Below are 57671 nucleotides of genomic sequence, written 5' to 3'. Positions count from 1 at the left end.
CCTCGGCGAGTGCGGGGTCCGGGAAGAGGCCGATACGGTCGGCGAGTTCGTACGCCCGCGCCAGGTGCGGTAGGGAGCGGGCCGACTGCAGACCGCCGACCATGGTGAAGTGCGTCTGGTGCCCGGCCAGCCAGGCCAGCAGCACGACGCCGGTCTTGTAGTAGCGGGTCGGCGCCCCGAAGAGGTGCCGGGAGAGCTCCACCGTCGGGTCCAGCCGGCGCCGGAAGCCCGCCGCGTCACCGGTGTCCAGGGCGCTGACCGCGGCGGCGGCCAGCGGCGCCAGCGGGTCGAAGATGCCCAGCAGCGCGTGGCTGAAGCCCTGTTCGTCGCCTTCGATCAGCTCGGGGTAGTGGAAGTCGTCGCCGGTGTAGCAGCGCACCGCCTGCGGGAGCCTGCGGCGCAGGTCCACCTCGCGCCGGGCGTCGAGCAGCGAGATCTTGACGCCGTCGACCTTGTCCGGGTGGCTGGTGACGACCTCCAGGAAGGTGCCGGTGGCCGCGTCCAGGTCGTCGCTGCCCCAGTAGCCCGCCAGCGCCGGGTCGAACATCGGGCCGAGCCAGTGCAGAATCACCGGGTCCGCGGACTGCCGCAGCAGTTGCCCGTACACCTCCAGATAGTCCTCGGGGCCCTTGGCGATCGCCGCCAGGGCGCGGGACGCCATGAGGACGGCCTGGGCGCCGGACGCCTCGACCACCGCGAGCTGTTCCTCGTACGCGGCGGTGACCTCGGCGAGGGTGGCGGCGGGGCCGGTGAGCTGGTCGGTGCCGACGCCGCACGCGATCCGCCCCCCGACGGACCGCGCCTCGGCGGACGACCGGCGGATCAGCTCCGCGGCGCCCGCCCAGTCCAGGCCCATGCCGCGCTGGGCGGTGTCCATCGCCTCCGCCACACCCAGACCGTGGCCCCACAGATGGCGGCGGAAGGCCAGCGTGGCGTCCCAGTCGACGGCGGCGGGCTCGTCCGCCGCGGCGCGCAGCGGATCGGCCACCACATGGGCGGCGGAGAACACCACACGGCTGCGCAGCGGCAGATCCGTCACCAGGGTGATGGGTTCCGTGCGCGGCACATAGGTGCGCGTCCGGCCGGTGGCGTCGGGCAGCAGGATGCTCACAGCGACAGCTCCGGGACCTCGAACCGGCGGCCCTGCGCCGAGGAGCGCAGACCCAGTTCGGCGAGCTGCACCCCCCGCGCACCGGCCATCAGGTCCCAGCGCCACGGCTCGTCGAGCACCACATGGCGCAGGAACAGCTCCCACTGCACCTTGAAGCCGTTGTCGAAGTCGGCGTTGTCCGGCACCTGCTGCCACTGGTCGCGGAACGGCTCGGTCGCGGGCAGATCGGGGTTCCACACCGGCTTGGGAGTGGCGGAGCGGTGCTGGACGCGGCAGTCGCGCAGCCCGGCGACGGCGGACCCGTGGGTGCCGTCCACCTGGAACTCCACCAGTTCGTCGCGGTGGACCCGGACCGACCAGGAGGAGTTGATCTGCGCCACCACGCCGCCGTCCAGTTCGAAGATGCCGTACGCGGCGTCGTCGGCCGTCGCGTCGTACGGCTTGCCCTGCTCGTCCCAGCGCTGCGGCACATGGGTGGCGGTGAGCGCCTGCACGGTACGGACGCGGCCGAAGAGCTCGTGCAGGACGTACTCCCAGTGCGGGAACATGTCGACGACGATGCCGCCGCCGTCCTGGGCACGGTAGTTCCACGACGGGCGCTGGGCGCCCTGCCAGTCGCCCTCGAAGACCCAGTAGCCGAACTCGCCCCGCACGGACAGGATCCGGCCGAAGAACCCGCCGTCGATGAGCCGCTTGAGCTTGAGCAGGCCGGGGAGGAAGAGCTTGTCCTGCACCACGCCGTGCTTGACGCCCGCGGCGGAGGCCAGGCGGGCGAGTTCCAGGGCGCCGTCGAGCGAGCCGGCGGACGGCTTCTCGCAGTAGATGTGCTTGCCCGCGGCGATGGCGCGCTTGACCGACTCCTCGCGGGCGGACGTCACCTGGGCGTCGAAGTAGATCTCGACGGACGGGTCGGCGAGGACGGCGTCGAGGTCGGTGGACCAGTGGTCGAGGCCGTGCCGCTCGGCCATGGCCCGCAGCGCGTGCTCGCGCCGCCCCACCAGGACGGGCTCGGGCCACAGCGTGGTGCCGTCGCCGAGGTCCAGGCCGCCCTGCTCGCGCAGGCCGATGAGCGAGCGGACCAGGTGCTGCCGGTACCCCATGCGCCCGGTGACGCCGTTCATGGCGATCCGCACTGTCCTGCGTGTCACGTGGGTCCTCTTCTCTTCCGCTTCGGTCCGACGGCGATAGCAAGCGCTTTCTCTCACGACACGCTAGCGTGGGGCGGAGGGATGGAGCAAGAGCACCCAGGTGGCAGGGGAAAGCGCTTACCCCTGTCGATGGCAAGGTCCCGCGCTCCCCCTCGCCCGCACGGGATGAGAGCATGTGCCGCAGTCGAGCACGAATCGCACACTCCGGCGTCACCCGTACGCCGCACGCGCGTTTCGCACTCCCACCTGACGCAAGGAGACCGGACCGAGATGGCAGTGACTCTGGCCGACGTCGCGGCACGCGCCGGGGTGTCGTCGGCGACCGTCTCCCGTGTCCTCAACGGCAACTACCCGGTGGCCGGGAGTACCCGCGAGCGCGTGCAGCGGGCGGTGGCCGACCTGGACTACGTCGTCAACGGCCAGGCGCGGGCGCTCGCCGCCGCCACCTCGGACCTCGTCGGCGTCCTCGTCAACGACGTGGCCGACCCGTTCTTCGGCATCCTCGCGAGCGCCGTGCAGGCCGAGATCGCCGCCGGCGCCGGGGAGCCCGGCGGCGGAAAGCTCGCCGTGGTCTGCAACACCGGTGGATCGCCCGAAGCCGAACTGACCTATCTCACCCTGCTGGAACGCCAGCGCGCGGCCGGCGTGGTGCTCACCGGTGGCTCGGTGGAGAACACCGAGCACGCCGAGGCGGTCACCGCGCGGCTGTCCCGGCTCGCCGCGTCCGGCACCCGCATCGTGCTCTGCGGCCGCCCCCCGGTCGTGCTGTCGAGCGACGTACCCGCCCCGATGGCCGTGACCTTCGACAACATGGGCGGCGCGCGCAGGCTCACCGAGTACCTGCTGTCGCTGGGCCACCGGCGGATCGGCTACGTGGCGGGGCCCGTCGAACGCAGCACCACCCGGCACCGGATGGAGGGCCACCGCGCGGCGCTCGCCGCCGCCCGCGCCGCCACGGGCGGGTCGGGCGGCTCCGACGGCGGGGACGCGGAGGCGGAGCGGCTCACCGTGCACGCCAACTACGACCGCTCCTCCGGCTACGACGCCGCGCTGGAACTGCTGCGCAGGGAGCCGGACCTCACCGCCGTCGTCGCCGCGAACGACACGGTCGCGCTCGGCGTCTGCGCGGCGCTGCGCGAGCGAGGGCTGAGCATCCCCGGCGACGTGTCGGTGGCGGGGTTCGTCGATCTGCCGTTCAGCGTCGACGCGTCCCCGGCCCTGACCACCGTCCGCATCCCGCTGCAGGAGGCGGGCGCGCGGGCCGGACGGCTGGTGATGGGACGGCAGTCCCCACCGCCCGGCGGAGTGGCCACGGTCGGCACGGAACTCATGGTCCGCGGCTCCACAGCGCCGCCACGGCCGGGCGCCGTCTGAAGTTATCCACAGGCGAGAACAACCCCCTTCCGCCAGCCGTGCCGTCGGCCTACCTTTGACTCAGGCAAAGGAATGGGGGAGAGAGATCATGGCCGTCCGGGAGATCCGCGAGTTCAACCGCTTCTACACCAACCTCATCGGCGCGCTCGACTACAGCCGCCACCTGCACACCCCGTACACCCTGACCGAGGCGCGGGTGCTGTACGAGCTCGCGCACGCGCCGCAGGTCGACGCGGCGGACCTGCGCGCGGAGCTCTCCCTGGACGCCGGGCACCTCAGCCGGATGCTCGCCAAGTTCGAGGAACAGGGACTGGTGACCCGCGGCCCGTCCGCGCAGGACGCCAGGCGGCAGCGGATAGAGCTGACCGCGCGGGGCCGGGAGGCGGCGGATCTGCTGGAGGAGCGGGCGCAGGAGGCGGTCAGCTCGATGCTGGGCGAGGTGCCGACGCAGGACCGGCCGCGGCTGTCCGAGGCGATGCGGACCGTCCGGGAGATCCTGCGCGACGGCCACGGCGTGTATCCCGTCCCCACCCCCCGGGTGGTGCTGCGTGGCCCGCGCCCCGGCGACCTCGGCTGGACCATCGAGCGGAACGCGGCGGTGTACGCGGCCGAGTTCGGCTGGAACGAGGAGTACGAGACGCTGGTCGCCCAGATCGTCGCGGACTTCGCCGCCACCCGCGATCCGGAGCGCGAGGCCGTCTGGATCGCCGAGTTGGACGGTCAGCGGGCGGGCTGCGTCTTCTGTGTGCGCGACAAGGCGCCGGACACCGCCCGGCTGCGACTGCTGCTCGTCGATCCGGCCGCGCGGGGACACGGCATAGGCAGGCGGCTGGTCGACGAATGCATCGCGTTCGCTCGCTCGGCCGGCTACTCCGAACTCGTCCTGTGGACGAATGACATCCTGGCCGACGCCCGCGCGATCTATCAGCGCGCCGGATTCGAGCTCGTCGCCGAGCGGTCCCACCGCAGCTTCGGCCACGAACTGACCGGGCAGGACTGGCGTCTGAAGCTGTAGAGCCGGGCCGTGGCAGACGGCCGGAGCACATGGAGGGGGAAGCGCATGGCGCTCTCGATGGAGAAGGTGGAGCGGACCGCGCCCGGTCTGGTCAGCCTGTACAAGCAGGCCGCGGTGAGCCTGGACAAGCACCGGCTGTCGGGCGAGCGCGCCGCCGTCTACCTGGTGCTCGACCGGTCGGGCAGCATGCGGGAGTTCTACCGCGACGGGACCGTCCAGTACCTCGCCGAGCAGATCCTCGGCCTGGCCGCGCACTTCGACGACGACGGCACCGTCCCGGTCGTCTTCTTCTCCACCGAGGTCGACGGGGTGGCCGAGGTGTCGCTGAGCGACTACCAGGGTCGGATCAACAAGCTCAACGACGCCTACGGCCATATGGGCAGGACCAACTACGCGGCCGCCATGGAGGCGGTCATCGACCACTACCAGCAGTCGGGGGCGACCGCGCCCGCGTTCGTGGTCTTCCAGACCGACGGTGGGCCGAGTAACAAGGGTGCGGCGACGCAGGTGCTGTGCCGGGCCGCGCATCTGCCGCTGTTCTGGCAGTTCGTCGGGTTCGGCGACGATGACTTCCGCTTCCTGCGCCGACTGGATGAACTGCCCGTGCCCGCCAAACGGGTGGTGGACAACGCGGGGTTCTTCTCGGCGGGCAAGGATCCCCGGGCGATACCCGACGCCGAGCTGTACGACCGGCTCATGGCGGAGTTCCCCGAGTGGCTCGCGGCGGCCCGCGCTCAGGGCATCGTCCGCGGATGAGCGTGGTTGACCCCATGGGAAGCGGTGCCTAGTGTCCGGCGAATGAAACTCGCCTTCTCCACTCTCGGTGTCCCCGCACTGCCCATTGAGCAGGTGGTACGGCTCGCGTCCGACCACGGCTTCCACGGCGTCGAGCTTCGCGCCAGCCCGGAGGGACCCGTCCACACCGGCCTGCTGGCGGGGGAACGGGCGCGGATCGTCGAGCAGTTCGCGCAGGCGGAGGTCGGCGTGCTCACGGTCGCGGCCTACGCCAAGGTGGCGGCGCCGGGTGAGGACGGGCCGGTGCTGGACGAGATCGCCGCTGCCGTGACGCTGGCCTCCGATCTGGGAGCCCCGTATGTGCGGGTCTTCCCCGGCGGCGGCGGGATCGCGGTCGAGGAGGCGGACGCGCTCGCCACCCGGCGGCTCGCGGCGGCGGCGCCGGTCGCCGAGGACCACGGCGTGCGGGTGCTGCTGGAGACCCATGACTCGCATCGCGGCGGCGCCGATGTCGCCCGGGTGCTGGGCCGGGTCGGGCACCTCGGTGCCGGGGCGATCTGGGACGTGATGCACACCTGGCTGGCCGGGGAGCAGCCGTCCACGACCTACCCGGTCCTGGCGCCGTATCTCGGTTACGTCCAGGTGAAGGACATCGCCTCGGCCGAGGACACCGCGCCGCTGCCGCTGGGCAAGGGGGTGCTGCCGCTGGCGGAGACGGTGGAGGTACTCAGCCGCGGCGACTGGGACGGCTGGCTGTGCTGGGAGTACGAGAAGCGGTGGTATCCGGAGGCGCCGGAGCTCGCGGGGCTGCTGGGCCCGGCGCAGCAGCACCTGTCGCGGCTGCTGGCGGACTCCGCGTAGGACACGCCCAAGCGCTCAGGGGGCGCGAGGGCACGAGCGGGAGGAGGGAGGGAAGGATGCTGGATCTCGGGCGCCTGAGGGCGCTGCACGCGGTGCATGTGCACGGTTCGGTGGGGGCGGCGGCGACGGCTCTCGGGTACACCCCGTCGGCGGTGTCGCAGCAGATCTCCAAGCTGGAGCGGGAGACCAGGACGGTGCTGCTGGAGCGCTCGGGGCGCGGGGTGACGCTCACCGACGCGGCGGAACTGCTGGTGTCGACCGCGCGCGAGCTGATGGCGATCGTCGAGTCGGCCGAGGTGGCGCTGGAGGAGCAGCGGGGGAAGCCCTCGGGGCGCCTCACGCTCGCGGCGTTCCCGACTGCGGCGGCCGGGCTGCTGCCCTCGGTGCTGGCCGAACTGTCGGCCACCTACCCCTCGCTCGAACTGCGCCTCACCGAGGTGGACGCGCATCTGTCGGTGGATCTGGTGGCGCGCGGTGTGGTGGACCTGGCGGTCGCCCACGACTGGGACATCGCGCCGCTGCCCGCGCCGGAGGGGCTGGGGCGGGCGGTGATCGGCGAGGACCGCTGCGATGTGCTGGTACCCGCGGGGCACCGGCTGGCGGAGCGGGAGTCCCTGGTCCGGGCCGATGTGGCGCACGAGCGGTGGATCTGCCAGCCGGCCGGTTCCGTCTGCCATGAGTGGCTGGTGCGCACGCTCCGGGAGGCCGGGACGGAGCCTGACATGGCCTTCCAGGTGGGCGAGTACGGGACGCAGTTGGCGCTGGTGGAAGCCGGGCTGGGGATCGCCCTGGTGCCGCGGCTGGGGCGCGGCCCGGTGCCCGACCGGGTCACGGTGCTGCCGCTGGAGCCCGCGCCGGTGCGGCGGCTCTACGCGCTGTGGCGGGCGGGGGCGGCGCGGCGGCCGTCCATCACCGCGGCTGTCGACATGCTGAAGGCGCACTGGTCCATAGCGCGCTGACCGGGGCTCGTGACGGTGCCGGTCGGAGGGTCCGCGCTCGCTGCGAGCTCACCATCCCGCGCCGCACGGAACCGGTCAGCCGTCCCACCCGTCTCATCGCCATGCTGACGGTCACCTTGCGCAAGACGATGTCGGCGGCGCTGCTGACGGCGTCGCTGGCCACGCTCTCCGTTGCCTGCGGCGGGCACCACTCCGCCGCGGACGCGCCGAGCCCCGGCGGAGGGTCCAGCGCGCCCACCGCCACCACCACCGCTCCCCCGGCCACGCCCTCCACGTCCGGGCCCGGCTCGGCCCCGGCCTCGACCCCGCCGTCCGGGGCGCCGTCCGCCACGTCGGCGCCCGGCTCCCCCGGCGGCGGTTCGGACACCAGCCGCGTCGTGTACTTCTCGACGGCGCGGGTGACCGCGGGGTCACACCAGGTGCTGCACAGCAGGGCGGACGTGGACCGGTTCGCGCGGACGGTCGCGGTGAGCGCGCCGAAGGTGGCCGCGGGGATCGAGTCGGCGGGCGCGAAGGCGGACTTCACGCACCATGTGCTGGTCGGCTGGACCGCGAGCACCGGCTGCAGCATCGCCACCGCGGCGTCACTGCAGATCTCGGGGAACCGGCTGATGCTGAAGGTGGACCACCCGAAGCCGGCGCCGGAGTGCCTGACGGACAACCGGGTCGTGGCGGTGTTCGAGGTGCCCCGGGACCGGGTGCCGGCGCACCCGGCCTTCGGCTGAGCACCGCCCGGCGGCCTCGCCGGGCGCCCGCTCAGGCCACCGCCTGCACCTCGCCGGTGAACGTCTCCCACAGGTCGGCGTAGCGGCCGCCGCGGGCCAGCAGCGCCTGATGCGTACCGTCCTCGACGACACGGCCGTGGTCGAGGACCACGACGCGGTCGGCGCGCGCGGCGGTGCTCAGCCGGTGCGCCACGACGAGGGTGGTGCGGCGCACGGCGAGCCGGTCGGCGGCCTGGTTGACCAGGCCCTCGGTGGCCAGGTCGAGCGCGGCGGTGGCCTCGTCGAGGAGCAGGATGCCGGGGTCGACGAGTTCGGCGCGGGCCAGCGCGATCAACTGCCGCTGTCCCGCCGAGAGGTTGCGCCCGCGCTCGGCCACCGTGTGCAGGTAGCCGTCCTCGAGCGTGGCGATCATCTCGTGCGCGCCGACGGCCCGCGCCGCGGCCTCGACCTCGGCGTCGGTCGCGTCCATCCGCCCGTAGGCGATGGCGTCGCGGACCGTACCGGCGAAGAGGTACGGCTCCTGGGGGACGACGCCGAGCTGCCGGCGGTAGGCGGTCATGTCGAGTTCGCGGATGTCGGTGCCGTCCACGAGCACGGCGCCGCCGGTCGGGTCGTAGAAGCGCGCGACCATCTTGACGAGCGTGGACTTGCCCGCGCCCGTCTCGCCGACGAAGGCGACCGTCTGGCCCGCGGGGATGCGCAGGTTGACGCCGCTGAGCGCCTCGGCGCCCTCCGCGTCCGCGCCGCCGTACCGGAAGTGCAGGTCGCGGAAGGTGATCTCGCCGCGGATCCGTCCCGGGGCGTGCGGCAGCTCGGCGGCCGGGGTGGCGGTCGGCTCGCGCAGCAGTTCACGTATCCGGCCGAGGGAGACGGTGGCCTGCTGGTAGCCGTCGAAGACCTGCGAGAGCTGCTGCACGGGTGAGAAGAACAGGTCGATGTAGAGCAGATACGCCACCAGGGCGCCGGCGGTGAGCGTCCCGGCGCTGACCCGGTGCGCGCCGACGATCAGCACCAGCGCCGCGGCGACGCTGGACAGCAGCTGCACGAACGGGAAGTAGACCGATATCAGCCACTGGCCGCGTACCCGGGCGGTGCGGTAGTCGTCGCTGCGGCGGGCGAAGCGGTCCGCCCCGCGCGCCTCGCCACGGAACGCCTGGACGATCCGCAGTCCGGCCACGTGCTCCTGCAGGTCGGCGTTGATGACGGCGACGCGTTCACGGGCCAGTTCGTACGCCTTCACCGAGGTGCGGCGGAACGCCCAGGTGCCGACCACCAGCACCGGCAGGGTCGCGAAGACCAGCAGCGCGAGCTGGACGTCGATGGCGAGCAGCGCCACCAGGATGCCGAGGAAGGTGAGGACGCTGACCAGGGCGGTGACCAGTCCGGTCTGCAGGAACGTCGACAGGGCGTCCACGTCGGTGGTCATCCGGGTCATGATCCGGCCGGTCAGTTCGCGCTCGTAGTAGTCGAGTCCGAGGCGGTGCAGATGCGCGAAGATCTTCACGCGCATCGAGTACAGGACGCGCTCACCGGTACGGCCGGTGAGCCGGGTCGAGCCCCATTCCGCCGCCCATTGGGCGATCACCAGGGCGAAGCCGAGCAGCGAGGCCGCCCAGACGGCGCCCAGGGCCTCCTGGCGCACACCGGCGTCGATGCCGTGCCGGATCAGCACCGGCAGCAGCAGCCCGGCGACGGCGTCGGCGGCCACCAGCAGCAGGCTCAGCAGCAGCGGGGTGCGGAAGCCGCGCAGTATGCTCGCCAGGCCGAACTTCTGGTCGGCGGCGCGGGCCTGCTCCTCGTCCACCTCGGGGATGTCGAGCGCGGGCGGCAGCGCGGCCACCTTGGCGAGCAGATCGGGGGTGGCGGGCATTCCGGCCAGCGCGGCGGCCATGCTGCCGGGTCCGCCCACCGTGGCGCGGCCGGTGGCGGCGGCGCCACCGGAGGTGCCCTTGGGGTCGTCGTCGGCGGCGCGGCGGTCGGCGGGCCACAGTTCGGGGGTGACGGCGGCCGCGGACCGGTCGTCCGCGTCGCCCGGCACGGGGTCGGCGATCATGGTCACCACGGCGCCGTCCGTGCCGCCCTCGGCGCGCGCCGCCGCCGCTCCCGCCGGGTCGAGCACGACGACATCGGCGCCGAGCGCGTCCGGGTCGGTGAGCAGCGCCCGGAAGAGCGGGCTGCGCTCCTCCAGCTCCTCATGGGTGCCGACGGCGGCGAGCCGTCCGCCGTCCAGCACCGCGATCCGGTCGGCGAGCGCCAGCGTGGAGCGCCGGTGCGCGATCAGCAGCGTCGTACGGCCGCGCATGACCTCGCGCAGGGCGTCGAAGATCTCGGCCTCGACCCGGGCGTCGACCGCCGAGGTGGCGTCGTCGAGCAGCAGCAGCCGGGGGTCGGTGAGGATCGCGCGGGCCAGCGCCACGCGCTGCCGCTGGCCGCCGGACAGAGTGAGGCCCTGCTCGCCGACGACGGTGTCGTAGCCGTCGGGGAGCGCCGATATGAACTCGTGCGCCTGGGCGGCCCGGGTGGCCGCCAGGATCTCGTCCTCGGTGGCGTCGGGGTGGCCGTAGGCGATGTTGGCCCGCACGGTGTCGGAGAACAGGAAGCTGTCCTCGGGGACCATGCCGATGGTCGACCGCAGCGAGTCGAAGGTCAGCTCGCGCACGTCCACGCCGCCGATGCGCACCGCGCCACCGGTGACGTCGTACAGCCGCGGCAGCAGCAGGGAGACGGTGGACTTCCCGGAGCCCGAGGCGCCGACGACGGCGACGGTCTCGCCCGGCGCGACGCTCAGGTCGAAGCCGTCGAGCACCGGCCGGTCCTCGGTGTAGCCGAAGGTGACATCGTCGAACTCGACGGTGGCGGGGGCGCCCGCGGGGAGCGTCCCGCTGCCCTCCTCCAGGGTCGGGGCGGTGTCGATCAGCTCGAAGACGCGCTCCACACCGGCCCGCGCCTGCTGGCCGACCGTCAGCATCATGGTGAGCATCCGGACCGGGCCGGTGAGCTGCGCCAGATAGGTGGAGAAGGCGACGAAGGTGCCCAGGGTGATCTGGCCGCGGGTGGCCATCCAGCCGCCGAGCGCCAGCATCCCGATCTGGCCGAGGGAGGGCACGGCCTGGAGCGCGGGGCTGTAGCGGGCGGTGAGCCGGATGGTACGCAGCCGGCCGGCGAAGAGCCTGCGGCTGACGGACTCCAGCTTGCCCATCTCCTGCTGCTCCTGGCCGAAGCCCTTGACCACGCGGACACCGGTCACGGAGCCGTCCACGATCCCGGCGACGGCGGCGGCCTGCCCCTGCGCGTACCAGGTGGCGGGGAACAGCCGCTTGCGCGACCGGTCGGCGATGAACCACAGCGCGGGCGCCACCGCGAGCGCCACCAGGGTGAGCAGCGGGGAGAGGGTGAGCATCACCACGAGCGACAGCAGGAACAGCAGGACGTTGCCGATCATCATGGGCAGCATGAACAGCAGGCCCTGGATGAGCTGGAGGTCGCTGGTGGCGCGGCCGACCACCTGGCCGGTGCTCAGTTCGTCCTGACGGCGGCCGTCGAGCCGCATGATCGACCGGAACATCTCGTTGCGCAGGTCGTACTGCACGTCCAGGGCGAGCCGCCCGCCGTAGTAACGCCGCACATAGGTGAGGGCGTAGACCACGATCGCCGCCCCGACCAGGACCATCGCCCAGGGCGCCAGCGGCTTGTCGTGCTTGACGATCACATCGTCGATGATCAGCTTCGGCACCAGGGGCACGAGCGCGGTGACCGCCATCCCGGCGAGGGACGCGCCCATGGCGAGCAGCACATTGGTGCGGTAGCGCCAGCAGTACGCGACGAGCCGGCGCAGCCAGCCCTGTGCCGCCGTGCCCTCGGGGACGTCCGCCCCGCCCTGGGACGCGTCCTTTCCGCTCGTCACCGACCGTTTCGCCGCCTTCGCCGTCGCCACCCGTGTCCTCCCGCCGTACGCCACCTCTGGACTTCTACCCGAGGCGACAACGCACTGGCGTGCGCGTTTCATCCTCCCGCAACAAAACGGCGACCAAGGCCGCAGTGCAGTGCGACCTTGGTCGTAGTCCTCCGGTCCCCGCGGGACCCGCCGGGCGGGCGCGTCAGCGGGCCGCCGCGATCTGCCGGGCCATGATCGTGGTCAGCTCGTAGGTGGTGTGCGAGGCCGCCACCGAGGTGATCTCGGCGTGGTCGTAGGCCGGGGCGACCTCGACGACGTCGGCCGACACCAGGTGGCAGTCGGCCAGGCCGCGCAGGATCTCCAGCAGCTCACGGGAGGTGAGGCCGCCGGCCTCCGGGGTGCCGGTGCCGGGGGCGTGCGCCGGGTCGAGCACGTCGATGTCGATGGAGATGTACAGCGGCCGGCCGCCGATCCGCTCCCTGAGCTGCTGGGTGACCTCGTCGACGCCGCGGCGCATCACATCGGCCGAGGTGACGATCCCGAAGCCCATCTTGGCGTCGTCGTCGAGGTCCTTCTTGCCGTACAGCGGGCCGCGGGTGCCGACGTGCGAGAGCGCGGAGGTGTCGAGGATGCCCTCCTCGACCGCCCGGCGGAACGGCGTGCCGTGCGTGTACTCGGCGCCGAAGTAGGTGTCCCACGTGTCCAGGTGCGCGTCGAAGTGCAGCAGCGCCACCGGACCGTGCTTGCGGGCCATGGCGCGCAGCAGCGGCAGCGCGATGGTGTGGTCGCCGCCGAGCGTCATGAGCCGGGCGCCGGTGTCCAGCAGGTCGTCCGCGGCGGCCTGGATGGTCTCCACGGCCTCGTTGATGTCGAACGGGTTGGCGGCGATGTCACCGGCGTCCGCGACCTGGGCGAGCGCGAAGGGCGACGCGTCCTGCGCCGGGTTGTACGGGCGCAGCAGCCGGGACGCCTCCCGGATCGCGTTGCCGCCGAAGCGGGCGCCCGGCCGGTAGGAGACACCGGCGTCGAAGGGCACGCCGACCACGGCGACGTCGGCGGTGCCGACCTCGTCGAGCCGCGGCAGCCGGGCGAAGGTGGCCGGTCCCGCATAGCGCGGGATGCGCGACGAGTCGACGGGGCCGCGCGGCTCTGCGCTGCTCATGGTGGCTGCCTCTTTCCGTTCGCATGGGTGCGGCCGTGGGGTCGCAGGTGGCTCGGGGGCCGCCGGTGATCGGCCCGCGGCTCCGCGGCCGACCCTATGCGGCCGCCGGAAGCCACCGGAATGTACGTTTCCTCCAATCCGCGCCCCCGATTACGCCTCGGCGTCGATCCCCCGGACGTCGCACACCCGTCCGGCGGGACGGGACAATGTGCGCATGCCCATGGATCCCGCTCCCGCAGCTCCCAGCCGCCAGTCCCTCGCCGAGCATCTGATACGTACCCGGATCGCGGGCGATGTCGCCACCAGCCGCGAGAACAACCTCGACCACTTCCGCGCGCTCGCCGAGGGCAACCGCTACTACTGGTTCGGTCTGGAGCTGGGCGACCGGTGGACGGACCTCTCGGCCGTCCTGGAGCTGATGGCCGAGCGGTGCGGGGTCGTCGCCAGCCCCAAGCACCGGCACGGGCAGGACACCATCGACCCGGAGCTGACGATCGACGCCCTGGACCGGATGGCGGACGTGCTGCACAAGGCGGCGGAGAACGGTTCCCGGGTGCTGCTGGCCACCGGGCACCCGGCCGGGCTGTTCGCCGTCCACCACGCGCTGGCCGACGCGCTGCGGGCCGCGGGCTGCACCCTGATCACCCCGCCGGACCATCTGTACGCGGACGGCGGCGAGATCCGGCACCTGGCGTCGGTCTCCATGCTGCACAGGGGCGGCGGCCTGGCACACACCCACTCCCCCGACCCGATGCGGGAGATCCTGGAGGCGCTGGAGCGCGCCGGGGAGCCGCTGCCCGACCTGGTGGTCGCCGACCACGGCTGGGCCGGATACGCGGGCGGCCAGGGCATCGACACGGTGGGCTTCGCGGACTGCAACGACCCGGCGCTGTTCGTCGGCGAGGCCGAAGGCAGCGTCCTGGTGACGGTTCCGCTGGACGACAACGTGCCGCCGCACCTGTACGCGCCGCTCACCGCCTATCTGCTCGCGGCCGCCGGGCTGGACGCGCGGATCTGACGTCACCCCGGTCAGTCGTTACGATCAGTGAAGAGAGCGGGAGGGAGCGAGGAAGGCAGGCACCGTGGTCCGGATAGCGATCGTCGATGACGAAGCGCTGGTCAGGGCCGCCCTGCGAAGCATCCTCGAGTCCTCGGGCGACATCCGCGTGGTGGCTGACTGCGACGGCCATGACGCACTGGCGGCGGTGACCGCGACCCGTCCCGCGCTGGTGCTGCTGGACGCGGTGATGCCCGCGCCCGACGACGGGCTGACGGTGCTGCGGGCCCTGCGCGCGCTGCCCTCGCCGCCCGCGGTCGCCATGCTGACCGCCTTCGACACCAGCGCGCACATCCACGCGGCGATGGCCGCGGGCGCCACCGGCTTCCTGCTCAAGGACACGGCGGTCGGCACCCTGATCGACGCGGTGCGGGTGCTGGCGAGCGGCGGCACGGTGTTCACCCCGACCGTGGGCCGTGCGGTGGTGGACGGCTTCCTCGGGGACACCGCGCACTCCGCGGCGGGCACCACGTCCGGATTCGGCCCGGGGTTCGGCACGGGCTCCGCGGCCGGTTCCGTGCCCGGAGCCGCCGCCGGTGGCTCCGCGGGCCTCCCAGCTGCCGCCACGGGCCCGTCGGCGGGCCCCGAGCGCTCCGGTGGCCCGGGAGGCCGGGGCGCGGCGGAGAACCCGTACGAGGCCGCTCTGGCGCCGCTGACCTTCCGCGAGCGCGAGGTGCTGCGACTGCTGGCCGGCGGCCTGCCGAACGCCGCGATCGCGGCGACGCTGGGCATCTCGGTGGGCACGGTGAAGGACCATGTGCGCGCCGTGCTGCGCAAGCTGGACGCCCCCAACCGGGTGGCCGCCGCCGTCATCGCGCACCAGGCGGGTCTCGACCGGGTGCCCGGATGCCCGTGACGCCCCGCACCGCCCTCCTGGACGCCGCTCTCCTCGCGCTCTCCGCGACGGAGGTGTGGGCGACGCGTTCCTTCGGCGGCCCCGTGTCGCTGGCCTTCGCCTGCCTGGGTACGGCCGCGCTCCTCGTACGGCGCCGGTTCCCGCTGACCGCGTTCGCCGCGACTCTGCCCGCCCTCGCGCTGGGCTACATCTGGTTCTCGCCCATGGGCACGCTCTACATGGTCGCCGCGCACCCGCCGGAGCAAAATCGCGCACAAGGAGGGCGGGGTGCCCCGGACGGGCCCGGCCATCTGCCCGACCGGGTGACCGGCGGCGGGGTGTCCTCACGGGCCCTGCTGATCGGGGCGTGCGGTGTCGTCGCGGGCGTGGTGTCCTTCGTGCCGTGGCCGTTCCGGGCCCCGGCGAGCTGGGCGCTGTCCGACACGATCCTCGCCCTCATGCTCTCGGCGCTGATCGCGGGGGCGCCCATCGCCCTCGGGCTCCTGGCGGCCTCGCGCCGCGAACTGGCCGGGCGGCTGGCCGAGCTGGCGGCCAGCCGGGAGCGTGAGCACGCGCTCGCCGCCGAGCAGGCGGTGGCACGCGAACGCGCCCGGCTCGCCCGCGAGATGCACGACACCGTGGCCCACCACATCAGCCTGATCGCCGTGCAGTCCGGCGCCCTGGAGGCGACCGCGCAGGGGCCGCAGGCGCGGGCGGCGGCGGGCGCGGTGCGCCAGCTGAGCCGCGACGCGCTGGACGAGCTGCGGCGCATGGTGGGCCTGCTGCGGCTGCCGCTGACCTCGGGCCAGCCGCTGGACGCGGGGCCCGGTCTTGCGGGCATTCCGGCGCTGGTGGCCGCCGCCGGGCCCGGCACGCACGGGGAGCTGCCCGCCGTACGCCAGGAGGCCGACGGCGCGGTGCCGTCCGCCGACGTGCAGCACGCGGCGTACCGGATCGTGCAGGAGGCGCTGACCAACATCCGCAAGCACGCGCCGGGGGCCGAAACCCGCGTCCTGGTGCGGCGTACCGGCGACGCGCTGGTGGTGGAGGTGCGCAACGGACCCGGGGCGGTGGCCGCGGGGCCCTCGCTGCCGTCGGGCGGGCACGGGCTCGCGGGGCTGCGCGAGCGCGCGCAGCAGCTCGGCGGCGACTTCGCGGCGACACCCGCCGCCGACGGCTTCCTGGTGCGGGCCCGGCTGCCGGTCGCGCCGACCGCGGAGGTCACGTCGTAGCGGCTCGCCGTGGCGACCGGGCGGGGCAGCGCGGCACCCGAATCCCGCACTCACCCGAAGGGGTGAGCGTCAGGTGCGCGGGACGCGGATCAGGCCCTCCTGGATGACCGATACCGCGAGCCGCCCGTCCTGGGTGTAGATACGGGCGGTCCCCAGGCCCCGGCCGCCGGACGCGGACGGGCTCTGCTGGTCGTAGAGCAGCCACTCGTCGGCACGGAACGGCCGGTGGAACCACATGGCGTGGTCGAGGCTGGCGCCGACCACGTCACCGACCGCCCAGCCGCCGCGCCCGTGGGCGAGCAGCACCGAGTCGAGCAGCGTCATGTCCGACACATAGGTGGCGAGGCAGACGTGCAGCAGCGGGTCGTCGGCGAGCTTGCCGCGGGTGCGGAACCACACCTGGGAGCGGGGTTCGCGTTCGACGCCCGCGGTGAGGAACGGCGGGTCCTCCACATAGCGGAGGTCCACGGCCTCGCGCGCTTCGAGCAGCCGGTCGACCACCGTCGGGTCGGGGAACTTGTCCGCGTGCCGCGGCAGCAGTTCCGCGGCCGTCGGCAGCGACTCCGGGTCGGGCGCGTACGGCATCGGCTCCTGGTGCTCCAGCCCGTCCTCGTAGGACTGGAAGGAGGCCGAGAGGTGGAAGATCGGCTGGCCGTGCTGGACCGCGACGACCCGGCGGGTGGTGAAGGAGCGGCCGTCACGGATCCGGTCGACCTGGTAGACGATCGGCGCGCCGGGGTCGCCGGGGCGCAGGAAGTACGCGTGCAGGGAGTGCGCGGCGCGGTCCTCGGGCACGGTGCGGCCCGCGGCGACCAGGGCCTGGGCCGCGACCTGGCCGCCGAACACCCGCGGCACGACGGCGGACCGGCTCATGCCGCGGAAGATGTCCCGCTCGATCCGCTCCAGGTCGAGCAGATCGAGCAGGGACTGGAGCGGCTCGTTCACAGGCCCATCGACTTGGCGATGATCGACTTCATGACCTCACTGGTGCCGCCGTAGATGCGGTTGACGCGGTTGTCGGCGTACAGGCGGGCGATCGGGTACTCGTTCATGTAGCCGTAGCCGCCGTGGAGCTGGAGGCAGCGGTCGATGACGCGGGCGGCGACCTCGGTGCAGAAGAGCTTGGCGGAGGCGGCGTCGGCGGCGGACAGCTCGCGCGCGTCGTGGGCCTCCAGGGCGCGGTCGACGACGGCCTCGGCGGCGTCCACCTCGGCCTTGCAGGCGGCCAGCTCGAACTTGGTGTTCTGGAACGACGCCACGGACTTGCCGAAGACGGTGCGCTCCTGGACGTACTCCTGGGCGAAGCGGACCGCGGCGGCGGCCTGCGAGTGGGCGCCGACGGCGATCGCCAGGCGCTCCTGCGGCAGGTTCTGGCCGAGGTAGGAGAAGCCCTTGCCCTCGTCGCCGAGCAGGTCCTCGACCGGCACCCGGACGTCGGAGAAGGCGAGTTCGGCGGTGTCGGAGGTGCGCAGGCCGAGCTTGTCGAGCTTGCGGCCGACCGAGTAGCCCTCGGACGTGGTGTCCACGACGAAGAGCGAGATGCCGGCGCGGCGGTCCTCGGCGGAGGCCGGGGCGGTGCGGGCGCAGACGATGACGCGGTCGGCGTGGACGCCGCCGGTGATGAAGGTCTTGGCGCCGTTGAGCAGGTAGTGCGTGCCGTCGGCGGAGAGCTTGGCGGTGGTCTTCATGCCCGCCAGGTCGGAGCCGGTGCCGGGCTCGGTCATCGCGATGGCGAACATCGTCTCGCCGCTGACGAAGCCGGGCAGCCAGCGCTTCTTCTGCTCGTCGGTGCCGTACGCCATCACATAGGGCAGGCAGAGGCCGACGTGGACGCTGCTGCCGCCGAAGCTGACGCCCGCGCGGGCGCACTCCTCGCTGATGACGGCCTGGAACTTGAAGCTCTCCTGGCCCGCGCCACCGAACTCCTCGGGCACTTCGATGCCGAAGACGCCCAGCTCACCGAGCTTGTAGTAGAACTCGCGCGGGACCTGCCCGGCGGTCAGCCACTCGTCGTAGACAGGGACGACCTCGGCCTCGACGAAGGCGCGTATCGTCTCGCGGAACGCTTCGTGGTCCTCGTTGAACACCGTACGACGCACAGCGCGCCTCCCATCGACGAGCGGAAACGATTGACTACTGAACATTAAGCAAGCGCTCAGTAAGTTACCCGCCAGTCGGGCCCGCTGTCCAGAGGCCCCAGGGAGGCGAGCGCGCCGAGCGCCAGCCGGTGGAGCAGGGCCGCCATGTCGGAGCGGCCGGGCAGTCCGCTCTGGGCCCCGAGGTGCGGGGTGGAGTTGAGCAGCCCGAAGACGGCGTGCACGGCGGCCCGCACCTCCAGCTCGGTGGCGTCGGGGTAGACCTGGTGCACCACCGCGACCCACTCCTCCACGTACTGCCGCTGGAGCTGGCGGACCAGCTTGCGGTCGGAGTCCCGCAGCCGGTCCAGCTCGCGGTCGTGCAGGGTGATCAGCGGCCGGTCGTCGATCGCGAAGTCGATATGGCCGCGGATCAGCGCGTCCAGCGCCTCCTCGGGCCCGGCCGCCTCGGCGACCCGCATCTTGCCCGCCGCCATCAGGCGGCCGCTGATCCCCACGAGCAGTTCCGCGAGCATCGCGTCCTTGCCCGCGAAGTGCCGATAGAGCCCGGGCCCGCTGATCCCCACCGCGGCGCCTATCTCGTCCACTCCGACTCCGTGGAATCCGCGCTCGGCGAAGAGCCGCGCTGCCTCTCGGAGGATCTGCTCGCGGCGGTTCTCTGCCGTCTTCGTCGGGTTCATGCAATCGAGTCTAGACAATCGAGTTAGCGAGCGTTAACGTGGAGACATCACGTTAACGCTCGCTAACATCCGGGGGGCCGAACCATGGCAGCACCCGCCCTGTCCAGCGCCGCAGATCCGGCGTCGGAGGCGTTCCACGCCAACGCAGAGGCACATGCCGCTCTCAGCGCGGACCTGCGCGACAAGCTGGCCGCCGCACGCCTCGGCGGCGGCGAGAAGGCCCGCGCGCGGCACACCTCGCGCGGCAAGCTGCTGCCCAGGGACCGGGTGGACGGGCTGCTCGACCCCGGATCCCCCTTCCTGGAGCTGGCACCTCTGGCGGCGGACGGGATGTACGACGGCCAGGCGCCGGCCGCCGGGGTGATCGCCGGGATCGGCCGGGTGTCGGGGCGCGAGGTCGTCGTGGTGGCCAATGACGCCACCGTCAAGGGCGGCACCTACTACCCGATGACGGTCAAGAAGCACCTGCGCGCCCAGGAGGTCGCCCTCGACAACCGGCTGCCGTGCGTCTATCTGGTGGACTCCGGCGGCGCCTTCCTGCCCAAGCAGGACGAGGTCTTCCCCGACCGCGACCACTTCGGCCGGATCTTCTTCAACCAGGCCACCATGTCGGCCCGCGGCATCCCGCAGATCGCCGCGGTCATGGGCTCCTGCACGGCCGGCGGCGCGTACGTCCCCGCGATGAGCGACGAGGCGGTGATCGTGCGGAATCAGGGCACGATCTTCCTCGGCGGCCCGCCGCTGGTGAAGGCCGCCACCGGTGAGGTCGTCACCGCGGAGGAGCTGGGCGGCGGCGAGGTCCACTCCCGGGTCTCCGGCGTCACCGACCACCTCGCCGAGGACGACGCGCACGCGCTGAGCATCGTCCGCGACATCGTCGCCACCCTGCCCGCCCGCGGCCCCCTGCCGTGGACGGTACGGCCCGCGGAGCCCCCGGCCGTGGACCCGGCGGGGCTGTACGGGGCGGTGCCCGTCGACTCCCGCACCCCGTACGACGTCCGCGAGGTGATCGCCCGGCTGGTGGACGGCAGCCGCTTCGCCGAGTTCAAGTCGGAGTACGGCACGACCTTGGTCACCGGTTTCGCCCATGTGCAGGGCCACCCAGTCGGCATCGTGGCGAACAACGGCATCCTGTTCGCCGAATCCGCCCTCAAGGGCGCCCACTTCATCGAGCTGTGCGACCAGCGGGGCATCCCGCTGCTCTTCCTGCAGAACATCTCCGGCTTCATGGTCGGCCGCCAGTACGAGGCGGGCGGCATCGCCAAGCACGGCGCCAAGATGGTCACGGCGGTGGCCTGCGCCCGGGTGCCCAAGCTCACCGTGGTGATCGGCGGCTCGTACGGCGCGGGCAACTACTCGATGTGCGGCCGCGCCTACAGCCCCCGCTTCCTGTGGATGTGGCCCAACGCCAAGATCTCGGTGATGGGCGGCGAGCAGGCCGCGTCCGTCCTGGCCACCGTCAAGCGCGACCAGCTCGCCGCGGCCGGCGAGAAGTGGAGCGAGGAGGCGGAGGAGGCGTTCAAGGCCCCGGTCCGCGAGCAGTACGAGTCGCAGGGCAACGCCTACTACGCCACCGCCCGGCTCTGGGACGACGGCGTGATCGACCCGCTGGAGACCCGCACCGTCGTGGGCCTCGCCCTCACCGCCTGCGCCAACGCCCCGCTTCCCACCGCCGATCCGGGCGCGCCCGGCTACGGCGTCTTCCGGATGTGAGGGCTGTCATGACTGCGAGCACCCTGCCGGAGAGCCTGCCGATGAACCCCATGTTCGACACCGTCCTGGTCGCCAACCGCGGCGAGATCGCGGTGCGTGTCCTGCGCACCCTGCGGGAGCTGGGCGTCCGCTCGGCGGCCGTCTTCACCGCGGCGGACGCCCACGCCCGGCACGTCAGGGAGGCCGACACCGCGGTCCGGGTGGACAGCTATCTGTCGGCCGAGGAGCAGGTTCGGGCCGCCGTAGCGGCGGGCGCCCAGGCGGTGCACCCCGGATACGGCTTCCTGGCGGAGAACGCGGCCTTCGCCCGCGCCTGCGCCGAGGCCGGGCTGGTCTTCATCGGCCCGCCCGCCGACGCCATCGAGCTGATGGGCGACAAGATCCGCGCCAAGGAGACGGTGCGCGCGGCCGGGGTGCCGGTGGTGCCCGGCAGCAGCGGCAGCGGACTGACCGACGGGCAACTCGCCGACGCGGCCCGGGAGATCGGTATGCCGGTGCTGCTGAAGCCCTCGGCGGGCGGCGGCGGCAAGGGCATGCGGCTCGTGCGGGACGCCGCGCTGCTGGCCGACGAGATCGCGGCGGCCCGGCGCGAGGCACGCGGCTCCTTCGGCGACGACACCCTGCTGGTGGAGCGGTGGATCGACCGGCCGCGGCACATCGAGATCCAGGTGCTCGCCGACGGCCACGGCGGCGTGGTCCACCTGGGCGAGCGCGAGTGCTCGCTGCAGCGGCGCCACCAGAAGGTGATCGAGGAGGCCCCCTCGGTGCTGCTCGACCCGGCGACCCGGGCGGCGATGGGCGAGGCCGCGGTGCAGGCCGCCCGCTCCTGCGGGTACACCGGCGCCGGGACGGTGGAGTTCATCGTGCCGGGCGCCGATCCGGGCGCGTACTTCTTCATGGAGATGAACACCCGACTGCAGGTCGAGCACCCGGTGACCGAGCTGGTCACCGGCCTGGACCTGGTCGAGTGGCAGCTGCGGGTCGCCTGCGGCGAGCGGCTCCCCTTCGGGCAGCGGGACATCACGCTGACCGGACACGCCGTCGAGGCGCGGATCTGCGCGGAGACGGCGCGGCCGGGCGACGGGCGGGTGGACTTCCTGCCGTCCGCCGGCACCGTGGTCGCCCTGCGCGAACCGACGGGACCCGGTGTCCGGGTGGACTCCGGGCTGTCGCACGGCACCGAGGTGGGCACCGCCTACGACCCGATGCTGGCCAAGGTGATCGCGTACGGCCCCGACCGGGCGACCGCGCTGCGGCGGCTGCGGGCCGCGCTCGCGGACACCGTGGTGCTCGGCCTCGACACCAACACCGGCTTCCTGCGGCGGCTGCTGGAGCATCCGGCGGTGGTGGCGGGCGAGTTGGACACCGGGCTGATCGACCGGGACGCCGCCGCGCTGCTGCCCGCCGGGGTGCCGGACGAGGTGTACGCGGTGGCGGCGCTGCTGCGGCAGTCGGCGCTGGCGGCGGCGCCCGACGCGGGCGGCTGGACCGATCCGTTCTCGGTGCCCAGCGGCTGGCGGATGGGCGGCGAGCCGAGCTGGACCGTGCACCATCTGCGGGTGCCGGGCCACGACCCGGTGACCGTCCGCGTCCGGGACGGCCAGGTGCGGATCGGCGACGCCCCCGCCCTCACCGCCCGGCTGGCGGTCGACGGGCACCGGGTGCTGCTGCACCGCGACGACACGGTGGTCGCCTTCGAGCACGCGGGCGAGTGGCTGGGCCGGGACGGGGACGGCTGGCGCGTCCAGGCGTACGACCCGGTCGCCGCGGCGCTGCGCGGCGGCGCGGCGGGCGGCGGAGGCGGCGCCCTGACCGCGCCCATGCCCGGCACCGTGACCGTGGTGAAGGTCGCCAAGGGCGACGAGGTGGTGGCCGGTCAGAGCCTGATGGTGGTGGAGGCCATGAAGATGGAGCACGTCATCACCGCCCCCCACGACGGGACGGTTTCCGAGATCGATGTGAGCGCGGGCAGCACGGTCGCGATGGACCAGGTGCTCGCGGTCGTCACCCCGGCCGACACCGCCGAGCAGGCCGCCGTCCCCGCGGCCCCCGGGGAGGCGTCATGACCGACACGACCGCACCCGGCACGACCGCGACCGGCGGCGCCACCGCCACCACCGCCGACGCTGGTGTGCTCGCGCTCGGGCTGCCCATGGCGGTGCCGATGGACGGGTTCCCCGAGGCCGTGCGCATCCACGAGGTGGGCGCGCGGGACGGGCTGCAGAACGAGAAAGCGACCGTCCCGACGGCCGTGAAGGCCGAGTTCGTGCACCGGCTGGCGGACGCGGGCCTGACCACCATCGAGGCGACCAGCTTCGTGCACCCCAAGTGGGTGCCCCAACTGGCCGACGCCGCCGAGCTGATGCCGCTGCTGGCCGACCTCGCCGACCGGGACCCGGCCGTCCGGCTGCCGGTCCTGGTGCCGAACGACCGCGGGCTCGACCGGGCGCTGGAGCTGGGCGTGCGGGAGATAGCGGTCTTCGGCAGCGCCACCGAGTCCTTCGCCCGCGCCAACCTCAACCGCACGGTGGACGAGTCGCTGGCGATGTTCGCGCCGGTGGTCGACCGCGCCCGCGCGGCGGGGGCGACGGTCCGCGGCTATCTGTCGATGTGCTTCGGCGACCCCTGGGAAGGCCCGGTGCCGATCGCCCAGGTCGCCGCGGTGGCCCGGCGGCTGTACGAACTGGGCTGCACCGAGCTGAGCCTCGGCGACACCATCGGGGTGGCCACCCCGGGCCATGTCACCGCCCTGCTCGACGCGCTGACCGGCGGCGGCGTCCCGGTGGAGCGGCTCGCCGTCCACTTCCACGACACGTACGGCCAGGCCCTGTCCAACACGCTGGCGGCGCTGCGTTGCGGCGTCACCGTCGTGGACGCGTCGGCGGGCGGCCTCGGCGGCTGCCCGTACGCCAAGAGCGCCACCGGCAACCTCGCCACGGAAGACCTCGTCTGGATGCTGCACGGCCTCGGCATCCGCACCGGAGTCGACCTCAGCCGCCTCAGCGCCACAAGCGTCTGGATGGCGGAGCAACTGGGGCGGCCGAGCCCGTCCCGTACCGTCCGCGCCCTGACCCACCAGGAGCAGTAGTCATGTCAATCGACCACCGGCTGTCCGCCGAGTACGAGGAACTCCGCAGCACTGTCGCGGAGTTCGCCAAGGACGTGATCGCGCCGAAGATCGGCGAGTTCTACGAGCACGGGGAGTTCCCGTACGAGATCGTGCGGGAGATGGGACGGATGGGCCTGTTCGGGCTGCCGTTCCCCGAAGAGTACGGCGGGATGGGCGGCGACTACTTCGCGCTCGGCCTCGCGCTGGAGGAGCTGGCCCGGGTGGACTCCTCGGTGGCCATCACGCTGGAGGCCGGGGTGTCGCTGGGCGCCATGCCGGTGTTCCGGTTCGGCACCGAGGAGCAGAAGCGGGAGTGGCTGCCGAAGCTGTGCTCGGGCGAGATGCTCGGCGCGTTCGGGCTGACCGAGCCGGAGTGCGGCTCGGACGCGGGCGGCACCCGTACCACCGCGCGGCTGGACGAGGCCACCGGGGAATGGGTCATCAACGGCACCAAGTGCTTCATCACCAACTCCGGCACCGACATCACGGGTCTGGTCACGGTGACGGCGGTGACCGGCCGCAAGGAGGACGGCCGCCCGCTGATCTCCTCGATCATCGTGCCGTCGGGCACGCCCGGCTTCACGGTGTCGAAGAAGTACAGCAAGGTGGGGTGGAACGCCTCGGACACCCGCGAGCTGTCGTTCGCCGACTGCCGGGTACCGGCCGCGAACCTGCTGGGCGAGCTGGGCCGGGGCTACGCGCAGTTCCTGCGGATCCTCGACGAGGGGCGGATCGCGATCTCGGCGCTGGCCACCGGACTGGCCCAGGGATGTGTGGACGAGTCGCTGGCGTACGCCAAGACCCGGCAGGCGTTCGGCCGCCCGATCGGTGACAACCAGGCGATCCAGTTCAAGATCGCCGACATGGAGATGCGCGCGCACACCGCGCGGCTGGCGTGGCGGGACGCGGCCTCGCGGCTGGTGCACGGGGAGCCGTTCAAGAAGGAGGCGGCGCTGGCGAAGCTCTACTCCTCCGAGATCGCCGTCACCAACGCCCGCGAGGCCACCCAGATCCACGGCGGCTACGGGTTCATGAACGAGTACCCGGTGGCCCGGATGTGGCGGGACTCCAAGATCCTGGAGATCGGCGAAGGCACGAGCGAGGTCCAGCGGATGCTGATCGCGAGGGAGTTGGGGCTGGCCGGATAGCGGGGCGCGCGCCCCGGGGATTCGGGGCGGCCCTGCGGGGCGGAAGCGGCGGACGGGCTCGTTGAGGCGGCAAGTTAGGTTAGGCTAACCTAACTAAGCCGCTCAACGAGAGGTCTGCCCATGCGCTCACACCTGCTCAGCGACGCCACGACGGAGCACTACCGGCGCTCCGTCGCCCAAGGGGTCGAGCGGGTGGCGGCCACCCTCGCCGCGACCGACCGGCCGTTCACCGGCATCACCCCCGGCGCGCTGGCCCCCCGGGTCGACGCCATCGACCTCGACCGGCCGCTGGGCGACACCGCGGCCGCCCTGGAGGAGCTGGAGTCGGTCTACCTCCGCGACGCCGTCTTCTTCCACCATCCCCGCTATCTCGCGCACCTCAACTGCCCGGTGGTGATCCCGGCCGTCGCCGCCGAGGCGGTGCTCAGCGCCGTGAACTCCTCCCTCGACACCTGGGACCAGAGCGCGGGTGCCACCCTGATCGAGCGCCGCCTGATCGACTGGACCGCCGAGCGGATCGGCCTCGGCCCGGCGGCCGACGGCGTGTTCACCAGCGGCGGCACCCAGTCCAATCTTCAAGCGCTGCTGCTGGCCCGTGAGGAGGCGGTCACCCGCGGCGCCGACCCCGCGCGGCTGCGCGTGCTGGCCTCCGAGTGCGGTCACTTCAGCGTCCAGAAGTCCGCGAAGCTGCTGGGCCTCGGCGCCCACGCGGTGATCGCCGTCCCCTGCGACCAGGACAAGCGGATGCGGGCGCCGGCGCTCGCCCGCGAGCTGGAGCGCTGCGCGCACGAGGGCCTGACCCCGATGGCCGTGGTCGCCACCGCGGGCACCACCGACTTCGGCTCCATCGACCCGCTGACCGCCGTCGCCGACCTGTGCGCCCGGCACGGGGTGTGGCTGCACGTCGACGCGGCCTACGGCTGCGGCCTGCTGGTCTCCCCCACCCGCCGCCATCTGCTCGACGGCATCGAGCACGCCGACTCGGTGACCGTCGACTACCACAAGTCCTTCTTCCAGCCGGTGAGTTCCAGCGCGGTGCTGGTCCGCGACCGCACCACCCTGCGGCACGCCACGTACTACGCCGACTACCTCAACCCGCGCCGCACCACCACCGAGCACATCCCCAACCAGGTCGACAAGTCCCTGCAGACCACCCGCCGTTTCGACGCGCTCAAGCTGTGGATGACGCTGCGGGTGATGGGCGCCGACGGCATCGGCGCGCTCTTCGACGACGTCGTCGACCTGGCGGCCGAGGGCTGGAAGCTGCTGGACGCCGACCCGCGCTTCGAGGTGGTCGCCCGCCCGGCGCTCTCCACCCTGGTCTTCCGCTGGGTGCCGCCGGGCGTGACCGGCCCGGCGCTGATCGACCGGGCCAATCTGCACGCCCGCAAGGCGCTGTTCGCCTCCGGCCAGGCGGTGGTCGCCGGGACGAAGGTCCGCGGCAGCCACTACCTGAAGTTCACCCTGCTCAACCCGCGGACCACCCCCGCCGACATCGCCGCCGTCCTCGATCTGCTCGCCGAGCACGCGGACTCGTACCTGGGAGACGCGCTTGTCCACGCCTCATGACTTCCTCGCGATCGGGCTCGGGCCGTTCAACCTGGGCCTGGCCTGCCTCACCGAACCCCTCCCCGACCTCAACGGCCTCTTCCTGGAGAGCAAGCCGGACTTCGACTGGCACTCGGGCATGTTCCTGGAGGGCAGCACGCTCCAGACGCCGTTCCTGTCGGACCTGGTGACGCTCGCCGATCCCACCTCGCCGTACAGCTTCCTCAACTACCTCAAGGAATCGGGGCGGTTGTACTCCTTCTACATCCGCGAGAGCTTCTATCCGCTGCGCGAGGAGTACAACGACTACTGCCGGTGGGCCGCCGCCCGGATCCCCGGGATCCGCTTCGGGCAGACGGTCACCGAGGTGACGTACGACGAGCGGGCCGGGGTCTACGAGGTGCGCACCGCGACGGGAGAGGCGCACCGGGCGCCGCGGCTGGTGCTGGGCACCGGCACACCGCCCTTCGTCCCCGCCGCCTGCGAGGGCCTGGGCGGCGACGTGGTGCACAACTCCCGCTATCTGGAGGCCAAGAGCGCGCTCCAGCGCAAGAGCAGCATCACCGTGGTCGGCAGCGGCCAGAGTGCCGCCGAGATCTACCACGATCTGCTCCAGGACATCGACACCCACGGCTACCTGCTCAACTGGGTCACCCGCTCCCCGCGGTTCTTCCCGCTGGAGTACACGAAGCTGACGCTGGAGATGACGTCGCCGGAGTACGTCGACTACTTCCACGCGCTGCCCCCGCCGGTCCGCGACGCGCTGGGCGCCTCGCAGAAGAACCTCTACAAGGGCATCAACTCCGAGCTGATCAACGCCATCTTCGATCTGCTCTACGTCAAGAACCGCCGCGGTGAGGTCCCGACCCGGCTGCTGGCCAACACCTCGCTGGAGCACGCCCGCCACGACCCCGGCAGCGGCACGTACACCCTGGGCCTGCGCCGACGCGAACAGGGCCGCGACCTCACCCTCGACACCGAGGGCCTGGTGCTGGCCACCGGCTACCGCTACCGGGTACCGGAGTTCCTCGCACCGGTACGGCACCGCATCCGCTGGGACGCGCGAGGGCGCTACGACGTCTCCCGCGACTACGCCATCGACGTGACCGGGCGCGGGATCTACGTACAGAACGCCGAGCTGCACACCCACGGATTCGCCGCGCCCGACCTCGGAATGGCCGCGTACCGCAACTCCCGCATCATCCGGGAGCTGCTGGGCCGCGAGCACTACCGGGTGGAAAAGGCCATCGCCTTCCAGGAGTTCACCGTATGACCGGCCACCGCATGGCCCCCCGCTCCCCCGGCGGCGCCGCCGCGGGCGTGCCCGCCTTCAGTTTCCGGCCGGTCGCACCGGCCGCCGACGCCGCGCTGCTGCACCGCTGGGTCACCCATCCCAAGGCCGCCTTCTGGTTGATGGGCGACGCGAGCCGGGACGACGTGGAGCGCGCCTACGCGGAGATCGCCGCGTCCCCGCACCACGACGCGTTCCTGGGCCTGCGGGCGGACGACGGGACGCCCGCGTTCCTGATGGAGCGGTACGACCCGGCGCGGGTCGAACTGACCGGGCTCTACCCGGCGTTGCCCGGCGACGTCGGGATGCACTTCCTGGTCGCGCCCGCACAGACGCCCGTGCACGGCTTCACCCGGGCGGTGATCGCGGCGGTGATGGCGGAGCTGTTCGCCGACCCGGCCACCCGCCGGGTGGTCGTCGAGCCGGACGTCCGCAACACCGCCGTCCACCGGCTGAACGCGGAGGTCGGCTTCGAGGTCGTCGAACGGATCAGCACACCGGTGAAGGACGCGTATCTGAGCGTCTGCACCCGCGCGCGCTTCGAGGCCGCCCGATGACGGCCGCCGACCACCTCACCCCGGAGCTGTGGCAGCGGGCCACCCGCCACCTGATACGCAAGGCCCTCGCGGAGTTCGCCCACGAACGCCTCCTGACACCGGAGCCGGACGCCGCCGCACCCGTCACCGGTCAGGAACCCGCCGCCACCGGCACCGGCTCCCGCACCGGCTATCTCGTCCGCAGCGACGACGGCCGCACCACGTACCGCTTCACCGCCCGCCTGCTGGCGCTCGGGCACTGGCACATCGACCCGGCCGGCATCACCAGGACCCGCGAAAACGCCGAACTCCCGCTCGACGCGCTGGACTTCGTCACCGAGCTGCGCGGCACGCTGGGGATCGGCGAGGGGGTGCTGCCGGTGTACCTGGAGGAGATCGGGGCGACGCTGTCGGCGGCGGCGTTCCGGCTCGCCGCGCTCGACGCGCGGCCGGTGAGCGCCGCCGAGCTGACCGGGGCCGGTTTCCAGGCGATCGAGGCCGGGATGACCGAGGGCCACCCCTGCTTCGTCGCCAACAGCGGCCGTCTCGGCTTCGGCGCGCACGACCACCTGCGGTACGCGCCCGAGGCCGCCGCGCCCGTACGGCTGATCTGGCTCGCCGCCCGCCGCGACCGCGCCACCTTCACCGCGGGCACCGGCCTGGACTACGACTCCTTCATGGCGGCCGAGCTGGGCGAGGCCCAACTCCGGCGCTTCGCGGAGAAGTTGACCGCACTCGGTCTCGACCCGGCCGACTACCTGCTGATCCCGGCCCACCCCTGGCAGTGGTGGAACAAGCTCTCGGTCAGTTTCGCGGGCGAGGTCGCCCGGCGCCATCTGGTGTGCCTGGGGCCGGGCGAGGACGACTATCTGGCCCAGCAGTCCGTCCGCACCTTCTTCAACACCTCGGACCCCGCCCGGCACTACGTGAAGACCGCGCTGTCCGTACTCAACATGGGCTTCATGCGCGGCCTGTCCGCCGCGTACATGGAGGCCACCCCGGCGATCAACGACTGGCTCGCGGAGCTGATCGCCGCCGACCCGGTGCTGACCGCCGCCCGGTTCTCGATCATCCGGGAGCGCGCGGCGGTCGGCTACCACCACCGGCAGTACGAGGCGGCCACCGCGTACGGCTCCCCGTACCGCAAGATGCTGGCCGCGCTGTGGCGGGAGAGCCCGGTGCCGTCGCTGGAGCCCGGCCAGTCGCTCGCCACGATGGCGTCGCTGCTGCACACCGACGCCACCGCATCGGATCCCTCGGCCACCACCTCCTTCGCGGGCGCGCTCGTGGCCCGCTCGGGGCTGCCCGCGCGGGAGTGGCTGCGGCGCTACCTGGACGCGTATCTGGTCCCGGTGCTGCACTGCCTCTACGCCCACGACCTGGCCTTCATGCCGCACGGCGAGAACGTGATCCTGGTGCTGGACGAGGACGGCACGGTGGTGCGGGCGGTGTTCAAGGACATCGCCGAGGAGATCGTGGTGATGGACCCGGCGCGGCCGCTGCCCCCGCGGGTGGCGCGGATCCGCGCGGACGTCCCCGAGGAGCTGCGGGCGCTGTCGGTCTTCACGGATGTCTTCGACTGCTTCTTCCGCTTCCTGAGCGCGATCCTGCACACCGGGGAGGTGCTGGACGAGGACGGCTTCTGGCGGACGGTCGCGCGGTGCGTGGCCGACTACCAGGACGCGCACCCGGAGCTGGCGGACGCCTTCGCCCGCTACGACCTGTTCGCCCCGCGGTTCGCGCTGTCCTGTCTCAACCGGCTGCAACTGCGCGACAACCAGCAGATGGTGGACCTCACCGACCCGTCGGCCGCGCTGCAGTTCGCGGGCACCCTGCCCAACCCGCTGGCGGCCCACGTCCCGCGGGAGGCTATCGCGCGGGCCAGTCCACCTGCGGCGAGCGGTGGAAGGTGATGCCCAGGGCGGTCCAGCGCGGTGCCTGGGCCGCCAGCCGCACCCGGTAGGCGGCCCAGTCGTGCGTGGCCGCCGGGGACCAGCCGATCTCGGCGATCCCCGGCAGCCGCGGGAAGGCCATGGAGTCGAGGTCCGCGGTGGTCTTCAGGGTCTCCGTCCACAGCGGCGCCTCGACCCCGAGGACCGCCGCGGCGGGCACGCCCTTCACGAAGGTCGCCGGGTCCCAGTCGTAGGAGTCCTTGACCTCGACATAGCCGGCCCAGTGCAGGCCCAGCGGCGACGAGGGGTCGTAACTCATGTCGAGATACGCCTTGTTCGCCGGTGACATGATCACCCGGGTGCCGGCCTTCGCCGCCGCGACGACCGGCGCCTCGTTCCCCGCGGTGCCCCAGTACTGGGCGATCGCGCCCTTCACGGGGTGCGCGCTGTCGATCTGGTGCCAGCCGATCACCGTCTTGCCGTACGAGGTGACGATCGGCTGCATCCGGTCGACGAAGGCGGTGTAGTCGGCCGCGCTGGTGGAGTGCGCCTCGTCGCCGCCGATGTGCAGATAGGGGCCGGGGGTCAGGGCGGCGATCTCGCGCACGACGTCGTTCTCGAACCGGTACGTGGCCTCGTTGGGCACGCACAGCGAGCTGAAGCCGACCTTGATGCCGGTGTAGAGCGGCGGCGCGACACCGTCGCAGGTGAGTTCGGGGTACGAGGCGAGGGCCGCGTTGGTGTGGCCGGGGCCGTCGATCTCGGGGACGACGGTGAGGAAGCGGCTGGCCGCGTACCGGACGATCTCGCGGTAGTCGTCCTGGGTGTAGAAGCCGCCCGCGCCGCCGCCGACCTCGGTGCTGCCGCCGTAGGAGGTCAGCCGCGGCCGGGAGCCGATGGCGATCCGCCAGCCTTGGTCGTCGGTGAGGTGCAGATGCAGGGTGTTGAGTTTGTACAGGGCCAGCTGGTCGATGTAGCGCTCGACCTGCGGCACGGTGAAGAAGTGCCGGGCGACGTCCAGCATCGAGCCGCGGTAGGCGTAGCGCGGCACGTCCCTGATGGTGGCGCTGGGCACGGTCCAGTCCGCGGTGGGTACGACGGTGGCGCTCTCGACCGCGGCGGGCAGCAGCTGGCGGAGCGTCTGCACCCCGTGGAAGAGGCCGGCGGTGGTGCGGGCGCTGATCAGGACCGAGCGGCCGGTGGTCCGCAGCCGGTAGCCCTCGGCGCCGAGGCCGGTGTCCGGGTCGCCGAGCGAGAGCACGACGGCGTCCCCGGCGGCGGCGTTCCTTGCGGCCCGGCTCACCGGCAGGGCGTACCCGGTGGCGGGGCGCAGCAGCCCGGCGAGGTAGTCGGCGACCTGCCGGGTCCGCGCGGAGCCGTCGGTCAATCGGACCGCGGTGGCCGCCGTGATCCGGAAGGACCCGCCGCCCGCGGTGACCGAGGCGGGCACCGGCACCACCCGTGAGGTGACGTCCCGCGCCGCGTCGGCCCGGCCGGTGGGGGCGCCGCCCGCGGAGTGGGCCGCGTCGGGCAGTGCGGCGCGTGCCGAGTCGGGCAGTGCGGCGGGCGCCCCGGCCGCGGTGGCCCCGGCGGCGAGCATCAGCGCGCACATCACCCGCAGCAGCGGCCCGCGCAACGCCTGCGGGTCCCGCAGACCCCGCAGGCCCCATGTGCCCCGCGCGTTCCGGGGATCGAGTCGTCTCACAGGGCGATGACTACCCGGGCCGCCGAGCCGGGGTCAAGGCGGCGTCGTATTTTCCGGGCGGAGCCACCCGAACGGCGTGTCCTCTACGGGTTTTCACCCCCATGGACGCTCTTCCTGCCCGAAATCGGGCAGGATTGTTGCAAACACCAGATGATCACACCAGTATCGTCGGGTGCTCGAACGCCGGACGTCCTCCGAAGACCTGATCGACCACCTGGTCCGCACCACGCCGCTGCAGCGCGGCGAGGCGAACCGGGTGGTCCTGGACGTCCTGGCGTACTTCGACGAGACGACCGAGGAGTTCGTCCGCCGCAGACACCGCGAGCTCCAGGCCAAGGGCCTGGTCAACGCGGACATCTTCGTGCGGATCAGCGAGGAGCTGCCCCACCGGGCGGTGGCCCCGCCCGCGCTCTCGCAGCGCCAGCTCCGCCGGATCGTCTACGGCTGAGGACCTCCCGTCAGGGCAGGGGGTCCGGGCACACCCGGAACACAGGACGGACAGAGGGACGAGGGAAGACCATATGTGCGGAATCGTCGGATACATCGGCAAGCGCGACGTGGCACCGCTGCTGCTGGAGGGGCTGCAGCGGCTGGAGTACCGGGGTTACGACTCCGCGGGCGTCGTCATCACCGGCAAGTCCGGCGAGCTGAGGACCGTGAAGGCCAAGGGCCGGGTGCGTGAGCTGGAGGCCCGTATCCCCAAGCGCTTCGCGGGCACCACCGGCATCGCGCACACCCGCTGGGCCACCCACGGCGCGCCGAGCGACGAGAACGCGCACCCGCACCTCGACGGCGACAGCAAGGTCGCGGTCGTCCACAACGGGATCATCGACAACGCCTCGGAGCTGCGCGCCAAGCTCACCGCGGACGGCGTCGTGTTCCTCTCCGAGACCGACACCGAGGTGCTGGCGCACCTGATCGGCCGCGCCCAGGCGGAGACCCTGGAGGAGAAGGTCCGCGAGGCGCTCCGCTCGGTCGAGGGCACCTACGGCATCGCCGTGCTGCACCAGGACTTCTCCGACCGCATCGTGGTGGCCCGCAACGGCTCGCCGGTCGTGCTCGGCATCGGCGAGAAGGAGATGTTCGTCGCCTCCGACGTCGCCGCGCTGGTCGCCCACACCCGCCAGGTGGTCACCCTGGAGGACGGCGAGATGGCCACCATCAAGGCCGACGACTTCCGCACGTACACCACCGAGGGCTCGCTGACGACGGCCACGCCGACCACCGTGGAGTGGGAGGCCGAGTCGTACGACATGGGCGGCCACGACACGTACATGCACAAGGAGATCTCGGAGCAGGCCGAGGCCGTGGACCGGGTGCTGCGCGGCCGGATCGACGACCGGTTCTCCACCGTGCACCTGGGCGGCCTGAACCTGGAGCCCGGCGAGGCCCGCCGGGTGCGCCGGATCAAGATCCTCGGCTGCGGCACCAGCTACCACGCGGGCCAGATCGGCGCCGGGCTGATCGAGGAGCTGGCCCGTATCCCCGCGGACGCCGAGCCGGCCTCCGAGTTCCGCTACCGCAACCCGGTGGTCGACCCCGACACCCTGTACGTGGCGGTCTCGCAGTCCGGTGAGACCTATGACGTGCTGGCCGCCGTCCAGGAGCTGAAGCGCAAGGGCGCCCGGGTGCTGGGCGTGGTGAACGTGGTGGGCTCCGCGATCGCCCGCGAGGCCACCGGCGGCACCTATGTGCACGCCGGCCCCGAGGTCTGTGTCGTCTCCACCAAGTGCTTCACCAACACGGTGGTCGCCTTCGCGCTGCTGGCACTGCACCTGGGCCGGATCCGCGACCTGTCGGTGGCCGACGGCAAGCGGATCATCGAGGGGCTGCGCAGGCTGCCCGGCCAGATCGACGAGATCCTGCGGACCGAGCCGGAGATCAAGAAGCTGGCGCAGGACTACGCGGACGCGAAGTCGATGCTCTTCATCGGGCGGGTACGCGGCTACCCCGTGGCCCGCGAGGCGTCGCTGAAGCTCAAGGAGGTCTCGTACATCCACGCGGAGGCGTACCCGGCCTCGGAGCTGAAGCACGGCCCGCTGGCGCTGATCGACCCGTCGATGCCGACGGTCGCGATCGTGCCGGACGACGACCTGCTGGAGAAGAACCGCGCCGCGCTGGAGGAGATCAAGGCCCGCAGCGGCCGCATCCTCGCCGTCGCGCACCAGGTGCAGGAGAAGGCGGACCACACCATCGTGGTGCCGAAGAACGAGAACGAGCTCGACCCGATCCTGATGGGCATCCCGCTGCAGCTCTTCGCCTACCACACGGCGCTGGCGCTGGGCCGGGACATCGACAAGCCGCGCAACCTGGCGAAGTCCGTGACCGTCGAGTAGCCGACCGGTCACCCGGCGTACCAAAAACACGCCCACGGACGTACGAAAGCCCCCGCCGTCACGGCGGGGGCTTTCTCGTACGTGACCGGGGAGGCCCGGGTCAGGGGATGACCACCACGGGGCGCTGGGCGCGGCGCGCCAGGCGGCCGGCGACCGAGCCGAAGATCCGCCCCACCAGGCCGTGCGTGCCGCCCACCACGATGGCGTCCGCCTCGTACTCGCGGCCGACCTCCTCCAGCTCGTGGCAGATGTCGCCGCCGCGCTCCACCAGCACCCAGGAGATCTCGGCGAGGTGGTCGGCGCAGGCCAGTTCGAGGCCGAGGACCTCGGTGCGGTGGTCGGGGACGTCCACGAAGACCGGTGGCTCGCAGCCCGCCCAGACCGTCGCCGGGAGCCGGTTGGCGACATGCACGATGATCAGCGCGGAGTGCGTCCTGCGGGCCATGCCCACGGCGTACGAGAGCGCGCGCTCGCTGGACACGGAGCCGTCGAAGCCCACCACGACGCCGTGCCGGAAGGCAGGATCGCAGGCGTGCCGCAGCGCGGGAGCGGCTTCGGGCAACTCCGCCGACTCGGCGAGCGGCCTGCCGTCGGCGGGCTCGGGAAAGTCATGACCGGCCATGATGCGAATTCTCGGCGAGGGCGGCGCTGACGCGCCGAGCGGCGGACAAGGACGGTGCGCGCGGGCCGGGTCCTGGACCAGCCGCTTTCGGCCGGTTCGCCACTTCCCGTCCCACTGACTCCAGAGTACGGCGGTGGGGACCGACTGCACAGGCGTGCCGTCGTTCCCGAGCCTCACGTACCCGGAGTTTCCGGAAGAATGCCGGAGCGAGGGCAAGAGCGCAACGCCATCTCGCCAACCGGCGGCACGGCGCGGCGCACCGGCGCACCGCGGGGGCGCACCCGGAGCACCCGCCGGAGAGACCCCAGCGGGATGTCCGAGACACGTCAGGGGCAGGTCCGGCGGGTGCGGGGCGAATCTCAGCCGAACCTTCGCCGCACGTCCGGGGCGTGTCCGGTGACCGTCAGGGGCGCGTCCGGAAAATCTCCGGCGCGCAGGTGGGGCGCACGCCCCGCGCCGCCCGGCCGGACGACCCGCGCACGACCCCGCGCCTTTTACGCGCAGCCCCTCCCCGAGCGATGTTTTTCAGCCAACTTCCCACCCCTGTGCGCTGATTCGGCCCCTGCTTCATTAACACCCCTGCCACCTGCGGTTCTACGATGCCGGATGACGCGCGAGGGGTGTTTCGTGGCCCGAGTGACGGGAGGCGTACTTCCCAGCGGGCGCGGCGAGTGAAACGCTTCGTGATCGAATGCTTTACGCCACGTTGTCTTGTCGACTTAGCGTCAGATGGTGAAGTTGTCACTAACGCCCCACCTGACACAGTAGATTTGATCATGGGTGGCCTGACGGGGGAAAACGTGCAGGACCGAGGGGACGACGCGTCGATTCGAGGGGGGCTTGAGCTCCATGAGCCAGGAGTCCAGTTCCGGTACGGTGACGGACAGTCCGTCGCAAGCACCATCGGCATCGCCTCGCGCCATTCGTAAACTCTCCGCGCGACGCCGACCGGAAGTCGTCGCGGTGCTGTTGTTCAGCGGGGGCCCGATCTTCGAGAGCTCCATACCGCTCTCCGTCTTCGGCATAGACCGCCAGGACGCGGGTGTGCCCCGCTACCGGCTGCTGGTCTGCGCGGGCGAGGACGGGCCGCTGCGGACCACCGGCGGCCTGGAGCTGACCGCTCCGTACGGCCTGGAGGCGCTCTCCCGCGCCGGGACGGTGGTCGTGCCCACCTGGCGCTCGATCTCCCAGGCACCGCCTCCCGAGGCGCTTGAGGCGATCCGCCGGGCCCACGAGGAGGGCGCCAGGATCATCGGCCTGTGCACCGGCGCCTTCGTACTGGCCGCGGCCGGGCTGCTGGACGGCCGCCCGGCCACCACGCACTGGATGTACGCGCCCACGCTCGCGAAGCGGTACCCCTCCGTACACGTGGACCCGAGGGAGCTGTTCGTGGACGACGGGGACGTGCTCACCTCCGCCGGTACGGCCGCCGGGATCGACCTGTGCCTGCACGTGGTCCGCACCGACCACGGCGGCGAGGCCGCGGCGGCGCTGGCCCGGCGGCTGGTCGTGCCGCCCCGGCGGGCGGACTGGCAGACCGGCCAGCGGCACATGGACAGGTCTTTACCTGAGGAGATCGGCGCCGACCCGCTCGCCGAGGTCGTCGCCTGGGCGCTGGAGCACCTCCACGAGCAGTTCGACGTGGAGGCGCTGGCCGCGCGCGCCTACATGAGCCGCCGCACCTTCGACCGGCGGTTCAGGTCGCTCACCGGGAGCGCTCCGCTGCAGTGGCTGATCACCCAGCGGGTGCTCCAGGCGCAGCGGCTGCTGGAGACGTCCGACTACTCCGTCGACGAGGTCGCGGGCCGCTGCGGCTTCCGCTCGCCGGTGGCGCTGCGCGGGCACTTCCGGCGGCAGCTCGGCTCCTACCGGGCCGCCTACCGGGCCCGCAGGCCGCAGGACGAGCCGGACCGCACCCCGCCCACCCCCGACCTGCCGCCGCCCCGCCGCGGCCCCGTACCGCAGATCCTGGCGGCACCGGGCAAGGGCGACCCGGACGCCTACAGCGCCGGGCCCCGGGTGCCGGAGCAGCCGGGCAGGGCGGACGCGGCCGACGGACCGCCGCGGGGACGGTTCCGCGCCCCCCGCGGACTGGGCGCCGCACTCCCCGGCCCACGGGATCGCCCCGTAGGGTGAGACGCATGAACGACCGGATGGTGTGGATCGACTGCGAGATGACCGGGCTGTCGCTGGCCCACGACGCCCTGATCGAGGTGGCCGCGCTCGTCACCGACTCGGAGCTGAACGTGCTCGGCGAGGGGGTGGACATCGTCATCCGGCCGCCGGACGAGGCGCTGGCCACCATGCCCGACATCGTCCGCGAGATGCACACCGCCTCCGGGCTGCTCGAGGAGCTGCCCGGAGGCGTCACCCTGGGCGAGGCGGAGAAGCTCGTGCTCGACTACGTGCGCGAGCACGTAGTCGAGCCCCGCAAGGCCCCGCTGTGCGGCAACTCCGTCTCGACCGACCGCGGCTTCCTGGCCCGCGACATGGCGGCCCTGGAGCAGCACCTGCACTACCGCATCGTCGACGTCTCCTCGATCAAGGAACTGGCCCGCCGCTGGTACCCCCGGGCCTACTTCAACAGTCCCGAGAAGAACGGCAACCACCGCGCCCTCGCCGACATCCGCGAGTCCATCGCCGAGCTGCGCTACTACCGCGAGGCCGTGTTCGTGCCCCAGCCGGGGCCCGACACCGACACCGCCCGCGCCATCGCCGCCAAGCACGTCCTGCCGGCGCAATAGCCGCGCCACGGGGCGCCGCGGCGCCCCGGAAAAGGCTGGAGCGAGCACGCCCCCGCACCCTGTACACTTCTTCAGGTCGGCGCCGAAAGCGCCGATCATGGTGGGTGTAGCTCAGTTGGTAGAGCACCTGGTTGTGGTCCAGGTGGTCGCGGGTTCAAGTCCCGTCACTCACCCTTGTGAGAGGCCGTCGTACCGTATCCACGGTAGGGCGGCCTCTTTGTGTCGTCCGTGCGCCGAGGAGAGGACACGATGGCCAAGTACCTGCTGCTCAAGCACTACCGAGGCGCCCCGGCGGCGGTCAACGACGCGCCGATGGACGAGTGGACGCCGGAGGAGGTCGCGGCCCACGTCCAGTACATGCGCGACTTCGCCACCCGGCTCGAAGGGACCGGCGAGCTCGTCGGCCACGCGGCGCTCGCCCCCGGCGGCACCTTCGTGCGGTACGACGGCGAGGGCCGCCCGCCGGTCACCGACGGGCCGTTCGCCGAGACCAAGGACCTCATCGCCGGCTGGATGGTGATCGACGTCGACAGCTACGAGCGGGCGCTGGAGCTGGCCGCGGAGCTGTCGGCCGCCCCGGGCGCGGGCGGGAAGCCGATCCACGAGTGGCTGGAGCTGCGCCCGTTCCTGGCCGGGCAGCTCACCGCCACGGGGTGACCGCGCCGATGGACGAGGCCCTGCTGCGGAGCCTCACGCCGGGCGTGCTCGCCGCTCTCGTGCGCCGCGGCGCCGACTTCGCCGCCGCCGAGGACGCCGTGCAGGAGGCGCTGGTCAAGGCGCTCACCGTCTGGCCCGACGACCCGCCGCGGGACCCGAAGGGCTGGCTGGTCACGGCGGCCTGGCACCGGTTCCTGGACGCGGCCCGGTCGGACGCCGCCCGGCGCCGGCGGGAGGGCCTCATGGACGAGGAGCCCGAGCCGGGGCCGGTGTCCGCGCGGGACGACACACTGTGGCTCTACTTCCTGTGCGCCCACCCGTCGCTGACGCCGCCGTCCGCGGTCGCGCTCACCCTGCGCGCCGTCGGCGGGCTGACCACCCGGCAGATCGCCCGGGCGTATCTGGTGCCCGAGGCCACCATGGCGCAGCGGATCAGCCGCGCCAAGCGCACCGTCTCGGGTGTGCGGCTCGACCGGCCCGGCGATGTCGCCACCGTGCTGCGGGTGCTCTACCTGGTCTTCAACGAGGGCTACTCCGGCGATGTCGACCTGGCCGCCGAGGCGATCCGGCTCACCCGGCAGCTCGCGGCCGTGATCGACCACCCCGAGGTCGCCGGGCTGCTCGCCCTGATGCTGCTCCACCACGCCCGCCGCGCCACCCGCACCGCGCCCGACGGCGGCCTGGTGCCGCTCGCCGAGCAGGACCGCGCCCGGTGGGACACCGGCATGATCGCCGAGGGGGTCGGCATCCTCCAGGCGGCGCTCGCCCGCGACCGGCTGGGCGAGTTCCAGGCCCAGGCCGCGGTCGCCGCGCTGCACGCCGACGCGCCCACCGCCGAGGAGACGGACTGGCCGCAGATCGTGGAGTGGTACGACGAGCTGGCCCGCCTCACCGACAGCCCTGTGGTCCGGCTCAACCGCGCCGTGGCCGTGGGCGAGGCCGACGGCCCCCGCGCGGGACTGGCCGCGCTGGCCGCCCTGGACGACTCGCTGCCGCGCCGTACGGCGGTGGCGGCGTATCTGCACGAGCGCGACGGCGACCTGCCCGCCGCGGCCCGGCTGTACGCCGAGGCGGCGGCCGCCGCGCCCACCCCCGCCGAGCGCGACCACCTCACCCGCCAGGCCGCCCGCCTCGGCGCCCGCCTCCACCCCGGCGCGCACGGCTGACAGGCCCGGCCGCGGGTGCGGCCGGGCCTGCGGTGGGGCGCCCGGGGGGTGTCAGGTCCCCCGGGGTCTCCTCCCGGCGGTCACTCCCCGAAGAGCTGGGAGTACGAGCCCATCGCCAGCGCGATGTCCGCCTGGGCCCAGAAGCGGTGGTAGGTGAAGGTCGGTGCGGCGCCTCCGTTGAGGTAGGACTGGATCTTGGCGTAGCTGGGGTCGGACTTGTAGAAGGAGCGGAGCGACAGGAAGGTCGAGCTGGAGTTGATCTTGTCGCCGTTCGGCATGGTGCCGCTGAAGGTGGAGGGCACGTAGACCGGGTCCGAGAAGCGGGAGTAGTCGGTACGGGTCTCCGGGACGGCGATGCCGAGCGCGTCCTGGTCGTTGTTCCACATGCCGTCGAGCAGCGCCTTGGCCGTGGTCTTCGCGGCCGCGTTGCCGGACTTGGCGGCGTAGTAGGACAGGGTCTTGGCGAAGGCGGCGGTGACGCCGACGTCGTTGCCCCGGGCGGTGACCGTCACGTGCAGGCCCGCGTTGGCGCCCGGCGAGGCGGCGTTCCAGGTGTCGGGGGCGCCGCTCCAGCTCAGGTCGGACGGGATGAGGTACGTCCCGTCGGCGTTGATCTGGGTCTGCGAGATCGCCCAGGACACCCACTTGTCGAGGATGGCCTTGGCCGAGGCGTCACCGGTCTGGTCGTAGTACTCCGCGACCCGCTCCATCGACCACGCCTGCATGCCGAACCACTGGTTCGACGGCGGGTCGTGGTAGACGGGCGCGGGGTCGTACGCCATCCCGTAGAAGGTCGGCGTACCGGCCGGCGGGGTCCCGTAGGAGCCGTCCCAGCTGTTGGTGGCGCCGCCCGCGATGGCTCCCTCGTTGGACTGCAGCCAGCGGTAGAACTCCAGTTGGCGGCCGAGGCTCTTGGTCCAGTCCGTCTTGCCGGTGGCCGACTTGGGGGCCATCGACGCGTCGGTGGTCAGCGCGTAGGCGGCCATCGGGTTCTGGTAGCCGAAGTGCGCGGCGCCGTCGCCGATCCGCCAGGACCAGCCCGCGGAGGTGTCGGTCGCGCCGCCCCAGGCGTAGTACCAGGACAGCAGGTAGTGCTCGCTGTCCTTGCCGGTGCCCGCCGGGCAGGAGGTCGCGCTGGTGCAGTTGCCGATCTTCTTGAAGTACTTGTCGAAGAACGAGTACCGCAGGTAGTCGCCCATCTTCCCGGCCTTGGCGACGGTGGCCGCCACATCGGCGCCCTTGCCCTGCGCCTTGGCCCAGGTGTCCGCCCAGTAGGCGGCCTGGATCGCCCGCGCGTCGGCGTCCGGCGCGTCGGTGTACTTCCACTGCTTGGCGTACGACTGGTCCCCGACGAAGAGGTCCAGGTAGCCGTTCTTGCCGCCGTAGGCGAACTTGTCGCAGGTCGGCTGCGGCACGGTCTCCCACACCGACTCCTGCGCGCCGCGCTGGAAGGTGTTGATGTACGACGGCCCCGCCGCGCTCGGCCCCGTCTCGCAGCCGCCGCCGGGGGTGTCACCGTAGCCGTAGATGTTGTCGACGTCCTCCAGCCAGTGCATGCCGTAGATGTCCGAGGTGCCGTACGCCGTCTTCAGCTCGTTCGCGATCGGGTCGACGCCGACCGAGACGCTGGTGTCGAGCTGGGACGGGTAGTCGGACGGCAGCGGGTGCTCCGGTGCGTACGTGGCGGGCTTGTTCGGGTCGTAGAAGCTGTTCGTGGGCTGATCGGCGGTGGTGGGGATCATGTACGTTTCCATGGTCTTCCAGGCCGCGTTGAACTTCGTCCAGTCCTGGGTGATCCGCCCGTACATCGCCTGCAGCCAGATCAGGTACGAGTACGCCTCCGAGGTGGTCTCGTGCCCGTAGTCCGGCGCCTCCACGATCAGGGTCTCCACCGAGTGGTAGGGGATGCCCTGGGCCGAGAAGTAGCCGTTCGCCGGGTCGGTGATCTTGCCGTAGAGCGACAGGAAGCGGGCGTCGTACGTGCTCGTCCCGGCGATCTCGGTGGCCGTGACGTCCGCCTTGAGATAACCGGTCGCGGTCGCCGAGAAGGTCGCGGCGCCGGTGCCGGTGGCCGCGGCGGCGAGGGTGACGGTCTGCGCCGTGCTCCAGTTGGACGGGGTGAAGGTCAGGCTCGCGCCCGAGGACACCGACAGCGAGGTGTTCCCCGCGGTGCGCGCCACCGTCACCGTCACACTGGCGGCCGGAGCGCTGGACAGCTTCACCGCGAAGGTGCCGGTCTTGCCCTGCTGCACCGACACCTGGGTCGGCGAGGCGAGGATCGAGGGCCCGGCGGCCACGTGCACACCGACCGGCGGTGACTCGCCGGTGGCGCCGAGGCTGTCGGTGACCTTGGCGTAGACCGAGTAGTCACCGGCGGCGACCGCGGCCCAGTCGAAGGAGTACGGCGCGGAGGTGTCGGTCCCCAGCAGGGTGGTGTCGCTGTAGAACTCGACCTTGGTGACGGTGGCGCCGTCCGCCGCGGCGGCGGTGGCGGCCAGCGGTACGGTCGCCCCCGCGGTGAAGGTCTGACCGGCCGTCGGGCTGGTCAGCACCGCGAGCGGCGGCTGGTGGGCGCCCGCGCAGACCGTGCCGTTCACGGCGAAGTTGGTCGGCGCGGTGTTGGTGCCGCTGTAGTTGAAGTTGGCGCTGGTGGTGACATTGCCGTTGGCGGCGATGGTCTTGTTGTAGTCGGCCGCGACCACGGTGACGTTCTGGCCGGACTGCGACCAGGTGCCGTTCCAGCCGCTCTGCAGCTTCTGGTTGCCCGCGTAGCTGTAGGTGAGCGTCCAGCCGTTGATGGTGTCGGTGCCGCGGTTGGTGATCTTGGCGTTGGCGGTGAAGCCCGAACCCCAGTCGTTGGTGGAGTAGTCGACGCTGCACTGCAGGGTGGCCGCGTGGGCGACGGAGCCGCCGCCCGCCGCGGTGAGCGCGAGCGGCAGGGCGAGCGCGGCGGCCAGCGCCGTCACCAGCCGGCGCATCTTCTTCCTGATCCTCGGTCTTCCTCTGGGCATACGAGAGGCCCTCCTCGCGGTTCCGGTGGGGGGATGTGAGATCTGAACCAGTGGGAGCGCTCCCACCATCAAGCCGCTGCGCGCGTACTGTCAAGAGGTGAAGCAGAACGCCTACTCATCGCCATGGGACAGCAAAGTCGCTACAGAAGTCGACAACTGACGGGTCGACACCTCTACCCTCAGGGGCCACTTGCCGCTAGGGTCTCGGGCGAACCAGTGGGAGCGCGTCCACCTCTCGATCCCCCCACCCATGAGGAGTCGCACATGCGACGACCCACGCGCACCGCGGCCTTCGCCATCGCCGCCGTCACCACCGCGGCGGCCGCGGCGGCACTGCTGCCGACGCTGGGCGCCACCGCGTCCGGGGCCGCTCCGGCCTGCGCGGTGGCCTACTCGGTGACGAACCAGTGGGACACCGGCTTCCAGGGCAACGTCGTGATCACCAACAACGCGGCCCCCACGACCAGTTGGACCCTCACCTTCGACTTCCCCGGCACCCAGAAGGTCACCCAGGGCTGGAACGGCACCTGGACACAGTCCGGCAAGGCGGTGACGGCCGCCTCGATGTCCTACAACGGCGCGATCCCCACCGGCTCCACGGTCAGCGCCGGATTCCTCGCCAACTGGTCGGGCGCCAACCCCGCCCCGACGTCCTTCAAGCTCAACGGCACCACCTGCAACGTCGACGGCACCACACCGCCGACGACGCCGCCGACCACACCTCCCACCACTCCCCCGACGACCCCGCCCACGACTCCCCCCACCACGCCGCCCACGACCCCGCCGACCACGCCGCCCACCGGCGGCGACACCCCGCCCCAGCTCCATGTCTCCGGCAACCGGCTGGTGGACGCGAGCGGCCAGAACGTCGTGCTGCACGGCGTGAACCGCTCCGGCACCGAGTTCATGTGCGCCCAGGGGCGCGGCATCTTCGACGGGCCGGTGGACGACGCGGCCATCGACGCCATCAAGAGCTGGCACGTCACGGCCGTCCGGGTGCCGCTGAACGAGGACTGCTGGGAGGGGCTGAGCTACGTCCCGGCCGAGGACGCGGGCGCCAACTACATCGCGGCGATCACCGGCTGGGTCAACCGCCTGGTGGCGCACGGCATCACGCCGATCGTGGAGCTGCACTGGACGCACGGCACCTACACCGGCAACTCGGCGGGCTGCTCGGATGTCAACGCCACCTGCCAGAAGCCGATGCCCGACGCGCAGTACGCGGTGCCGTTCTGGACCGGGGTCGCCAACGCCTTCAAGGCCAACCCGGCGGTCGTCTTCGACCTCTTCAACGAGCCCTACCCGGACCGGGCGACGTCCACCACCGAGCAGGCGTGGACCTGCTGGCGGGACGGCGGCACCTGCCCGGGGATCGGCTACCAGGTCGCGGGGATGCAGACGCTGCTCGACGCGGTCCGCGGCACCGGCGCGCGGAACGTGGTGATGCTCGGCGGCCTCGCCTACTCCAACGACCTCACCGGCTGGCTCGCGCACGCCCCCACCGACCCGACCGGCAATCTCGCCGCGGCCGTCCATGTCTACAACTTCAACACCTGCGCCTCCTCGTCCTGCTGGGACTCCCAGCTCGCCCCGGTCGCGGCCAAGGTGCCGCTGGTCGCCGGCGAGATGGGCGAGAACACCTGCTCGCACGGGTTCGTCGACCAGTTCATGAACTGGCTGGACGCGCACCAACTGTCGTATCTGGGCTGGACCTGGAACACCTGGGACTGCTCGTCCGGCCCGTCCCTGATCTCGGCATATGACGGGACACCGACGGCATACGGGATCGGGTTGCGCGACCACCTCAAGTCGCTGGGCTGAGGCGGTATGTGACGAGGCGTCCGAACCGGATCACCCCGGGACCCGGGTGATCGAGAAGCTGGGGCGGTCCCGTACATGGATGGCGTGTACGGGGCCGCTCCTCCGTTGTGAGCTGGGAGTTGACCGTTCGAGTCTCGAAATCGGGGAACCGGGCAATCGGCGATTATTGAACAACTCATTGACGCCGGTGTACGGGCCTTGTAAACATCAGCTCGCTGGGAGAGCGCTCTCAAGAGAGTCCCGGCCTCCATCACGGACCCCCACCCGCTTGAGGAGAACGACATGCCAGGCAGCACTTCCCTGTCGGTGCGCCAACGGCCGTGGCGCGGCGGCCGTCGGCCGATCCTGATCTTCACGATGCTCGCGGCACTGCTGGCGGGACTCGCCCTCGTCGCCACGCAGTCCCCGGCCAGGGCGGCGGGCACGCTGCTCTCGCAGGGCAAGCCCGCGACCGCCTCCTCCACGGAGAACGCGGGCACCCCCGCGTCCGCCGCCTTCGACGGCGACACCGGCACCCGCTGGTCCAGCGCCGCCTCCGACCCCCAGTGGCTCCAGGTCGACCTGGGCACCTCCCAGTCGATCAGCCAGGTGATCCTCAACTGGGAGACGGCGTACGCCAAGTCCTTCAAGATCCAGACCTCCGACAACGGCACCACATGGACGGACGTCTACTCCACGACGACCGGCACAGGCGGCGTGCAGACGCTCGCCGTAAACGGTTCCGGCCGCTATGTGCGGATGTCCGGGACGGTACGCGCCACCCAGTGGGGCTACTCGCTGTGGGAGTTCCAGGTCTACGGCGCCGGCGGCTCCACCACCCCGCCCACCGACTGCGGTACGGGCAACGCGGCACTGAACCGCCCCGCGACCGCCTCCTCCGCCGAGAACGCCGCGACCGGCGCCTCGGCCGCCGTCGACGGCAACACCGGCACCCGCTGGTCCAGCGCCTTCAGTGACCCGCAGTGGCTCCAGGTGGACCTGGGCGCGTCGCAGACCGTCTGCCAGGTCGTGCTCAACTGGGAGGCCGCGTACGCCACGGCGTTCCAGATCCAGGTCTCCGACACCGGCACCGGCGGCTGGACCACGATCTACTCCACCACCACCGGGACCGGCGGTGTGCAGACGCTCAACGTCAACGGCACCGGCCGCTACCTGCGGATGAACGGCACCGCGCGCGCCACCGCCTACGGCTACTCGCTGTGGGAGTTCACCGTCCACACCACCGGCGGCTCCACCCCCACGACGCCGCCGACCACCCCGCCGGACGACTCCTTCTGGGGCGACACCAGCACCATCCCGGCGGCGCACAACGTGATGGAGTTCAAGATCCTCAACCGGACCAACGGCCAGTACCCGGACAGCCAGGTCTACTGGAGCTTCAACGGCCAGGTGCACTCCATCGCGGACCAGCCGTACTTCGACATGCCCGCCAACTCCTCGGGCCGGATGTACTTCTACCTCGGCTCGCCGACCAGCCAGTACTACGACTTCATCGAGTTCACCATCGGCCCGAACGTCTTCAACGGCAACACCACCCGCGTCGACGCGTGGGGGCTGCCGCTGGCGATGCGGCTGCACACCCACGACGGCACCGATGTGCAGGTGGGTGACAGCCAGGACCTGTTCAACCAGAGCAGGGACGCCACCTTCGCGCAGTTCCAGGCGGCCGTGCCGCAGCAGTTCAAGGTGCTCGCCCAGACGCAGGCGCCGTACCGGATCATCGCGCCGGGCAGCGACCCGAGCTTCCGGGCCGGTGGCGCCAACGCCGACTACTTCACCGCGTACGCCAACTCGGTCGGCGTCAACGAGCCCACCTCGAACATCTTCGGCTGCGCCGGCTCGCTCGCCGGCAACCCGACCATGTGCGCGGCGCTCAACCGCCACACCGCCACCCTCCCGGCGGCCCAGCAGCAGGACCCGACGAAGTTCTACTCGGGCGACCCGGCGAACTGGTACGCCAAGTTCTGGCACGACCACGCGATCAACCACCTCGCCTACGGCTTCCCGTACGACGACGTGGCCGGCCAGGCCGCCTACGTCTCCTACCAGAACCCGCAGTGGATGGAGATCGCCGTCGGCTGGTGAACGACCCGTCTCCCGGCCCCACCCCCCACAGCCGCCGGGGGCGGCCCGTACACACACCACGTGTACGGGCCGCCCCCGGCGGTGCGTCATGGCTGTGCGGGGGTGCTGGCCGTGAGCGTGGCCGCGGGGCCCGCGCCCAGCGGGGTGAGGGCCGTGACGGTGACGGTGTAGGCGGTGGCGGGGGTGAGGGCGGACAGGACGCGGAACATCGCCTTGGCCGACTGCTGGGTGACCAGGGCGTCGCGGCCGGAGACGTCGAGGGTGCGGGAGCCCGTCGCGGTGGTGAGGGTGACGCGGTAGCCGGTCACCGGGGAGTCGCCCGTGGCGGTGGGCGGGGTCCAGCTGAGGGTGGCCGCGGTGGGCTGGGCGTGCAGCTTCAGGCCGGTGGGCGCGCCCGGGAGCGCGGTGCCGGCCCGGGGGGCGAGCGGGACCGACGGCAGCGCGGGCGCGCTCACCCCGTGGGCGTTGCGCGCGGTCACAGTGACCGTGTACGGGGTGCCGTCGGTGAGTCCGCCGAGCCGCAGGACGGCCGTGCGGGCGAAGTCGGCGGCGGTGGCGGTCGTGGTCGCGGCGGTGCGGCCCGCGCTGTCGACGGCCGTGGCCTGGTAGTCGAGGACGGGTGAACCGCCGTCCGCGTACGACGGGTTGAAGGTGACCACGAGCGAGCCGGTCGTCGCGGTCGCGGTGCCGACGCGGGTGGGGGCGGCCGGGACGGAGACCGCGGCGAAGTGCTCGCCGAGCAGGTGGCGGTAGGCCGGTTCGAGGCCCGCCGCGGCGAGGACGTCGGCGGGGGCGTCGGAGGGCGAGCCGATGATGTGGTTGCCCTGGGTGACCAGGCCCTTGCTGTCGCCGTCCAGGTCGCCCTGCTCCCACCAGTTGCCGGACACCATCGTCGGGTCGTTGTTGCCGAGGGCGTCGCGGTAGTCGGTGTGGCGGCTGGCGACGTTGGCGTACGAGGCGCCGTACAGGACGTTGCCCGAGACCGTCTCGTAGGTGCAGCCGTTGTCGGTGTAGACGCTCTTGCCCAGGCCGAACTGGGTGTGGATGACATTGCCGGTGACGTGCTCGCCGTCGGTCAGCGAGGTGCCGGTGATGCCCTGGGTGTAGATCCCGCCGCCGTCGTCGAGGGCCTGCATGTAGTCGGTGATGAGGTTGTCGCTGACGGTGTTGTCATGGCTGTCGTTGGGCGTGGCGGGCGAGCCGATCTTGTCGGGCCAGCCTCCCCAGCCGAGCGAGATGCCGGAGTATCCGACGTGGTCGATCTGGTTGTGGGCGATCGTGTCGTGCTGGGTGTAGCCGTTGACGATCGCCACGCCACCGGTGAACTCCCGTGGCAGTCCGTAGAGGTGGTTGTCCGTCACCTGGACGCCGCGGGTGACGTCGGCGTCGTCGGTGGGCAGTGCCTTGTCGACGCCGCCGATCTCCAGGCCGTTGCCGGAGATGTCGGTGAAGACGCTGCCGCGCACGGCGGCGTTCTGGGTGCCGTCGCCGAGGTCGAGTCCGGCGGCGCCGAGGTGGGTGAAGACGTCGTCGGTGAAGTCGAGGTCGTGGCCGTATCCGACCGAGACGTTGCCGGGCTCCTTGGTCCAGGCACCGAACGGGCAGGTGCCGCCGGAGATGAACCCGCACAGGCCCTCGGTGGCGTATCCGGTGGACCCGGAGATGGTGTACCCGGCCTGGATCTCCGAGAAGCCCTCGGGTGAGGAGGGCGTCAGCCAGGTGGCGTAGCTGAACCGCAGGCCCCGGAAGGCCAGGTCGTGGACGGGTGCGGCGGCCGTCCCCCGCCCGTCGACCAGCTTCTGCAGGACGGGCGCCTCCACGTCGGCCGTCCGCAGGTCCTCGCCCTTGCGGGGCTGGTAGTAGACGGTGTGGGCGGCGCGGTCGAGGTACCACTCGCCGGGGGTGTCGAGGAGTTCGCGGGCGTTCTCCATGTAGGTGGGGTGGCCGTTGTCGGTGAGCGAGCCGGGGCCGACCATGCTGACGGTGCGGCCGGGGATGTCGGGGAACTCCACCCGCTTGTTGGAGTTGTCCCAGCACGGCTGGACCATGGTGACGGTGGTGCCGGACGCGCCGGCGATGTCGCAGCGCGGCTGCGTCCACTGGCCGAGGCCGTCGCGCTGGATGTTCCACAGCGCCTCGCCGCTGGTGTAGACGAACTCGGCGCCCGCGATGTCGGGCCAGCTCGCGAGGGTGGCGCTGGCGGCGGTGTAGCCGGTGGCGGTCCTGGTGAGGGTGACCGGCACCTGGCCCGCGGCGCGGTCGGCGCGCACCCCGTCGACGTACAACTGCCGTGTGTCGGTGAGTCCGTGGGGCGCGGGCGCCGACCACAGACCGGGGTGGCCGGAGACCTGGTGCCAGCCGGTGACCTGCTTGCCGCCGCTGATCACGGTGGTGCCGGTGCCCTGCCAGACCACCCGGTGGCCGTGCGAGCCGGAGTCGCGGGCGTCGAGGGTGAGCGGGGCGGACAACCGGTAGGTGCCCGCGGCCAGATGGACCGTCAGGTCGACGCTCAGGTGCTGGTCCCTCGCGCGCACCAGGTCTCTGGCGTGTTCCAGGGTGCGGACGGGGTGGTGGGCGTCACCGACGGCGTGGTCGTCGCCGTTCGGCGCGACGTACACGTCGTGGGAGCTGGGCGCGGCGTCCGCCGGTACGGCGGCGACCAGCGCTCCCGCGGCCAGGGCGAGCGCCGCGAGGCACGGTACGAGGGGGGTGCGATGCACGGGCGTCGTCCTCCTGCGATGGGGGGAATCCGCGGGAAAGGTACGAGGTCTGTGACATCGAGGTCAAGGAAATGGGCCGGGAAATACGAACGGAGGCAGGTTTTCACCGCTATTCGTCCGATCAATACTCCGGTACGGTACCGGTACTGAGACGCTGTCAGGAACCGTCCTCGGGGAGGTACGGGCCGTCGAGCGCGGCATCGAGACGGTCGGCGTAGACCGCCGCGATGTGGTCGGGCGGGCGGCCGTCGCGCATCTCGGCGGCGACCCGGCGGGCGCGGGCCACCTGGGAGCGCAGGGCGGCGAGTTCATGGTCGCGTACGGCGAGGACGGAGTCCGCGAGATGGTACTCGTTGGCCTTGGGCATCATCTGGAACCGGGCTCTGATCGCCAGTGCGTACCGCTCCCGCCGGACCGCCGGGGTGAGCCGCACCGTGGGACTCGCCGTCGCCCGCGGCGGCTCGGTCCGGTGGTCGAACCGTTTCGCCAGGTAAGTGATCGCGCGCCGTAATGCGTGACTCATGTCATCCGTCTTCCCCCTTGCCTCACTGGTGATGTCCGATCCGGCCAAGGGGTCGTCCCCGCGAGGGGCATGCCGCCTCACTCGGGTGAACGCGCCACGAGCTGCGTCGGGTTGACGAAGCGCAGCGCCACGAGCAGCAGCACCGCCATGGCGCCCGTGTAGAGCACGGCCATGGCGTCTATCGACTGGGTGGGCCGTATCCCGGCCGAGTTGACGGCGGAGAAGAGCGCCACGATGAGGGTCTGGCTGGTCGGGCCCGCGGTGAGGAAGGTCAGTTCGAACATGCCGAAGGTGCGGACGAGGACGAGTATCCCGGCCGCGAGGATGCCGGGCAGCAGGAGGGGCGACAGGACCCGGGTGAGGACGGTCCAGGTGCCGGCACCGCACATCCGGGCCGCCGCCTCGATCCTGGGGTCGATCTGCTCGATGAACGGCGTCATCGTGAAGACCACGAACGGGATCGACGGCACCAGATTCGCCAGCACCACCCCCGTCACCGACCCCGCCAGGTGGAACCGGTAGAGCACGGTGGCCAGCGGGATGCCGTAGGCGATCGGCGGCACCAGGATGGGCAGCACGAAGAGCAGCATGACCAGCCGCTTGCCGGGGAAGTCCCGGCGGGCCAGGGCGTACGAGGCCGGGATGGCCAGCGCCAGTGCCAGCACGACGACGAGGAAGCTGACCTCCACGGTCGTCCACAGCACGGTGCCGAGGCCGAACTCCCGCCAGGCGTCGCCGTACCAGTGCCCGGTCCATCCCGAGGGCAGCCAACCGGCGAACCAGCGGCGGCCGAGGGAGTTGAGCACGACGGTGCCGATGACGCCCAGCAGGTTGACGAAGAAGAAGGCCAGCGCCGCCCAGGTCAGCCAGGCGCCGGGCCGCAGGGCCAGCGGGCGGGTGGTACGGGCGGCGCGGGCCTCGCGGGGGCCGCGCGTGTTCCGGGTGACGGCGGTGCTCATCCCTTGCCTCCGGTGGATCCGCGGTAGAGCCGGGAGCGCAGTGCGGTGACGGCGCCGAGTACGGCCAGCATCAGGGCGGTCATGATCATCGCGTCGGCGCAGCCCTGGGCGTAGTCGAAGCGCTCCAGCGCCGCCTGGTACGCCTCGATCGAGATCACGTGGGTGCTGCCGTTGGGGTCGCCGACCATCAGGGCCGAGGGGAAGACGGCGAAGGCCATCACGAAGCTGAGACAGAAGGTGGTCATCAGGCCGGGCAGCAGCAGCGGGAAGGTGATGTGCCGGAACCGCTGCCACCAGCCCGCGCCGAGCGTGGCGGCCGCCTTCTCCAGGCTGGGGTGGATACCGGAGAGGTGGGAGTGGGTGAGCAGAAACGCGAAGGGGAAGCCGCTGATCAGCAGGGAGAGCAGGACGCCGGTGTAGTTCATGGTCAGCTTCATCGGCGAGGCGGTCAGACCGAGCAGGTGCAGCGTGCGGTTGAACCACCCGGCGGGGCCGTAGAACTCCAGGATGCCCTCGGCGGTGAGGACGGTGCCGAGCGTGATCGGCACCACCAGCAGGGCCAGCAGCAGCCGCTTGCCGCGGAACTCGCGCCGCATCCGGTACGAGATCGGCACCGAGACACCGACGTTGACCACCGCGGCCGGGACCGCCAGCGAGAAGGTGGCCCAGACCGACTTGCGGGCGAAGGGGTCGGAGAAGAACTGCCGGTACGCGCCGAGCGCGCCGCCCTTGGCGGGCTGGAAGGACAGCTGCAGCCCGTACAGGAACGGGTAGCAGAAGAGCGCGACCACGGCGAGCGCGCCGGGCAGGACGAGCAGCAGGGTGCGGTCGACGCCGCGCTCGGCGAGCCGGTGGCGCAGCGCCGCCCGCGGGGCGCCGCCCGGTGCCGCGACGGCGGCGGGTGCGGCGGGTGCGGCGGCCATCACGTCACCTCCTTGGCTACGGCCTCGGTGCCGGTCCCGTCGCCGTCACCGTCCGCCGGTTCGCCCGCCGCGCCGGGGAAGAACAGGGCACGCTCCGGGGCGACGGCGAGGTCCAGCCGGTCGCCCGGCCGCACCTGGTGACCGGTCTCCAGGCGCACGCGGTCACCGGCGGGCGTGACGGCCTCCACATGCAGCGTCCGGCCGTGGTACTCGACGACCTCGGCCACCGCGCGGACCACCGGCGGCTCGTCGCCCGCCACGATCCGCACGTCCTCGGGCCTGATGGCCACGGTGACCCGCTCCCCTGCGGCGGCGGCGCCCCCGACGACCGTGCCGCGCAGCCGCCAGCCGCGGCCCTCCGCCGCGGCGCCGTGCGCGTCCGCCGCGACCACGTCCAGGGGGAAGAGATTGCGGTAGCCCATGAACGCGGCCACCTGCGGGTCGGCCGGGTGCTCGTAGAGCTCGGCGGGCGTGCCGATCTGGCCGACCCGCCCGGCCCGCAGCACCACGAGCCGGTCGGCCAGCGACAGCGCCTCCTCCTGGTCGTGCGTGACGTAGATCGTGGTGAGCCCGAACTCCTGGTGGATACGGCGGATCTCGCCGCGCATCTCCAGCCGCAGCGCCGCGTCGAGATTGGACAGCGGCTCGTCCATCAGCACCAGCGGCGGCTCCAGCACGATCGCGCGGGCGATGGCGACCCGCTGCTGCTGGCCGCCGGAGAGCTGGCCGGGGTGCTTGCGGGCGTGCTCGGTGAGCTGCACCAGCCGCAGCACCTCGTCGACGCGGCGGACGGTCTCCGCCTTGCCGACCCCGTGCATCCGCAGCCCGAACGCCACGTTGGCGCGGACCGTGAGATGCGGGAAGAGCGCGTAGTTCTGGAACACCATGCTGAAGCCGCGGCGTTCGGGCGGCAGCGTGTCGACCCGCCTGCCGTCCAGCACGATCTCGCCCGCGGTCAGCGGCAGCAGACCGGCCAGGCAGTTGAGCGCGGTGGTCTTGCCGCACCCCGAGGGGCCGAGCAGGGCGACGAACTCACCGCCGGAGACGGTCAGATCGAGCGGGTGCAGGGCGAGATGCGCCCCGTAGGCGCGGCTGATCCCGCGCAGCCGCAACTCCCCCAGCTGCGAACCCGATCGGGAGCCGCCCGGTGGGCGGCCGGGCCTGGTGTCCGCGGACATGCCGGTCACCGCGCTCACTTCGCCGAGCCGATCTTCTTGTCCCAGAGGTCGAAGGCGGTGACCTGCGCGGTGGCGGGCAGCGAGTTCCTGATCGGGTTGCCGGAGATCCACGCGTCGAAGTCCGGGTCGCCGTACTGCCGCACGGCCTTCTGCGACGCGGCGGGCGCCTTGCTCAGCGGCACGTCCTTCACCGCGGGGCCGGGGTAGAAGTAGCCCTGGTCGTAGGTGACGGCCTGCTGTTCCGGGGTGAGGATGAAGGCCAGCAGCCGGAGCGCGGCGATCAGTTCGTCGTCGGAGACGCCCTTGGGGATGACGCCGAACTGCGCGTCGCTCACCCAGGTGAGCTTGTCGAACTTGGCGACCTTCATCGACGCCGGTACGGTGCCCAGCGCCCGCGGGTTGATGTACCAGCCGGTGGTGCTGGCGATGAGGTGGACGGTGCCCTGCGCCAGGTTCGTCATGACCGCGGAGGTCTTCGTCGGGTAGTCGGCCGTGTACTTGTTCAGCTCCGTCAGATACGCCCACGTCCTGGACCAGCCGTTGACCGGGTCCAGCGGGTCGGAGTCGCCGAGCAGGTACGGCAGCCCCATCAACAGGGTGCGGCCAGGGCCCGAGTTGCGCGGCTGCGCGTACTGGAACTTCCCCGGGTGGGCCTTGGCCCAGTCCAGCAGCGCGTCCGTCGAGGTGGGGACGGTGGTGACCTTCGCCGGGTCGTACTCCAGCAGCGGGCCCGAGGGGTACCAGACCAGCTCGACGCCCTGGTCCTGGGCGAGCGCGGCCATCGAGGCGGCGGCGGGCTGGTAGTTGGCCATCAGCCCCGGCAGGAAGGTGTCGTAGTACGGCTTGAGGTCGTACCAGAGGCCGTTCTTGATGCCCGCGGACAGGCCGTCGGTGCCGGTCAGCACGAGCTGGATCTGCACATTGCCCGCCTGCTCCTGCGCCTTCACCTTCGGGGCGAGTTCCGGGGCGGTGCCGGTCGTGGTGGTCACATGGGAGACCACGTCGGGGTGCTGGGCCCGGAAGGCGTCGATGATCGGCTTGGTGAGCTGGAGGTTCCCCGCCACGTCGAGGATGTTCAGCGTCACCGGCTTGGACGGCTTGGTGGCCAGGCTGCTCGGGGCAGCCTTGCCCGAACCGCCGCTGGAGGGCGCGCCGCAGGCGGTGAGCACGGGCGCGGCGGCGCCCGCGGCGGCGAGCGTGCCGAGCACCCGGCGTCGGGTGAGGTCTCTTCGCGAGCGGGTGGGCGATCCGGTGGGCGAGCCGGTGAGCGTGCCGGTGACGGCGTTGTCTGCAGGCATGGCGGGGAGGCCCTTCGCTGGGTTCGTGTGGTTCGCGGTCCTTGCTCGTGCGGGGATACGGGTACGGGTACGGCGTCGTGCTGGATGTGCGAGCGTCGGTGGGTGGGGGTGGGCGGGCGTCAGTGCGGGTCGGGGTCCGGGGTGCGGCCCGGCGCGGCCAGGAAGTCGAAGTCGCAGCCCTCGTCGGCCTGGGTGACATGCGCGGCGTACAGAGCGCCGTAGCCGCGTGCGTAGTGCGGCTCCGGCGCCCGCCACTCGGCCCGGCGGCGGGTCAACTCGGCCTCGTCGACGTCGAGTCGGAGCAGTCTGCGCGGGACGTCGAGGGTGATCGGGTCGCCGTCGCGTACGAGTGCCAGCGGGCCGCCGGTGTGCGACTCGGGGGCCACGTGCAGCACGCAGGTGCCGTAACTGGTGCCGCTCATCCGGGCGTCGGAGATCCGGACCAGGTCCTTGACCCCGCGCTCCAGCAGGTAGCCGGGGATCGGCAGCATCCCGTACTCGGGCATGCCCGGGCCGCCGAGCGGGCCCGCGCCGCGCAGCACCATGACGGTGTCCTCGGTGATGCCCAGCGCCGGGTCGTCGACGCGTGCCCGCAGATCCTGGTAGGAGTCGAAGACGACGGCGGGGCCGGTGTGCACCAGCAGCCGCGGGTCGGCGGCCAGATGCTTGATGACCGCTCCGCCGGGGGCGAGGTTGCCGCGGAGCACGGCGACGCCGCCCTCGGCGGCCACCGGATCGCGCACGCTCCTGATCACCGGCGGGCGTACGTCCCCGGCGTCCGGCAGGTCGTCGTCCCGGGCGCCCGCGTAGTACGTGCCGAAGGGTTCGCCGCTGACCGTGGGCCGGTCCGGGTGCAGCGCGCCGGGCACCTCGGCGAGCCGGGCCAGCAGGGCGGGCAGACCGCCGGCGTAGTAGAAGTCCTCCATCAGGAAGGCGCCGACCGGCCGGACGTCGGCCAGCACGGGCACCCGGCGGCCGAGGGCGTCGAAGTCCTCCAGCGTCAGGGGGACGCCGGCCCGGCCCGCCATCGCGATCAGGTGGATCAGCGCGTTGGTGGAGCCGCCGAGCGCCAGCACGGTCGCCGCGGCGTCCTCGAAGGCCGCCCGGGTCAGCACGGTCGCGGGCGTCAGCCCCTCGTGCACCAGCGCCACCGCGCGGGCGCCGGAGGCGGCGGCCATCCGGTGGTGCGCGGAGTCGACGGCCGGGATCGCGGACGCGCCGGGCAGCGCCATGCCCAGCGCCTCGGCGGCGGCGGTCATGGTGGACGCGGTGCCCATGGTCATGCAGTGGCCGGGCGAACGCGCCAGCCCCGACTCCACCTCCGACATCGCGCACGCGTCGAGCCGCCCGGCCCGGTACTCGTCCCAGTACGCCCACAGATCGGTGCCGCTGCCGAGGGTGCGGCCGCGGTAGTGGCCGCGCAGCATGGGCCCCGCCGGTACGACGAGGGCGGGCAGCCCGGCGCTCGCGGCGCCCATGAGCAGCGCGGGCACGGTCTTGTCGCAGCCCCCCATCAGCACGGCGCCGTCCACCGGGTAGGAGCGCAGCAGCTCCTCCGCCTCCATGGCCAGCAGATTGCGGTAGAGCATCGGCGTCGGCTTCTGGAAGGTCTCCGACAGGGTCGCCACCGGGAACTCCAGCGGGAAGCCGCCCGCCTGCCACACACCCCGCTTGACCTGCTCGGCGCGTTCGCGCAGATGCATATGGCAGGGGTTGACGTCGGACCAGGTGTTGAGGATCGCGATGACGGGCTTTCCCAGGTGCTCCTCGGGGAGGTACCCGAGCTGGCGCATCCGCGAGCGGTGGCTGAACGCCCGTAGCCGGCCGCCGGTCTCCCCCTCCCCGAACCACGCGGCGCTGCGCAGCGGGGCGCGTCCGCCGCCGGGTTCGCCGGTGGCGTTCACAGCCAGCCCTCGGCGGTCCACCGGGCGATCAGTTCGGATATGCGGGTGCGTACCGGGTCCGGCAGTACGCGCGAGGGGGGTCGTACCGTCCGTCCGGCCAGGCCGAGTTGGGCGAGTGCCTCCTTGACCACGCTGACGTTGTCGGCGGAGGAGTCGGCCGCCCGCAGCTCCTCGAAGGGCCGTACCGTCTCCCACACCCGCATCGCCCGCGCGAAGTCCCCGGCGCGCAGGGCCGCCAGGAGCGCGGCGGACAGCCGGGGCACCACATTGACCAGTCCCGAGGTGAAGCCGGTGGCGCCCACCGCCCAGTAGCCGGGGGCGGAGAGCTCGGCCAGTCCCGCCAGCCACGCGAAGCGGTGCAGGCCCGCGTCCCTGGCCACGCAGGCGAACCGCACCGGGTCGGGGACCGCGTACTTCACACCGATCACATTGGGGCTGTGCGCGGCGAGTTCACGGATCTGCGCGCCGTCGATCTGCGGGTCGCGGACATAGAGGACGACGCCGAGTTCGGGGACGGCGTCGGCGATGGCCCGGTGGTACGCGATCCAGCCCTCGGCCGAGCGGTACGGGTGCACCGGCTGATGCACCATCAGCGAGCCCGCGCCCGCCTCCCGGGCGTGCCGGGCGCCGGTGACCGCGCTCTCGATGTCGAGGCCCACCCCGGCCATCACCTCGGCGGCGCCGTCCACCGCGCGCAGCGTCGACTCGACGGCGCGGCGGGCCTCGGCGGCCGTGAGGGTGTAGAACTCGCCGGTGTTGCCGTTGGCGGTGACCACCTCCACCCCGTGCCCCACCAGGCGGGCGACGAGGGCGGCGTGGTTGTCCCAGTCCACCGCGCCGCTCTCCTCGAACGGCGTCACGGGGATGGCGACCGCCGTGGACAGGCGGGCGCGCAGCCCTTCCAGGGAGTGCGGCGGGGCGAGCGAATCCGGCGTCATGACCCTCATTCCTGCTCAGGGGGCGGCGTTCTCGGGGAAGTTGCGGGCCACGAAGCCGCCGATGTGGGCGGCGAGCAGTTCGCGCACCCGGTCGGCGGCGCCCTCCTCGGCGGCCCGCAGGATGGCGTAGTGCTCGCGGGCCTCCTCCTTCCAGGAGGGCTGCCGCGCCCAGGCCACGCTGGACACCAGCGCGGTCTGGTCGCGCAGTTCGTCGAGCGACCTGACCAGCAGGGGGTTGCCGCAGCCCGCGTAGAGCGCGCGGTGGAAGTCGCGGTTGGCCAGCGAGCGTTCGGCGGTGTCCGCGGCCCGGTCGGCGATGTCGAGCGCCTCCCGGGCCCGGTCCCACCGCCACCCGACGGCCACCGTCCGGGCGGCGGCGACCGGTTCGAGCAGCAGCCGCAGGTCGTACACGCTGCGCGCGTGGCTGCGGTCCACTTCCCGCACCGACGCCCCCCGGTACCGGCTCATCACCACCAGGCCCGACCCCGCCAGCGTCTTCAGCGCCTCCCGCACCGGCGTCTTGCTGACCCCGAAGCGTTCCGCCAGCTCCGCCTCCACCAGCGCCTGGCCCGGCGTGAGTTCGCCGGTCAGGATGTCGTGCTTGATTGCTTCCAGCACGGCTTCGGTACGGGACAGCAGCGCACCCGGGTGCGACCTTCGACGGCTCTCGTACGGCTGCGACACGGCTCGCTCCTGACTCGGCTCTGCCCCTGAGATCTCAGATCTCATATATGACGCGCACATGACGCTAGGCCCCCACCCCACCGGGGTCAACCCCCCGGACGCCCCCCCGGAGGGCCTCGCCCCGTCAGGGGCGCGGGGAAGCGCGCTGCGCTTGCCGAGGGCCAGGCACCGGACGTGCCCCGTTAGGGGCGCGGGGAACTGCGCGCTCAGCCCCCACCGGGCCGGTGGTCCGAAAGCAACGCGTCTGCCCCACTGGGGCCGGTGGTGACGTGCAG

Annotated in this window: 44 protein-coding genes and 1 tRNA gene (1 of these 45 running past the window's edge); 26 read left to right on the top strand and 19 right to left on the bottom strand. The window is 72.3% G+C overall.

Annotated elements, in window-relative coordinates:
• A protein-coding gene (locus AB0M29_RS21455) for a dihydrodipicolinate synthase family protein (protein WP_365384748.1) crosses the window boundary here: on the bottom strand, positions 1 to 1111 show its 5' portion. It extends 44 nt beyond the left edge of the window; the window shows 1111 of its 1155 coding nt (coding positions 1–1111); its start codon is at positions 1109 to 1111; its stop codon lies off the left edge, out of view.
• A complete protein-coding gene (locus AB0M29_RS21450; protein ID WP_365384746.1) occupies positions 1108 to 2259 on the bottom strand; it encodes a Gfo/Idh/MocA family oxidoreductase in 1152 nt (383 codons plus the stop codon). The genes AB0M29_RS21455 and AB0M29_RS21450 overlap by 4 nt, the downstream gene beginning before the upstream one ends.
• A gap of 270 nt (positions 2260 to 2529) precedes the next feature.
• On the opposite strand from AB0M29_RS21450, the gene AB0M29_RS21445 reads away from it, so the two are divergent.
• The 6 genes from AB0M29_RS21445 to AB0M29_RS21420 all read left to right on the top strand — a co-directional run bounded on the left by AB0M29_RS21445 (position 2530) and on the right by AB0M29_RS21420 (position 7928).
• Entirely contained in the window at positions 2530 to 3633 is a 1104-nt protein-coding gene (locus AB0M29_RS21445; RefSeq protein ID WP_365384744.1) for a LacI family DNA-binding transcriptional regulator, read from the top strand.
• An 88-nt stretch (positions 3634 to 3721) separates the two neighbouring features.
• Positions 3722 to 4648: a bifunctional helix-turn-helix transcriptional regulator/GNAT family N-acetyltransferase gene (locus tag AB0M29_RS21440; RefSeq protein WP_365384742.1), complete on the top strand. Its 927-nt coding sequence runs from the start codon at positions 3722 to 3724 to the stop codon at positions 4646 to 4648.
• A gap of 45 nt (positions 4649 to 4693) precedes the next feature.
• Positions 4694 to 5404 (top strand): VWA domain-containing protein, encoded by a 711-nt coding sequence (locus AB0M29_RS21435; RefSeq protein WP_365384741.1) that lies wholly within the window; start codon positions 4694 to 4696, stop codon positions 5402 to 5404.
• Between the two features lie 42 nt (positions 5405 to 5446).
• Positions 5447 to 6244, top strand: coding sequence for a sugar phosphate isomerase/epimerase family protein (locus AB0M29_RS21430; protein ID WP_365384739.1), 798 nt, complete (start codon positions 5447 to 5449; stop codon positions 6242 to 6244).
• A gap of 56 nt (positions 6245 to 6300) precedes the next feature.
• Positions 6301 to 7203, top strand: a complete 903-nt coding sequence (locus tag AB0M29_RS21425; protein WP_365384737.1) for a LysR family transcriptional regulator — start codon at positions 6301 to 6303, stop codon at positions 7201 to 7203.
• 101 nt (positions 7204 to 7304) lie between these two features.
• Positions 7305 to 7928, top strand: a complete 624-nt coding sequence (locus tag AB0M29_RS21420) for a hypothetical protein (RefSeq protein ID WP_365384736.1) — start codon at positions 7305 to 7307, stop codon at positions 7926 to 7928.
• A 31-nt stretch (positions 7929 to 7959) separates the two neighbouring features.
• Here AB0M29_RS21420 and AB0M29_RS21415 read toward each other — a convergent pair whose 3' ends face one another.
• Positions 7960 to 11763: an ABC transporter ATP-binding protein gene (locus AB0M29_RS21415; RefSeq protein WP_365384876.1), complete on the bottom strand. Its 3804-nt coding sequence runs from the start codon at positions 11761 to 11763 to the stop codon at positions 7960 to 7962.
• Positions 11764 to 12025: 262 nt separating this feature from the next.
• Positions 12026 to 12985, bottom strand: coding sequence for an agmatinase (speB, locus tag AB0M29_RS21410; protein ID WP_365384735.1), 960 nt, complete (start codon positions 12983 to 12985; stop codon positions 12026 to 12028).
• A gap of 214 nt (positions 12986 to 13199) precedes the next feature.
• Here speB and AB0M29_RS21405 point away from each other — a divergent pair, with 214 nt between their 5' ends.
• The 3 genes from AB0M29_RS21405 (at position 13200) to AB0M29_RS21395 (ending at position 16109) form a co-directional block, all read left to right on the top strand.
• Complete coding sequence (locus AB0M29_RS21405) at positions 13200 to 14003, top strand: phosphatase (protein WP_365384733.1); 804 nt, start codon at positions 13200 to 13202, stop codon at positions 14001 to 14003.
• A gap of 64 nt (positions 14004 to 14067) precedes the next feature.
• Positions 14068 to 14898, top strand: coding sequence for a response regulator transcription factor (locus tag AB0M29_RS21400; protein ID WP_365384732.1), 831 nt, complete (start codon positions 14068 to 14070; stop codon positions 14896 to 14898).
• Positions 14889 to 16109, top strand: coding sequence for a sensor histidine kinase (locus tag AB0M29_RS21395; protein ID WP_365384730.1), 1221 nt, complete (start codon positions 14889 to 14891; stop codon positions 16107 to 16109). The genes AB0M29_RS21400 and AB0M29_RS21395 overlap by 10 nt, the downstream gene beginning before the upstream one ends.
• Before the next feature lie 69 nt (positions 16110 to 16178).
• Here the strand turns inward: AB0M29_RS21395 and tesB are convergent, their stop codons facing one another.
• Genes tesB through AB0M29_RS21380 form a run of 3 tightly spaced genes read right to left on the bottom strand, consistent with a single transcriptional unit; the run spans position 16179 to position 18885 of the window.
• Positions 16179 to 17054, bottom strand: coding sequence for an acyl-CoA thioesterase II (tesB, locus tag AB0M29_RS21390; protein WP_365384728.1), 876 nt, complete (start codon positions 17052 to 17054; stop codon positions 16179 to 16181).
• Positions 17051 to 18208, bottom strand: a complete 1158-nt coding sequence (locus AB0M29_RS21385; RefSeq protein WP_365384726.1) for an acyl-CoA dehydrogenase family protein — start codon at positions 18206 to 18208, stop codon at positions 17051 to 17053. Before AB0M29_RS21385 ends, tesB begins: the two co-directional genes overlap by 4 nt.
• 56 nt (positions 18209 to 18264) lie before the next feature.
• Positions 18265 to 18885: a TetR/AcrR family transcriptional regulator gene (locus AB0M29_RS21380; RefSeq protein WP_365384724.1), complete on the bottom strand. Its 621-nt coding sequence runs from the start codon at positions 18883 to 18885 to the stop codon at positions 18265 to 18267.
• An 84-nt stretch (positions 18886 to 18969) separates the two neighbouring features.
• On the opposite strand from AB0M29_RS21380, the gene AB0M29_RS21375 reads away from it, so the two are divergent.
• From AB0M29_RS21375 to AB0M29_RS21340, 8 genes are all read left to right on the top strand, one after another.
• Positions 18970 to 20598 carry a carboxyl transferase domain-containing protein gene (locus AB0M29_RS21375; RefSeq protein WP_365384722.1) on the top strand — a complete coding sequence of 543 codons (1629 nt, stop codon included), beginning with the start codon at positions 18970 to 18972 and terminating at the stop codon, positions 20596 to 20598.
• 50 nt (positions 20599 to 20648) lie between these two features.
• Positions 20649 to 22664 (top strand): biotin carboxylase N-terminal domain-containing protein, encoded by a 2016-nt coding sequence (locus AB0M29_RS21370; RefSeq protein WP_365384874.1) that lies wholly within the window; start codon positions 20649 to 20651, stop codon positions 22662 to 22664.
• Positions 22665 to 22750: 86 nt separating this feature from the next.
• Positions 22751 to 23686: a hydroxymethylglutaryl-CoA lyase gene (locus tag AB0M29_RS21365; protein WP_365384872.1), complete on the top strand. Its 936-nt coding sequence runs from the start codon at positions 22751 to 22753 to the stop codon at positions 23684 to 23686.
• A 2-nt stretch (positions 23687 to 23688) separates the two neighbouring features.
• Entirely contained in the window at positions 23689 to 24855 is a 1167-nt protein-coding gene (locus AB0M29_RS21360; protein WP_365384720.1) for an acyl-CoA dehydrogenase family protein, read from the top strand.
• 120 nt (positions 24856 to 24975) lie between these two features.
• Positions 24976 to 26424 carry an aspartate aminotransferase family protein gene (locus AB0M29_RS21355; RefSeq protein WP_365384718.1) on the top strand — a complete coding sequence of 483 codons (1449 nt, stop codon included), beginning with the start codon at positions 24976 to 24978 and terminating at the stop codon, positions 26422 to 26424.
• Positions 26408 to 27676: a lysine N(6)-hydroxylase/L-ornithine N(5)-oxygenase family protein gene (locus tag AB0M29_RS21350; protein WP_365384716.1), complete on the top strand. Its 1269-nt coding sequence runs from the start codon at positions 26408 to 26410 to the stop codon at positions 27674 to 27676. Before AB0M29_RS21355 ends, AB0M29_RS21350 begins: the two co-directional genes overlap by 17 nt.
• On the top strand, positions 27673 to 28251 hold the full coding sequence (locus AB0M29_RS21345) for a GNAT family N-acetyltransferase (protein ID WP_365384714.1): 579 nt from the start codon (positions 27673 to 27675) through the stop codon (positions 28249 to 28251). Before AB0M29_RS21350 ends, AB0M29_RS21345 begins: the two co-directional genes overlap by 4 nt.
• Complete coding sequence (locus tag AB0M29_RS21340) at positions 28248 to 30143, top strand: IucA/IucC family siderophore biosynthesis protein (RefSeq protein WP_365384712.1); 1896 nt, start codon at positions 28248 to 28250, stop codon at positions 30141 to 30143. The genes AB0M29_RS21345 and AB0M29_RS21340 overlap by 4 nt, the downstream gene beginning before the upstream one ends.
• Here the strand turns inward: AB0M29_RS21340 and AB0M29_RS21335 are convergent.
• Positions 30100 to 31722 carry a beta-N-acetylhexosaminidase gene (locus AB0M29_RS21335; protein ID WP_365384870.1) on the bottom strand — a complete coding sequence of 541 codons (1623 nt, stop codon included), beginning with the start codon at positions 31720 to 31722 and terminating at the stop codon, positions 30100 to 30102. The genes AB0M29_RS21340 and AB0M29_RS21335 overlap by 44 nt on opposite strands.
• A 277-nt stretch (positions 31723 to 31999) precedes the next feature.
• On the opposite strand from AB0M29_RS21335, the gene AB0M29_RS21330 reads away from it, so the two are divergent.
• A complete protein-coding gene (locus AB0M29_RS21330) occupies positions 32000 to 32275 on the top strand; it encodes a hypothetical protein (RefSeq protein ID WP_365384710.1) in 276 nt (91 codons plus the stop codon).
• A gap of 73 nt (positions 32276 to 32348) precedes the next feature.
• Positions 32349 to 34163: a glutamine--fructose-6-phosphate transaminase (isomerizing) gene (gene glmS / locus AB0M29_RS21325; RefSeq protein WP_365384709.1), complete on the top strand. Its 1815-nt coding sequence runs from the start codon at positions 32349 to 32351 to the stop codon at positions 34161 to 34163.
• 100 nt (positions 34164 to 34263) lie between these two features.
• Here the strand turns inward: glmS and AB0M29_RS21320 are convergent, their stop codons facing one another.
• Positions 34264 to 34785: a universal stress protein gene (locus tag AB0M29_RS21320; protein WP_365384707.1), complete on the bottom strand. Its 522-nt coding sequence runs from the start codon at positions 34783 to 34785 to the stop codon at positions 34264 to 34266.
• Positions 34786 to 35634: 849 nt separating this feature from the next.
• Here AB0M29_RS21320 and AB0M29_RS21315 point away from each other — a divergent pair.
• The 5 genes from AB0M29_RS21315 (at position 35635) to AB0M29_RS21295 (ending at position 39352) form a co-directional block, all read left to right on the top strand.
• A complete protein-coding gene (locus AB0M29_RS21315) occupies positions 35635 to 36921 on the top strand; it encodes a helix-turn-helix domain-containing protein (RefSeq protein ID WP_365384705.1) in 1287 nt (428 codons plus the stop codon).
• A gap of 5 nt (positions 36922 to 36926) precedes the next feature.
• Positions 36927 to 37529, top strand: coding sequence for an oligoribonuclease (orn, locus tag AB0M29_RS21310; protein ID WP_365384704.1), 603 nt, complete (start codon positions 36927 to 36929; stop codon positions 37527 to 37529).
• 100 nt (positions 37530 to 37629) lie between these two features.
• A tRNA-His gene (locus AB0M29_RS21305) sits at positions 37630 to 37702 on the top strand.
• A 76-nt stretch (positions 37703 to 37778) separates the two neighbouring features.
• Positions 37779 to 38186, top strand: a complete 408-nt coding sequence (locus AB0M29_RS21300) for a YciI family protein (RefSeq protein WP_365384703.1) — start codon at positions 37779 to 37781, stop codon at positions 38184 to 38186.
• Positions 38187 to 38194: 8 nt separating this feature from the next.
• Positions 38195 to 39352 (top strand): DUF6596 domain-containing protein, encoded by a 1158-nt coding sequence (locus tag AB0M29_RS21295; RefSeq protein WP_365384868.1) that lies wholly within the window; start codon positions 38195 to 38197, stop codon positions 39350 to 39352.
• Positions 39353 to 39432: 80 nt separating this feature from the next.
• Here AB0M29_RS21295 and AB0M29_RS21290 read toward each other — a convergent pair whose 3' ends face one another.
• Positions 39433 to 42363 (bottom strand): glycoside hydrolase family 48 protein, encoded by a 2931-nt coding sequence (locus tag AB0M29_RS21290; protein ID WP_365384701.1) that lies wholly within the window; start codon positions 42361 to 42363, stop codon positions 39433 to 39435.
• A 264-nt stretch (positions 42364 to 42627) separates the two neighbouring features.
• On the opposite strand from AB0M29_RS21290, the gene AB0M29_RS21285 reads away from it, so the two are divergent.
• Both AB0M29_RS21285 and AB0M29_RS21280 read left to right on the top strand, forming a co-directional pair.
• Positions 42628 to 44184 (top strand): cellulose binding domain-containing protein, encoded by a 1557-nt coding sequence (locus AB0M29_RS21285; RefSeq protein WP_365384700.1) that lies wholly within the window; start codon positions 42628 to 42630, stop codon positions 44182 to 44184.
• A gap of 282 nt (positions 44185 to 44466) precedes the next feature.
• Positions 44467 to 46269, top strand: coding sequence for a discoidin domain-containing protein (locus tag AB0M29_RS21280; protein ID WP_365384698.1), 1803 nt, complete (start codon positions 44467 to 44469; stop codon positions 46267 to 46269).
• A gap of 86 nt (positions 46270 to 46355) precedes the next feature.
• Here the strand turns inward: AB0M29_RS21280 and AB0M29_RS21275 are convergent, their stop codons facing one another.
• From AB0M29_RS21275 to AB0M29_RS21235, 9 genes are all read right to left on the bottom strand, one after another.
• The gene (locus tag AB0M29_RS21275; RefSeq protein ID WP_365384696.1) at positions 46356 to 48989 is read right to left on the bottom strand and encodes a fibronectin type III domain-containing protein; all 2634 of its coding nucleotides are present in this window, start codon (positions 48987 to 48989) and stop codon (positions 46356 to 46358) included.
• 157 nt (positions 48990 to 49146) lie between these two features.
• Positions 49147 to 49512 (bottom strand): hypothetical protein, encoded by a 366-nt coding sequence (locus AB0M29_RS21270; protein ID WP_365384695.1) that lies wholly within the window; start codon positions 49510 to 49512, stop codon positions 49147 to 49149.
• 77 nt (positions 49513 to 49589) lie between these two features.
• On the bottom strand, positions 49590 to 50471 hold the full coding sequence (locus AB0M29_RS21265) for an ABC transporter permease (RefSeq protein WP_365384693.1): 882 nt from the start codon (positions 50469 to 50471) through the stop codon (positions 49590 to 49592).
• The gene (locus AB0M29_RS21260; protein WP_365384692.1) at positions 50468 to 51394 is read right to left on the bottom strand and encodes a sugar ABC transporter permease; all 927 of its coding nucleotides are present in this window, start codon (positions 51392 to 51394) and stop codon (positions 50468 to 50470) included. The genes AB0M29_RS21265 and AB0M29_RS21260 overlap by 4 nt, the downstream gene beginning before the upstream one ends.
• Positions 51394 to 52590, bottom strand: coding sequence for an ABC transporter ATP-binding protein (locus AB0M29_RS21255; protein WP_365384691.1), 1197 nt, complete (start codon positions 52588 to 52590; stop codon positions 51394 to 51396). Before AB0M29_RS21255 ends, AB0M29_RS21260 begins: the two co-directional genes overlap by 1 nt.
• Positions 52587 to 53870: an extracellular solute-binding protein gene (locus tag AB0M29_RS21250; protein WP_365384689.1), complete on the bottom strand. Its 1284-nt coding sequence runs from the start codon at positions 53868 to 53870 to the stop codon at positions 52587 to 52589. Before AB0M29_RS21250 ends, AB0M29_RS21255 begins: the two co-directional genes overlap by 4 nt.
• A gap of 119 nt (positions 53871 to 53989) precedes the next feature.
• Positions 53990 to 55774, bottom strand: coding sequence for an IlvD/Edd family dehydratase (locus AB0M29_RS21245; RefSeq protein ID WP_365384687.1), 1785 nt, complete (start codon positions 55772 to 55774; stop codon positions 53990 to 53992).
• Complete coding sequence (locus AB0M29_RS21240; protein ID WP_365384685.1) at positions 55771 to 56712, bottom strand: dihydrodipicolinate synthase family protein; 942 nt, start codon at positions 56710 to 56712, stop codon at positions 55771 to 55773. Before AB0M29_RS21240 ends, AB0M29_RS21245 begins: the two co-directional genes overlap by 4 nt.
• Positions 56713 to 56727: 15 nt before the next feature.
• Positions 56728 to 57396: a GntR family transcriptional regulator gene (locus tag AB0M29_RS21235; RefSeq protein ID WP_365384683.1), complete on the bottom strand. Its 669-nt coding sequence runs from the start codon at positions 57394 to 57396 to the stop codon at positions 56728 to 56730.
• Between the last annotated feature and the right edge of the window lie 275 nt (positions 57397 to 57671).

The organism is Streptomyces sp. NPDC051976 (assembly GCF_040680795.1).
Classification (GTDB): Bacteria; Actinomycetota; Actinomycetes; order Streptomycetales; family Streptomycetaceae; genus Actinacidiphila.
Note: the sequence above shows the minus strand (reverse complement) of the source record. Positions and strands in the feature narration are given on the sequence as shown.

Excerpts from the sequence above, each read along its gene's own strand:
- AB0M29_RS21445 (WP_365384744.1), top strand. The coding sequence starts at position 2,530 with ATGGCAGTGACTCTGGCCGACGTCGCGGCACGCGCCGGGGTGTCGTCG.
- AB0M29_RS21440 (WP_365384742.1), top strand. The coding sequence starts at position 3,722 with ATGGCCGTCCGGGAGATCCGCGAGTTCAACCGCTTCTACACCAACCTC.
- AB0M29_RS21435 (WP_365384741.1), top strand. The coding sequence starts at position 4,694 with ATGGCGCTCTCGATGGAGAAGGTGGAGCGGACCGCGCCCGGTCTGGTC.
- AB0M29_RS21430 (WP_365384739.1), top strand. The coding sequence starts at position 5,447 with ATGAAACTCGCCTTCTCCACTCTCGGTGTCCCCGCACTGCCCATTGAG.
- AB0M29_RS21425 (WP_365384737.1), top strand. The coding sequence starts at position 6,301 with ATGCTGGATCTCGGGCGCCTGAGGGCGCTGCACGCGGTGCATGTGCAC.
- AB0M29_RS21420 (WP_365384736.1), top strand. The coding sequence starts at position 7,305 with ATGCTGACGGTCACCTTGCGCAAGACGATGTCGGCGGCGCTGCTGACG.
- speB (WP_365384735.1), bottom strand. The coding sequence starts at position 12,985 with ATGAGCAGCGCAGAGCCGCGCGGCCCCGTCGACTCGTCGCGCATCCCG.
- AB0M29_RS21405 (WP_365384733.1), top strand. The coding sequence starts at position 13,200 with ATGCCCATGGATCCCGCTCCCGCAGCTCCCAGCCGCCAGTCCCTCGCC.
- AB0M29_RS21395 (WP_365384730.1), top strand. The coding sequence starts at position 14,889 with ATGCCCGTGACGCCCCGCACCGCCCTCCTGGACGCCGCTCTCCTCGCG.
- AB0M29_RS21380 (WP_365384724.1), bottom strand. The coding sequence starts at position 18,885 with ATGAACCCGACGAAGACGGCAGAGAACCGCCGCGAGCAGATCCTCCGA.
- AB0M29_RS21375 (WP_365384722.1), top strand. The coding sequence starts at position 18,970 with ATGGCAGCACCCGCCCTGTCCAGCGCCGCAGATCCGGCGTCGGAGGCG.
- AB0M29_RS21370 (WP_365384874.1), top strand. The coding sequence starts at position 20,649 with ATGTTCGACACCGTCCTGGTCGCCAACCGCGGCGAGATCGCGGTGCGT.
- AB0M29_RS21365 (WP_365384872.1), top strand. The coding sequence starts at position 22,751 with ATGGCGGTGCCGATGGACGGGTTCCCCGAGGCCGTGCGCATCCACGAG.
- AB0M29_RS21360 (WP_365384720.1), top strand. The coding sequence starts at position 23,689 with ATGTCAATCGACCACCGGCTGTCCGCCGAGTACGAGGAACTCCGCAGC.
- AB0M29_RS21355 (WP_365384718.1), top strand. The coding sequence starts at position 24,976 with ATGCGCTCACACCTGCTCAGCGACGCCACGACGGAGCACTACCGGCGC.
- AB0M29_RS21345 (WP_365384714.1), top strand. The coding sequence starts at position 27,673 with ATGACCGGCCACCGCATGGCCCCCCGCTCCCCCGGCGGCGCCGCCGCG.
- AB0M29_RS21340 (WP_365384712.1), top strand. The coding sequence starts at position 28,248 with ATGACGGCCGCCGACCACCTCACCCCGGAGCTGTGGCAGCGGGCCACC.
- AB0M29_RS21335 (WP_365384870.1), bottom strand. The coding sequence starts at position 31,722 with ATGCTCGCCGCCGGGGCCACCGCGGCCGGGGCGCCCGCCGCACTGCCC.
- glmS (WP_365384709.1), top strand. The coding sequence starts at position 32,349 with ATGTGCGGAATCGTCGGATACATCGGCAAGCGCGACGTGGCACCGCTG.
- AB0M29_RS21320 (WP_365384707.1), bottom strand. The coding sequence starts at position 34,785 with ATGGCCGGTCATGACTTTCCCGAGCCCGCCGACGGCAGGCCGCTCGCC.
- AB0M29_RS21315 (WP_365384705.1), top strand. The coding sequence starts at position 35,635 with ATGAGCCAGGAGTCCAGTTCCGGTACGGTGACGGACAGTCCGTCGCAA.
- orn (WP_365384704.1), top strand. The coding sequence starts at position 36,927 with ATGAACGACCGGATGGTGTGGATCGACTGCGAGATGACCGGGCTGTCG.
- AB0M29_RS21300 (WP_365384703.1), top strand. The coding sequence starts at position 37,779 with ATGGCCAAGTACCTGCTGCTCAAGCACTACCGAGGCGCCCCGGCGGCG.
- AB0M29_RS21295 (WP_365384868.1), top strand. The coding sequence starts at position 38,195 with ATGGACGAGGCCCTGCTGCGGAGCCTCACGCCGGGCGTGCTCGCCGCT.
- AB0M29_RS21290 (WP_365384701.1), bottom strand. The coding sequence starts at position 42,363 with ATGCCCAGAGGAAGACCGAGGATCAGGAAGAAGATGCGCCGGCTGGTG.
- AB0M29_RS21285 (WP_365384700.1), top strand. The coding sequence starts at position 42,628 with ATGCGACGACCCACGCGCACCGCGGCCTTCGCCATCGCCGCCGTCACC.
- AB0M29_RS21280 (WP_365384698.1), top strand. The coding sequence starts at position 44,467 with ATGCCAGGCAGCACTTCCCTGTCGGTGCGCCAACGGCCGTGGCGCGGC.
- AB0M29_RS21270 (WP_365384695.1), bottom strand. The coding sequence starts at position 49,512 with ATGAGTCACGCATTACGGCGCGCGATCACTTACCTGGCGAAACGGTTC.
- AB0M29_RS21265 (WP_365384693.1), bottom strand. The coding sequence starts at position 50,471 with ATGAGCACCGCCGTCACCCGGAACACGCGCGGCCCCCGCGAGGCCCGC.
- AB0M29_RS21260 (WP_365384692.1), bottom strand. The coding sequence starts at position 51,394 with ATGGCCGCCGCACCCGCCGCACCCGCCGCCGTCGCGGCACCGGGCGGC.
- AB0M29_RS21250 (WP_365384689.1), bottom strand. The coding sequence starts at position 53,870 with ATGCCTGCAGACAACGCCGTCACCGGCACGCTCACCGGCTCGCCCACC.
- AB0M29_RS21240 (WP_365384685.1), bottom strand. The coding sequence starts at position 56,712 with ATGACGCCGGATTCGCTCGCCCCGCCGCACTCCCTGGAAGGGCTGCGC.